55 protein-coding genes and 1 pseudogene (2 of these 56 running past the window's edge) are annotated in these 56,448 nt (G+C 58.4%); 20 read left to right on the top strand and 36 right to left on the bottom strand.

Going from position 1 to position 56,448, the window contains the following annotated elements; translation table 11 throughout:
• Positions 1–1,737, bottom strand: partial view of a M13 family metallopeptidase gene (locus ACP8IT_RS00560; protein WP_490290187.1) — the 5' portion only. 198 nt of this gene lie to the left of the window's left edge; only the first 1,737 of its 1,935 coding nucleotides appear in the window; the start codon lies at positions 1,735–1,737; the stop codon falls past the left edge of the window.
• A gap of 42 nt (positions 1,738–1,779) precedes the next feature.
• Between ACP8IT_RS00560 and ACP8IT_RS00555 the strand changes: the two genes are divergently transcribed.
• From ACP8IT_RS00555 to ACP8IT_RS00545, 3 genes and pseudogenes are all read left to right on the top strand, one after another.
• Positions 1,780–2,361, top strand: a complete 582-nt coding sequence (locus tag ACP8IT_RS00555) for a hypothetical protein (protein WP_490290186.1) — start codon at positions 1,780–1,782, stop codon at positions 2,359–2,361.
• On the top strand, positions 2,362–3,213 hold the full coding sequence (locus tag ACP8IT_RS00550; RefSeq protein WP_490290185.1) for a PrsW family intramembrane metalloprotease: 852 nt from the start codon (positions 2,362–2,364) through the stop codon (positions 3,211–3,213). It abuts the gene before it with no gap.
• Between the two features lie 225 nt (positions 3,214–3,438).
• Positions 3,439–4,769, top strand: a pseudogene (locus ACP8IT_RS00545) (SLC5/6 family protein).
• Positions 4,770–4,787: 18 nt separating this feature from the next.
• On the opposite strand, the gene ACP8IT_RS00540 reads toward ACP8IT_RS00545, so the two are convergent.
• Positions 4,788–5,591 (bottom strand): hypothetical protein, encoded by an 804-nt coding sequence (locus tag ACP8IT_RS00540; RefSeq protein WP_490293053.1) that lies wholly within the window; start codon positions 5,589–5,591, stop codon positions 4,788–4,790.
• 346 nt (positions 5,592–5,937) lie between these two features.
• Positions 5,938–6,837 carry a LysR family transcriptional regulator gene (locus ACP8IT_RS00535; protein ID WP_490290183.1) on the bottom strand — a complete coding sequence of 300 codons (900 nt, stop codon included), beginning with the start codon at positions 6,835–6,837 and terminating at the stop codon, positions 5,938–5,940.
• A 130-nt stretch (positions 6,838–6,967) separates the two neighbouring features.
• Between ACP8IT_RS00535 and ACP8IT_RS00530 the strand changes: the two genes are divergently transcribed.
• Positions 6,968–8,623 (top strand): thiamine pyrophosphate-dependent enzyme, encoded by a 1,656-nt coding sequence (locus ACP8IT_RS00530; protein ID WP_490290182.1) that lies wholly within the window; start codon positions 6,968–6,970, stop codon positions 8,621–8,623.
• A 7-nt stretch (positions 8,624–8,630) separates the two neighbouring features.
• On the opposite strand, the gene ACP8IT_RS00525 is transcribed toward ACP8IT_RS00530, so the two are convergent.
• A complete protein-coding gene (locus ACP8IT_RS00525) occupies positions 8,631–9,899 on the bottom strand; it encodes an RsbRD N-terminal domain-containing protein (RefSeq protein WP_490290181.1) in 1,269 nt (422 codons plus the stop codon).
• A gap of 167 nt (positions 9,900–10,066) precedes the next feature.
• On the opposite strand from ACP8IT_RS00525, the gene ACP8IT_RS00520 reads away from it, so the two are divergent.
• From ACP8IT_RS00520 to ACP8IT_RS00510, 3 genes are all read left to right on the top strand, one after another.
• The gene (locus ACP8IT_RS00520; protein ID WP_490290180.1) at positions 10,067–11,320 is read left to right on the top strand and encodes a M20 family metallo-hydrolase; all 1,254 of its coding nucleotides are present in this window, start codon (positions 10,067–10,069) and stop codon (positions 11,318–11,320) included.
• 70 nt (positions 11,321–11,390) lie between these two features.
• Complete coding sequence (locus ACP8IT_RS00515; protein ID WP_490290179.1) at positions 11,391–12,716, top strand: SLC5/6 family protein; 1,326 nt, start codon at positions 11,391–11,393, stop codon at positions 12,714–12,716.
• A 103-nt stretch (positions 12,717–12,819) separates the two neighbouring features.
• Entirely contained in the window at positions 12,820–13,872 is a 1,053-nt protein-coding gene (locus tag ACP8IT_RS00510) for a histidinol-phosphate transaminase (protein WP_005276271.1), read from the top strand.
• A 28-nt stretch (positions 13,873–13,900) separates the two neighbouring features.
• On the opposite strand, the gene gabT is transcribed toward ACP8IT_RS00510, so the two are convergent.
• Complete coding sequence (gene gabT / locus ACP8IT_RS00505) at positions 13,901–15,229, bottom strand: 4-aminobutyrate--2-oxoglutarate transaminase (RefSeq protein ID WP_490290178.1); 1,329 nt, start codon at positions 15,227–15,229, stop codon at positions 13,901–13,903.
• Between the two features lie 146 nt (positions 15,230–15,375).
• On the opposite strand from gabT, the gene ACP8IT_RS00500 reads away from it, so the two are divergent.
• Entirely contained in the window at positions 15,376–16,869 is a 1,494-nt protein-coding gene (locus tag ACP8IT_RS00500) for a PucR family transcriptional regulator ligand-binding domain-containing protein (RefSeq protein ID WP_490290177.1), read from the top strand.
• Here ACP8IT_RS00500 and ACP8IT_RS00495 read toward each other — a convergent pair.
• The gene (locus ACP8IT_RS00495; RefSeq protein WP_490290176.1) at positions 16,866–18,221 is read right to left on the bottom strand and encodes an MFS transporter; all 1,356 of its coding nucleotides are present in this window, start codon (positions 18,219–18,221) and stop codon (positions 16,866–16,868) included. The two genes, ACP8IT_RS00500 and ACP8IT_RS00495, sit on opposite strands and share 4 nt — an antisense overlap.
• Before the next feature lie 203 nt (positions 18,222–18,424).
• Between ACP8IT_RS00495 and ACP8IT_RS00490 the strand changes: the two genes are divergently transcribed.
• On the top strand, positions 18,425–20,050 hold the full coding sequence (locus tag ACP8IT_RS00490; RefSeq protein ID WP_490290175.1) for an amidohydrolase: 1,626 nt from the start codon (positions 18,425–18,427) through the stop codon (positions 20,048–20,050).
• On the opposite strand, the gene ACP8IT_RS00485 is transcribed toward ACP8IT_RS00490, so the two are convergent.
• The 10 genes from ACP8IT_RS00485 to ACP8IT_RS00440 all read right to left on the bottom strand — a co-directional run bounded on the left by ACP8IT_RS00485 (position 20,034) and on the right by ACP8IT_RS00440 (position 24,642).
• Entirely contained in the window at positions 20,034–20,363 is a 330-nt protein-coding gene (locus tag ACP8IT_RS00485) for an MGMT family protein (RefSeq protein WP_490290174.1), read from the bottom strand. The genes ACP8IT_RS00490 and ACP8IT_RS00485 overlap by 17 nt on opposite strands.
• Positions 20,364–20,383: 20 nt before the next feature.
• The gene (locus ACP8IT_RS00480; protein WP_490290173.1) at positions 20,384–21,211 is read right to left on the bottom strand and encodes a VOC family protein; all 828 of its coding nucleotides are present in this window, start codon (positions 21,209–21,211) and stop codon (positions 20,384–20,386) included.
• Positions 21,212–21,496 (bottom strand): RNA-binding S4 domain-containing protein, encoded by a 285-nt coding sequence (locus tag ACP8IT_RS00475; RefSeq protein ID WP_023016489.1) that lies wholly within the window; start codon positions 21,494–21,496, stop codon positions 21,212–21,214. It lies immediately after the preceding gene.
• Positions 21,497–21,553: 57 nt separating this feature from the next.
• On the bottom strand, positions 21,554–21,883 hold the full coding sequence (locus ACP8IT_RS00470) for a YbjQ family protein (RefSeq protein WP_490290172.1): 330 nt from the start codon (positions 21,881–21,883) through the stop codon (positions 21,554–21,556).
• 9 nt (positions 21,884–21,892) lie between these two features.
• Positions 21,893–22,540, bottom strand: a complete 648-nt coding sequence (locus tag ACP8IT_RS00465) for a LysE family translocator (RefSeq protein ID WP_232218889.1) — start codon at positions 22,538–22,540, stop codon at positions 21,893–21,895.
• 106 nt (positions 22,541–22,646) lie between these two features.
• Positions 22,647–23,330 (bottom strand): LysE family translocator, encoded by a 684-nt coding sequence (locus tag ACP8IT_RS00460; protein ID WP_023016486.1) that lies wholly within the window; start codon positions 23,328–23,330, stop codon positions 22,647–22,649.
• Positions 23,331–23,402: 72 nt separating this feature from the next.
• Entirely contained in the window at positions 23,403–23,585 is a 183-nt protein-coding gene (locus ACP8IT_RS00455; protein WP_490290615.1) for an integrase core domain-containing protein, read from the bottom strand.
• Positions 23,586–23,619: 34 nt separating this feature from the next.
• The gene (locus tag ACP8IT_RS00450; protein ID WP_284643540.1) at positions 23,620–23,877 is read right to left on the bottom strand and encodes a hypothetical protein; all 258 of its coding nucleotides are present in this window, start codon (positions 23,875–23,877) and stop codon (positions 23,620–23,622) included.
• Between the two features lie 71 nt (positions 23,878–23,948).
• Complete coding sequence (locus ACP8IT_RS00445) at positions 23,949–24,110, bottom strand: hypothetical protein (protein ID WP_284637196.1); 162 nt, start codon at positions 24,108–24,110, stop codon at positions 23,949–23,951.
• A gap of 199 nt (positions 24,111–24,309) precedes the next feature.
• The gene (locus tag ACP8IT_RS00440) at positions 24,310–24,642 is read right to left on the bottom strand and encodes a transposase (protein ID WP_481971813.1); all 333 of its coding nucleotides are present in this window, start codon (positions 24,640–24,642) and stop codon (positions 24,310–24,312) included.
• 82 nt (positions 24,643–24,724) lie between these two features.
• On the opposite strand from ACP8IT_RS00440, the gene ACP8IT_RS00435 reads away from it, so the two are divergent.
• The 3 genes from ACP8IT_RS00435 (at position 24,725) to ACP8IT_RS00425 (ending at position 26,626) form a co-directional block, all read left to right on the top strand.
• Positions 24,725–25,699: an NAD-dependent epimerase/dehydratase family protein gene (locus ACP8IT_RS00435; protein ID WP_034653306.1), complete on the top strand. Its 975-nt coding sequence runs from the start codon at positions 24,725–24,727 to the stop codon at positions 25,697–25,699.
• Positions 25,700–25,996: 297 nt separating this feature from the next.
• Positions 25,997–26,326 carry a hypothetical protein gene (locus tag ACP8IT_RS00430; protein ID WP_023016482.1) on the top strand — a complete coding sequence of 110 codons (330 nt, stop codon included), beginning with the start codon at positions 25,997–25,999 and terminating at the stop codon, positions 26,324–26,326.
• Positions 26,327–26,626 carry a HEPN domain-containing protein gene (locus tag ACP8IT_RS00425; protein ID WP_490290614.1) on the top strand — a complete coding sequence of 100 codons (300 nt, stop codon included), beginning with the start codon at positions 26,327–26,329 and terminating at the stop codon, positions 26,624–26,626.
• Here the strand turns inward: ACP8IT_RS00425 and ACP8IT_RS00420 are convergent, their stop codons facing one another.
• Complete coding sequence (locus tag ACP8IT_RS00420; RefSeq protein ID WP_023016480.1) at positions 26,627–26,977, bottom strand: VOC family protein; 351 nt, start codon at positions 26,975–26,977, stop codon at positions 26,627–26,629.
• Positions 26,978–27,090: 113 nt separating this feature from the next.
• Between ACP8IT_RS00420 and ACP8IT_RS00415 the strand changes: the two genes are divergently transcribed.
• Positions 27,091–27,816, top strand: a complete 726-nt coding sequence (locus ACP8IT_RS00415) for a TIGR02391 family protein (RefSeq protein ID WP_023016479.1) — start codon at positions 27,091–27,093, stop codon at positions 27,814–27,816.
• 910 nt (positions 27,817–28,726) lie between these two features.
• Here the strand turns inward: ACP8IT_RS00415 and ACP8IT_RS00410 are convergent.
• The 5 genes from ACP8IT_RS00410 to betA all read right to left on the bottom strand — a co-directional run bounded on the left by ACP8IT_RS00410 (position 28,727) and on the right by betA (position 33,646).
• On the bottom strand, positions 28,727–30,619 hold the full coding sequence (locus ACP8IT_RS00410; RefSeq protein ID WP_284631227.1) for a heavy metal translocating P-type ATPase: 1,893 nt from the start codon (positions 30,617–30,619) through the stop codon (positions 28,727–28,729).
• The gene (gene cmtR, locus ACP8IT_RS00405) at positions 30,616–30,975 is read right to left on the bottom strand and encodes a Cd(II)/Pb(II)-sensing metalloregulatory transcriptional regulator CmtR (protein WP_023028086.1); all 360 of its coding nucleotides are present in this window, start codon (positions 30,973–30,975) and stop codon (positions 30,616–30,618) included. Before cmtR ends, ACP8IT_RS00410 begins: the two co-directional genes overlap by 4 nt.
• Positions 30,976–31,088: 113 nt before the next feature.
• Positions 31,089–31,298, bottom strand: a complete 210-nt coding sequence (locus tag ACP8IT_RS00400) for a hypothetical protein (protein WP_023028085.1) — start codon at positions 31,296–31,298, stop codon at positions 31,089–31,091.
• A gap of 253 nt (positions 31,299–31,551) precedes the next feature.
• Positions 31,552–31,680, bottom strand: a complete 129-nt coding sequence (locus tag ACP8IT_RS00395; RefSeq protein WP_005280591.1) for a hypothetical protein — start codon at positions 31,678–31,680, stop codon at positions 31,552–31,554.
• 190 nt (positions 31,681–31,870) lie between these two features.
• On the bottom strand, positions 31,871–33,646 hold the full coding sequence (gene betA / locus ACP8IT_RS00390; protein WP_490290171.1) for a choline dehydrogenase: 1,776 nt from the start codon (positions 33,644–33,646) through the stop codon (positions 31,871–31,873).
• Between the two features lie 333 nt (positions 33,647–33,979).
• On the opposite strand from betA, the gene betT reads away from it, so the two are divergent.
• Together betT and ACP8IT_RS00380 are read left to right on the top strand one after the other, a co-directional pair.
• Entirely contained in the window at positions 33,980–36,220 is a 2,241-nt protein-coding gene (betT, locus tag ACP8IT_RS00385; protein ID WP_490290170.1) for a choline BCCT transporter BetT, read from the top strand.
• A 45-nt stretch (positions 36,221–36,265) separates the two neighbouring features.
• Complete coding sequence (locus ACP8IT_RS00380; RefSeq protein WP_490290169.1) at positions 36,266–37,843, top strand: aldehyde dehydrogenase family protein; 1,578 nt, start codon at positions 36,266–36,268, stop codon at positions 37,841–37,843.
• 68 nt (positions 37,844–37,911) lie between these two features.
• On the opposite strand, the gene ACP8IT_RS00375 is transcribed toward ACP8IT_RS00380, so the two are convergent.
• Genes ACP8IT_RS00375 through ACP8IT_RS00365 form a run of 3 tightly spaced genes read right to left on the bottom strand, consistent with a single transcriptional unit; the run spans position 37,912 to position 39,935 of the window.
• Positions 37,912–38,631 (bottom strand): SDR family oxidoreductase, encoded by a 720-nt coding sequence (locus tag ACP8IT_RS00375; RefSeq protein WP_490290168.1) that lies wholly within the window; start codon positions 38,629–38,631, stop codon positions 37,912–37,914.
• Between the two features lie 36 nt (positions 38,632–38,667).
• Complete coding sequence (locus tag ACP8IT_RS00370; RefSeq protein ID WP_349852988.1) at positions 38,668–39,207, bottom strand: NADPH-dependent FMN reductase; 540 nt, start codon at positions 39,205–39,207, stop codon at positions 38,668–38,670.
• A gap of 38 nt (positions 39,208–39,245) precedes the next feature.
• Complete coding sequence (locus tag ACP8IT_RS00365; protein WP_302526194.1) at positions 39,246–39,935, bottom strand: alpha-ketoglutarate-dependent dioxygenase AlkB family protein; 690 nt, start codon at positions 39,933–39,935, stop codon at positions 39,246–39,248.
• 45 nt (positions 39,936–39,980) lie between these two features.
• On the opposite strand from ACP8IT_RS00365, the gene ACP8IT_RS00360 reads away from it, so the two are divergent.
• Together ACP8IT_RS00360 and hrpB are read left to right on the top strand one after the other, a co-directional pair.
• Positions 39,981–40,646, top strand: a complete 666-nt coding sequence (locus ACP8IT_RS00360; protein WP_239269670.1) for a sugar O-acetyltransferase — start codon at positions 39,981–39,983, stop codon at positions 40,644–40,646.
• Positions 40,647–42,917 (top strand): ATP-dependent helicase HrpB, encoded by a 2,271-nt coding sequence (gene hrpB / locus ACP8IT_RS00355; protein ID WP_490290167.1) that lies wholly within the window; start codon positions 40,647–40,649, stop codon positions 42,915–42,917.
• 1 nt (position 42,918) lies between these two features.
• Here hrpB and ACP8IT_RS00350 read toward each other — a convergent pair whose 3' ends face one another.
• Positions 42,919–43,689, bottom strand: coding sequence for a TSUP family transporter (locus ACP8IT_RS00350; RefSeq protein ID WP_490290166.1), 771 nt, complete (start codon positions 43,687–43,689; stop codon positions 42,919–42,921).
• Between the two features lie 58 nt (positions 43,690–43,747).
• Here ACP8IT_RS00350 and ACP8IT_RS00345 point away from each other — a divergent pair, with 58 nt between their 5' ends.
• Entirely contained in the window at positions 43,748–44,854 is a 1,107-nt protein-coding gene (locus ACP8IT_RS00345) for an AbrB family transcriptional regulator (protein WP_490290165.1), read from the top strand.
• Positions 44,855–44,876: 22 nt separating this feature from the next.
• Here ACP8IT_RS00345 and ACP8IT_RS00340 read toward each other — a convergent pair whose 3' ends face one another.
• Positions 44,877–46,547 carry a DUF885 domain-containing protein gene (locus tag ACP8IT_RS00340; RefSeq protein ID WP_296089968.1) on the bottom strand — a complete coding sequence of 557 codons (1,671 nt, stop codon included), beginning with the start codon at positions 46,545–46,547 and terminating at the stop codon, positions 44,877–44,879.
• A gap of 71 nt (positions 46,548–46,618) precedes the next feature.
• Positions 46,619–47,188 (bottom strand): LOG family protein, encoded by a 570-nt coding sequence (locus ACP8IT_RS00335; RefSeq protein ID WP_490290164.1) that lies wholly within the window; start codon positions 47,186–47,188, stop codon positions 46,619–46,621.
• A gap of 108 nt (positions 47,189–47,296) precedes the next feature.
• Between ACP8IT_RS00335 and ACP8IT_RS00330 the strand changes: the two genes are divergently transcribed.
• The gene (locus ACP8IT_RS00330; protein ID WP_411702736.1) at positions 47,297–48,430 is read left to right on the top strand and encodes an ROK family transcriptional regulator; all 1,134 of its coding nucleotides are present in this window, start codon (positions 47,297–47,299) and stop codon (positions 48,428–48,430) included.
• Here ACP8IT_RS00330 and ACP8IT_RS00325 read toward each other — a convergent pair.
• The 6 genes from ACP8IT_RS00325 to amn form a co-directional block, all read right to left on the bottom strand.
• Complete coding sequence (locus ACP8IT_RS00325; protein ID WP_490290163.1) at positions 48,413–49,009, bottom strand: HAD-IA family hydrolase; 597 nt, start codon at positions 49,007–49,009, stop codon at positions 48,413–48,415. The two genes, ACP8IT_RS00330 and ACP8IT_RS00325, sit on opposite strands and share 18 nt — an antisense overlap.
• Positions 49,010–49,021: 12 nt before the next feature.
• A complete protein-coding gene (locus ACP8IT_RS00320; protein WP_005280551.1) occupies positions 49,022–49,375 on the bottom strand; it encodes a hypothetical protein in 354 nt (117 codons plus the stop codon).
• A 74-nt stretch (positions 49,376–49,449) separates the two neighbouring features.
• Positions 49,450–49,938 (bottom strand): ferritin, encoded by a 489-nt coding sequence (locus ACP8IT_RS00315; RefSeq protein ID WP_005276181.1) that lies wholly within the window; start codon positions 49,936–49,938, stop codon positions 49,450–49,452.
• A 285-nt stretch (positions 49,939–50,223) separates the two neighbouring features.
• Complete coding sequence (locus tag ACP8IT_RS00310; protein ID WP_474899165.1) at positions 50,224–51,705, bottom strand: SulP family inorganic anion transporter; 1,482 nt, start codon at positions 51,703–51,705, stop codon at positions 50,224–50,226.
• Between the two features lie 21 nt (positions 51,706–51,726).
• Positions 51,727–52,239, bottom strand: coding sequence for a phosphoribosyltransferase (locus tag ACP8IT_RS00305; protein WP_005276176.1), 513 nt, complete (start codon positions 52,237–52,239; stop codon positions 51,727–51,729).
• A gap of 72 nt (positions 52,240–52,311) precedes the next feature.
• Positions 52,312–53,715 carry an AMP nucleosidase gene (amn, locus tag ACP8IT_RS00300; protein WP_237792262.1) on the bottom strand — a complete coding sequence of 468 codons (1,404 nt, stop codon included), beginning with the start codon at positions 53,713–53,715 and terminating at the stop codon, positions 52,312–52,314.
• A gap of 294 nt (positions 53,716–54,009) precedes the next feature.
• Between amn and ACP8IT_RS00295 the strand changes: the two genes are divergently transcribed.
• Positions 54,010–55,023, top strand: coding sequence for an esterase/lipase family protein (locus ACP8IT_RS00295; RefSeq protein ID WP_490290162.1), 1,014 nt, complete (start codon positions 54,010–54,012; stop codon positions 55,021–55,023).
• On the opposite strand, the gene ACP8IT_RS00290 is transcribed toward ACP8IT_RS00295, so the two are convergent.
• The gene (locus ACP8IT_RS00290) at positions 55,024–55,947 is read right to left on the bottom strand and encodes a Sir2 family NAD-dependent protein deacetylase (RefSeq protein WP_490290161.1); all 924 of its coding nucleotides are present in this window, start codon (positions 55,945–55,947) and stop codon (positions 55,024–55,026) included.
• Positions 55,948–55,957: 10 nt separating this feature from the next.
• Positions 55,958–56,448, bottom strand: partial view of an ATP-binding protein gene (locus tag ACP8IT_RS00285; protein ID WP_490290160.1) — the final stretch only. Its footprint extends 631 nt past the window's final position; 491 of the gene's 1,122 nt are visible here — the last part of the coding sequence; the start codon falls outside the window, past its right edge; its stop codon occupies positions 55,958–55,960.

Genomic DNA, 56,448 nt, shown 5'->3' with positions numbered 1-56,448 from the left:
GAAGAAGCGCTGCAGGCCGTTGTAGGTGTGCTCGGCCAATTCCGGCTCGGCACCGTCGACCACAAATTCCTCTTCTTGGCCCAGCAAGTCAATGCCCTTATCGGCGCAGTAGTTCTTGTAGGCCACCACGGAAATGCCCAGTCCGCCCAGGTCACCAATATTTTCGCCCAAGGTGAACTTGCCATTGACGCCGGAAGATTCGGTGCCGGCATCCTTTAGCACCGTGGGAACCTGGCCATCGAATTGCTCCACCAGCTTTGCCGTAAGGGCCTCAAAGTCCGCGCGATCTTCATCGGACCACCAGGAGTTCAGGTTACCCTGGCCATCGAATTGCGAGCCCTGGTCATCAAAGCCATGGCCAATTTCGTGTCCGATGACAGAACCAATGGCGCCGAAGTTCTCAGCGGCATCCGCATCCGGGTTATAGAACGGCGGGCGCAGGATGGCGGCCGGGAAGGTGATGTCATTGACCACCGGGTTATAGAAGGCATTGACGGTCTGCGGGGTGGTGACCCACTCATCGCGGTTGGCGGGCTTGCCAATCTTTGTCAGCTCATAGTCGTGGGAAAAGGCGGACCCGGCGCGGGCATTGGCAATCAGTTCCGCGCCCTGGTCAGAAATTTCCAGCCCGGAGTAGTCGCGCCAGGTATCGGGGAAACCAATCTTGGCCTTGAACTGGGAGAGCTTTTCTAGGGCGCGCTCGCGGGTCTGCGGGGTCATCCACTCCAGCTGGGAAATGCGCTCGCGGTAGGCGGCGATGAGGTAGTCCACCAGCTCATCCATTTCGCGCTTGGAGGATTCTGGGAAGTGCGCGTCCACGAACTCCTTGCCAATTTCCTCTCCTACCAGGCTCTCGGCCAAGCCCACCGCGCGCTTCCAGCGGTCGCGCTGCTGGGTGGCACCAGAAAGGCGGGTGCCGTAGAACTCGAAGTTCTTGGCGCCCACTTCCTCCGGCAAGAGGGCGGCGCGGGAGCGCAGGATGTGCCAGGTGGCCCACAGCTGCCAATCGGCCATGCGGTCAGCGGTAAAGAGCTTTTCCAAATGCTCCAGGTAGGACGGCATCATATTCACCACGCGATGCTCCGGCAGCTTTCCGCCGGCGAGCAAAGCTTGGGTGATGGAGGGCAGCTCAGAAAACTCGCACGGGTTATTGGTCTTTACCGCATCGCGGGTAGAAACCACGTCCCAGTGGCCCGCCGCCAGTTCCTTTTCCAGGCCCACGATGCGCTCGGCTGCAACCTCGGTGCCGAGGCCAAACAGGCGGGTGGGCTCGATAAAGCCCAGCATCTCGGCCACGTGCTTTTCGTAGGCGGTCAGCGTTTCCGCGTGCGCTTCTTCGCGGTAGTAGGCTTCATCCGGCAGGCCCAACCCGGATTGCACGATATAGGCCACGGCTTCTTCCGAGCCGGAGTCCTTTTCTACCCAGAACGTCGCCGGTGCCCCCACGCCCTCGCGCTCGAGCTCGCCCAGGCGGTGCGCCAATTCCGTGGGATCGGCAGAGCTCAGGCGGTCAAGGTCCGCATCCAGCGGGGCCATGCCGGCGTTATTAACGCCCTCTGTATCCATGAAGGATGCATAGAGCTTGCCGGGGCGGCCATCGTTATCTTTAACGATGTCATGAACCAGTTCTTCTGCTTCATCGCGCAGCGCGTGGAAGGTGCCATCCACACCGCGATCATCTGGGACAACGTGATTTTCTACCCAAGGTCCATTGACCAATTGATAAAGATCTTTCATGGTTGCCACTGTAGGCCAAACCTTCCAGTTAAGGTATGGACTATGGAAAAATTCCGGTTTCCACCAGCCCGGCCGCGCAGCCTATTTATCGCCGCCCTTGCTTTTGTGACGGTGGTCCTTGCCTTGCCCGCCATCGTCCACGCGGTGCTACCGCAACGCCACGCCGATGTGGAGCAGGTAACCCTGTCTGATCCCAGCCACGACTGGGACATTACCGTCTCCGATCTGTACTGCGAGCGCGATTATGCCTCGCTGGCCAGCGTTGGTTGGACCTGCGGTGACGTCACCGTGCAGGCGGTCATCGTGGAAGATACCGACGACGACGAGCACACCCTGCGCCGTATGGTCCGAGCCTATGGCATGGCTCCGAGCCTTCCAGAGGGCGAGGTATATGAAGGAAAAGATGGTGCCCTCGCGCTTGCCGATGCCCCCTCCTCCACCGCCGCCATCTCCATCAACGGCACCGGCGCGGACGAGAATAAGGACTGGGTGGTCACTGTCACCGGGGATTCCGCAGCAACGCGCACGACCACTCAACGCCTCTGGAAGGCCTTCGGGCAAGACGAACTACCAGAAGAATTCACTGCTGATATCGCGGAGTTTTCTGGAAAGGCCTTGGTTTAAATGTCTAAGCTCTTTCGCACCGCGCTGTGGATTTTCTCCGGCCTGGGGCTTATCGGATTTATCTCCCAGTCATTCATTACGCTGTTTATCTCGCCGCTAATGGGCATTATCAGCTTCCTCATCGCGGCGGCCCTCGTCGCGGTAGTCATCGCGCTATTGCGCCTGAGCCCCATGTGGGCGCGCCCGGCGCGCGTATGGGCACCACTTGCCTTTTTATGGGGTTCTGGCATGGCCATTAGCTTGGCGGCTATAAGCTCCACACCGGTCATGCAGCTCGCCATCAATTCAGGCTGGGTCGATTCCTTCATGTCCTGGAGCGGCGCCTATCCCGAAGAGATTTCCAAGGCCGCCGGCGTGCTATTCGTCCTGATGTCCTTCCGCCAGCTCAACCGCCCCTGGCACGGGTGGATGGTCGGCGCCGTCGTGGGCCTTGGCTTTGAAGCCAACGAAAACATCCTTTACGGCTCCATGGGCGCTACCACCCACCCGGATAGCGATTTCGCCGGGCTCATACAGATGTGGGGCCTGCGCCTTATCGCTGGCCCTGGCCTGCACGTTTTGCTCACGGCGCTGGCCGGTTGGGGCATCGGCTGGGCCCTCTACGCTGCCGCCAAGCCGCTCTGGTGGCGCATCGGCGTGACGCTCGGCTGCCTCGCGGCTTCCTTCCTCCTGCACTTTGGCTGGAATTACCTGCACGATTCCGATATCGCGGCCGTCATCCAAGCCCTTGCCGTAGCTATCATCTTGTACCCGCTGAGCGTCTGGCTCATCCTGCGCGGCAATAAATACGCACACGACGATGACAGCTACAGCCACAGCACCGCAGAGGAGGCGCTAGCCTTCACCCGCTAACCCCAAGCCGTGCTTGTTTCTCCCAAAATGTCCAAAACAACCGCATTCCGCCAAAATTTCCCTCGATTTGTGGACAAACGCGGTTGCTTTGGACGCCTTAGCCTTCCGGAGCTCTCCCGGGCGCATAAATATGTGGTTTATGGCACATGTTAGTAGTGACATTCGCTACACTCACTTCAAGGCGCTTTTGCCACTTATCCTCCACTTAAAGGACTGAAGACCTTCATGAGTGCCCCAACTTACGAGTCCCGCACGGATAACAGCACGGAAAGTACAGAGGGGGCAGCTCCCGAATACTCCGCAGAGGAAGCCAACCGGCAAAAGGCAGTGGGCTCCACCCTGTCTTGGGTCATCGCGCTTTTTGGCACCGGTGTTGGTGCCGGCATCCTCTTTTTGCCGCTCAATGCAGGTGCCTTCGGATTTTGGCCGCTCGTCTTCGCCACCGTCTTCATCTTCCCGTTGGTGTATTTTTCCCACCGGACCTACGCCCGCATAGTTAGCGGCGCGCCACCAGAACAGCACGGCAAGGATGTCCTGGAGCTGGTGGTTACTACCTGGGCCGCAATAGCGGCCTCTTCATCGCCGTATTGTACTGTCTGGCCATCGTGCCGACGGTGCTCATTTACGGCATCAGCATCACCAACGTGGTCGATAGTTTCATCGTCAACCAGCTCGGCGGGCCGAGCATCAATCGGTGGATATTGTCCATTGCCTGCGTGGGCGTCATGACGGGCCTTTTTGCCATCGGCCGCCGCCCCATGCTGTGGCTGGCCCAAATGCTGGTCTACCCGCTCATCATCGCCCTGGCGGCAACCTCCATTTACTTGATCCCCAAGTGGGATTTCGAAAGCTTCCTTAATGTTGAATACGAAGGCGGTATCTGGGGAATCCTTAAAGGTATTCTGCTCATCCTGCCGGTTCTGGTCTTTTCCTTTTCCCACATGGCCGCGCTATCGCAGTTCTCCGTAGACGTGCAGCCGGCCTACGGCAAGAAGACGGAGAAATTCGTCTCCCGCGTGGAGCTCTATACCGCCGCAATGCTCGTGGTATTTACCATGTTCTTCGTCTGGTCCTGCGTCCTCGCGCTCGGCGCGGACGGATTGAAGGAGGCAGCCGATCAAAACATCCCGGTGCTGTCTTATTTCGCCAACGTCACGGGCACGCCGTTCATTGGTTATATGGCACCGCTAATTACCATGTGCGCGATCATCTCTTCCTACTTCGGGCACATGCTTGGTTCCGAGGAAGGCACCGAGTACCTCCTGCGCATTGCCGTTCCCCGCATGGCCAATAAGCTCTCGCGCCGCGCGCTGCTCAACACCATTTATGTCATCGTATTCGTGGCAACGACCCTCGTGGCCGTCTTCAACCCCTCCATCATGGACATGATTTCCGTGGTCGGCGGCATCTTCGTGGCATTCTTGGTCTATCTGCTGCCGGTCTACATGTTTAAAAAGGTCGATGATTATTCCCAGTTCAAAAACGATATCTGGAATTACTTCGTCTTTGGCATGGGCCTTGTCATCATGGCCGTGACCGTCTGGAACCTGATCTAAAGGCCAGCTGTTCGGCGCTTATTGGCAGACCCGCACCTGGCTGACCTGCGCCAGGGCTTGATTAGCGTTCGCGCACGCTTGGCGCTCAAGGTCGGCGGCGGTGCGGGTGGCATCGCGAAGCGCCTGCTGCGCAGGTTCTGGCAGGTCGAGGTCGTGTTCAATGCGCGCGCCGATGGCCTCACTGGACCCGCCGACCGGCGCATTGCCGATGCTGCGCGTGACATCCGCGGTATGGGTCTGCGCATCGCCATACGTATTGGCGGCTACGGTAAATCCATGCCCAGTAGATAGGGAGGCGTGGATGGTGCGGTCATCGGACCAACCGAATTTGGTGCCCCATACTCCGGGAATGTGGTCTGTGCCGAAATCCTGGCGGTACCCGTCCGCAGCCACGGGAGCAGCAGTGGCCATTCCCGCGAAAATGGGCGCCGCGATGGGGTCGTGCTGAATCTCCGCCGTAAACCGCGCGACATCTTCGGTCGAGGTCTGGGGTGTTCCCCAGTAGCCGGTGTAGTGGGTCTCGCTCAGCCCGAATTCTTGGATGATGCTGGGAATGGCCTGCGGGTAGCGGCGGTCCAAGTCGCTGGCCACGTTATCGTCGCTATAGCGGATCATATGTTCTACCTGGGCTTTATCGGCAACAGAACCGTACTTGAGCACCCAATACCCCAGGTAGATCTTGCTCAAGGATAGCGCCGGGCGGGACTCGTGACTATTGGCGGTAGAGACGGTGGCGCCGGAATCGTGCCTGACGGTGATCTGCGTGCGCTCAGGCACGGAGTGGGGATCGAGGCTGACCGCCTGGGCAGCGGGAATGGTCACGAAGGAAAGTGCGGTAACGAGAGAACTTATTGCCAGCTTTTTCATAACGCATTTAGCGTAGCCCTGGATGTACATCGCCGCAGGCTATAAATGCAAAAAGTTTCCCTATTGTACTATCTATTGCAGCAATACTTCTAGGTCCCGCGCATCCATGCCGTGCTTATGCATGGCGACGCGCCCGTGGGGATGCTCATGTCCTTGTCGTGGTCTCGTCCTGTATCCGCTAAACATCTGGCTCATTCTGCGCGGCGATAAATACGCCAAGAACGATGACAGCTATAGCCACAGCACCGCAGAGGACGCGCTAGTCCCCTCACGCTAACTTCTCTTTCCCCAGCTTATCGCTCTAAGCCGTCGTAGCCGCCGCAATATAGTCCTGCAGAGCATCACCCAATTCCTCTAATTGCGCGCTAGCAAAATGGCCCGGATTCCACACCAAATACAGCGGTACCCCCTGAAGGCTTTCGTCGCCCGCAGTAATTTTTAGCGGTACCAAGTTAGCCTCGGCAATTGCAGTACAAATCGCAAGGGCCTTCTCCGCTTTAGCTAACGCCAATAAGGTGGCGGTGTCATCGCATTCAATCATCTCTCCGAGCGGGGCGCTTGCGGTACCAAGGAAGGCATCAAACAGAGTGCGGGACACGCTGCGGTGGCTAGGAAGCGCCAATCTGTGTTGGGATAGCTGCGCAATATCCACGTTGTCCCGCCCGGCCAACGCACAGCTTGGCGGCACCCAGGCGCGAATGGGGGCTTGCCCCAACGCATGAAAGCAGAGGTCATCTCGTGGGGGCAATGGAGACACCACGGCATCGGCATTGCCTTCCAAAGCATTGAATGCTGCATAGTGTTCTATCGGCTGTGTGGTGACCACTGGAATGCCTTCTTGAGCAGTAGCAATCAGAGGCGCCACGATGGTGGAAACCGTAGTTTGTGTTGCAGCAATAATTAGCCGTTCTACGACACCTTGCCGCAGGACTTCTGTGGCACGTTCGGTACTTCGGTTTTCAGCATAAAGGCGACGACACGCGGGAAGAAGTGATCGAGCCGTATCGTTCAACCGCAATGAAGTAGCAGGAGAACCAGTTGCGCCCGTGCCCCTCTCCAACAGCTCGAGGCCGACCTCTTTTTCGAAGCGACGCAATTGCCGGCTCAATGCCGGTTGGGTAATGCCGAGCTTAGAAGCCGCTGCGGTGACTGTGGGCGAATCCGCTAGGGTAAGGAAATATTTGACGCGTTGTATATCCACATACCCATTTTAGGCATTGATTATGCGTAGTGGTAATGAAATAGCAGCGGTTTAGACATTAGACAGGCATAGCATCAGACTTGGATAATGAATGCAGTAATTCAGCGCACAGTTTTAAGGAGTGACTGCTATGACTCGTCGCCATGTTGGTACCGCTATCGCCGAATCCCTGGCTGCCCACGGCACCTCTCGGGCATTCCTCGTCCCTGGGGAAAGCTTCCTGCCTGTCCTGGACGGGCTGTATAACTCACCTGTAGAAGCGATCGTGTCCCGCCAAGAAGGCGGCGCTTCCTATATGGCAGAGGCTTACGGCAAGGCTACGGGCGAGCCCGGTGTTGCCATGGTCACCCGCGGCCCCGGCGCGTCCAATGCCTTCGTAGGAGTCCACACCGGCTGGCAGGATGGCACTCCAATGGTTATCTTCGTCGGTCTCATCCCCTTCTCTGACCGCGACCGTGAGTCCTTCCAGGAATTCGACCCTAAGGCGTGGTTTGGCACTCAGGCCAAGCAGGTTTTCGTCCTCGATGATCCAACGCGCGCCTCCCGCGTCGTGGCAGAAGCCTTCTTCCAGGCCAAGCAAGGCCGTCCCGGCCCCGTGATCGTGGGATTACCAGAAGATGTGCTCTACCAGGACTTTGAAGGCGAAATTGAAGCACCCATCCCAGTGACGGAGGGAGCCGTTTCTGCAGCGGATGCCGCTTATGTTTCGGAAAAGCTGGCTACTGCCAAAAAGCCGTTAATTTTTGCCGGCGGCGGCCGCTGGACCCCAGAATCCGCGCGAGCGATCGAAAAGTTCGCGGAAATCAACCAGATTCCCGTGGTGCACGATTTTCGCGCCAGCGACCGCATCTCCTTTTCTTCGCCAGCCAATGCCGGTTGGTTGGGCTATGGCCGCAATGAACATACGGCAGAGCTCCTTTCCGAAGCCGATGTGCTACTGGAGGTAGGAGCTTTGCTTACCGATGTCCCCTCCGACGGATATACCTTGCGCCAAGATCCCCATGCGGAAAATATCGTGGTCAACATCGATACCGGCCTACGTGGACATTCCGGAGCCATCAGCCGCCATATCTTGGCTTCCCCCGTTGCCTTGGCGGAAGCCCTCGACAACATCAACACCGGAGAGATATCTTCAGCGCAATCCGAGTGGTTTAAAAACGCTCGTCGCGCTCACCAGGAGTTCTCCACCATTCCAAGTGAGTCGGACTGGCGAGCAACCTCTGCAGGCACCGCGCATATGGAAGCAGTCATTAAGGCGTTGCAAGACCAACTCCCGGAAGAGGCCATTTTTACCTTTGGTGCAGGCAACCACTGCATTTGGGCACAACAATTTCTGCCCACCCAGCACTACCCTTCTCAACTAGCAGCGCGCAACGGGTCGATGGGTTATTCCGTACCAGGTGCGGTATCGGCGAAATTGCAATTCCCTGAACGCCCCGTGGTTGCCATTGCCGGCGACGGGGAATACCTGATGAATGGTCAGGAACTTGCCACGGCTGTACAATTCGGGGCACCATTTTTGACGGTCATCATGACCAACGGTGAATTCGGCACCATCCGCGATCACCAAAAAAATCACTTCCCAGACCGTGTCTCCGGTACGCAATTGGCTAATCCGGATTTTGCCGCCGTCGCCAAGGGGTACGGTGCCCATGGAGAATCAGTAGACGCGGACGCAGATGTTTCCGAGGCTATCGAACGCGCTTTAAATGCAGTTAATAATGGCATTCCGGCCGTGGTCAATGTGTATACCGATCAGGATCTGTCATTGCCTGCGGCGCGATAAAACCGCGCTATTTAACAGGGTGCTTTAGCCGATAGAGCACCATTCCTATGTAGAACGCATCGGCAGGCACCAATGGTGATAACCCTGTTACTGCTTGAAAGTGCTTGAGCCGGTTAATGACTGTATTGCGATGACAATCCAGCGCGCGGGCGGTGCTTTTGATAGAACCGTCCGCAAAATAGGATGTGACTGTATCAATCAACTTGGTGCGTTCTTTGTCCGGCAATCGCTCCATACAGTTTACGGGCTCATCAGTACCGCCGGGAAGCAGATGATACGCATAACTACTTAAGGCTATGGGCAAAGCTTCCTCGGCTGCTATTGGTCCCTTATCACCCATCACGCCGGAAGCTTCTACCGCCGCCGCCATATCAATAAGCCCGCCACTACACGCGCGCACCGCCCCAATCCCACGTTGGGCTGGCAGAACAATGCTGGAAACGGCCTTCGCAGTCATCTCACGGGCACGATCTAAGCCACAGGATTCCTCTGGTGCTAACGCGTCTGCAACCTCTGGACTTGCCGTTGGTGCCGCCTCATTACCTCGTGCTGTTGCAACCGGGTAAAAAGCGCAAAAAGCCTGGCGCACATAAATACCCCACGCCGAACCGGCCGCCAGATACGGCGCCAAAGCCTGCTCCAACTGGGCGGCGTGTGAGGGACCAGCAACGAGAACATCATAAACCTCATGTTGGTCCACCCCTAAGGCCTGGGCAATAGACTCTAATTGGTTCTGACTTAGCTCTGGGGCATTAAACAGTCTTTCCAAGTGACGGTGCGCACTGACCCTCGCGTCATTGCGCATCGCCGCTTGTTGCTGCATAAACGCCACCCTGACTTGGGAAGAAATCTCATCAACGGCAGCTTGTACCCGCTCTGCATTCGCGATTAGAGCACGTTGAGTCTGTGGGGTGGAACGCTTAGCTAGCCCGCGCCAAAGAACGATGAAGTCTAGGCGCATGATCTCTACCACCGCAGTAATGGAAATCCCTTGCAGTGCCCGCAAGCGGCCAAATTCCTGTAAGCGCCTATCAAGCGCTGCTTGCTCGCCAACAGGAAGGGCCGACTCGCCCTGGGGAGCATCCCATAGTTTAGTAATCAATGCGGTAAATACCGCCCGTGAAGTTTCCCGCAAATCCGACTCATCAACGGCGATATCACCGTAGGGGCTGCGTGCTAAAAACTCCGTGATGAACTCATCGACGAATGTGCCCACATCCCCTTCGATGCTGCGGACGAGGTCATTCCACTCTGTATCCAGGCTTTCTGCGGGCATTGCACCTCCCATTACCAGCCTCAGCTCTCTCCAACCTAATTTTGTGCAAATGCACAATAAAAGCCACTATAATCCATCATTTTCTCAAATTCACTAATAAAACGTAATATTGCTCGCTAATGTATTTCTTTGTGATGCACACTACAAAGAGCTGAGGAGAGCCTTTTATGTCTGCTACATCGACACAAGACACACCGGAATTTATCGAAGATTTTCATACCATGTCTTCTTTCGGTGCCACCTCAGGCGGCGGAATCGACCGCCAGGCAGCCACCGACGAGGATGCTGCCGTACGCCGCTGGTTCCACACTTGGCTAGAAAGCCACGATTTCCGCGTCGAATACGATGAGATTGGCAACCAATACGGATTGCTCAATTTCATAGACGGTGCCGACTTCATACTCACTGGGTCCCACATGGATTCCCAACCTCTAGCAGGGCGCTTCGACGGCTCTTACGGAGTCCTGGCCTCCGCCCACGCAGCGCTTGAAGTCAAGCGCCGAGTGGAGGCTGGCGAGCTCACCCCCACCCATAATCTCGCGGTGGTCAATTGGTTCAACGAAGAAGGCTCGCGCTTTACACCTTCCATGATGGGTAGCTCGGTTTATACCGGAAAGATGGATCTCACCAGCGCCTATGAATCAACTGCGCTGGATGGGACCACTGCCCGCTCTGAACTGGAACGCCACAGGTTCATCGGCAGCTTTACCCCACCCAAGGCCGCATCGTATGCGGAAATCCATGTCGAGCAGGGACGCGGCATGGATAACTCCGGTGCCACCATCGGGCTCGTGGCTGAGACGTGGGGCGCCAAAAAATTCCAAGTCACTGTTCGCGGCGAACAGGGGCACACTGGATCTACCCTTCTGGCGGATCGTCAAGACGCACTCTTTGGTGCTTCCATTGTGATTTCGGAACTACGCCGCTATGCCGAAGCCCGCGAAGGACACCCGCTGCAGGCCTCCGTTTCGACCATGAAAGTCCTACCCAATTCCCCAGTCACCATCGCCCGCGAAGTGCAGATGAACTTGGACCTGCGTTCCCCAGACTGGGACACGCTCAATGAGGGCTACGCGGCAGTACGCGACATCGTTAGCAAAGCCGAATTAGAAGCCAAGGTAAAAATTGAACTCACCCCCACGCATGAGTGGAAGCTATCGCCCTACCAACCAGAAGGCGTCCACCTGGCCGATGCGGTTGCCACTGAGCTTGGCCTCAAGCACGAACAAGTCCAAACCGTAGCGGGGCACGACTCGACCAATATGAAAGATACTTGCCCCACCGTCATGCTCTTTATCCCCAGCGTAGACGGCATCTCTCATAATGAGGCAGAGTTTACGAAAGATGAAGACATGGAAGACGGCGTGCGCATGATGACAGCCACCCTGACTGAGCTATGCCAAGGCGCACTTAACGCTTAAAACGCGGACCGTGGCAGTCAAAAGACTGGCTTTTCATTCCATCCGCCCCAATTAATAACTGAGGATCATTATGAGTACCCCAATTCACGATCCGGCGAACACAGAAAACACTGATAATCCTTCCTCGCCGGATGATAATTCGCAGCAAACGCAAAAGGCCGAAACGACTGGTTCCACTCTTTCCTGGGTAATCACCTTGTTTGGCACCGCCGTTGGTGCCGGCATTCTTTTCTTGCCGCTTAACGCCGGTTCGTTTGGCTTTTGGCCGCTGGTATTTGCCACAGTTTTCATCTTCCCTCTGGTTTACTTTTCTCACCGGACTTATGCTCGGATCGTCAGCGGTGCCCCAAGAGAACAGCACGGCAAAGATGTCCTAGAGCTTGTACGCCATTACTTAGGTCGCAATGGTGGACTTTTCATCGCCATTTTGTATTGGCTGGCCATCGTCCCAACGGTGCTTATTTATGGCATCAGCATCACCAACGTGGTCGACAGCTTTATCGTCAATCAACTCGGCGGCCCCAGCATTAACCGGTGGGTACTATCTATCGTCTGCGTTGGCATCATGACTGGCCTTTTTGCCATTGGCCGCAAGCCCATGCTGTGGCTAGCGCAAATACTGGTCTACCCGCTCATCATCACCCTGGCTGCCACCTCGTTCTATTTGATTCCAAAGTGGGATATCCAAAGCTTTATCCACTTTGAGTATGAAGACGGTGGATTGAGCATCCTGAAAGGGATTCTACTTATTCTGCCGGTGCTGGTCTTTTCCTTTTCCCACATGGCAGCGCTTTCACAATTCTCCGTAGATATGCAGCCCACTTACGGCGATAAGACGGAAAAACATGTCTCCCGCACGGAGGTCTACACCGCTGCTCTGCTGGTCGTATTCACCATGTTCTTCGTCTGGTCATGTGTACTAGCCCTGGGCGCAGACGGTATGAAGGAAGCGACTGAGCAAAACATCCCCGTGCTGTCCTACTTTGCAAACATTACGGGCTCACAATTCATGGCCTACATGGCACCAGTTATCACCATGTGCGCAATCATTTCTTCCTACTTTGGACACATGCTGGGCTCTGAGGAAGGCACAGAATATTTGCTGCGCATCGCTGTACCGCGGTTAGCAAATAAGGTGTCCCGCCGCACCTTGCTCAACATCATTTACATCATTGTCTTTACGGCTACCACCTTGGTGTCCGTCTATAACCCTTCCATCGTGGACATGATCTCCGTGGTCGGTGGCATCTTCGTTGCCTTCTTGGTCTACCTACTGCCTGTCTACATGTTTAAGAAGTTTGATGACTATTCCCAGTTCAAGGATGATATCTGGAATTACTTCGTCTTTGGAATGGGCCTTGTCATTATGGCCGTAACGGTCTGGAACCTGATTTAAAGGCTCCCTTCCCTCTCCGTCCTTGTCAATTCAAAAGATTGTCATTATATTTCAACGTCGATCTCTCCACTGCTGACATTCAATATTAAGGAGAAGCACTACGATGCTACGCGATGATTTGCACAAATTCCCCGACTACAAGCCCGGTAAAACTGAGCCAAATAAGCTCAAGCTTTCTGCAAATGAAATTCCAAATCCACCCCTTCCATCCGTTCTGGGGGCTATGACGCAGGCGGCTTCTGTGGCGAATCGGTACCAAATCAATGGCTCACCAGAGCTGCGAGCGGAATTATCGACTTATCTGGGCCTACCAGAAGAAAACATCGCGGTAGCCCCAGGAGCATCTGCCATTGTGCAGCAGGCGGTGATGGCTACCTGCCATACCGGCGACGAAGTCATCTTTCCATGGCGCTCTTTTGAAGCCTATCCGCTGTATGTGCGCATGGCTGGCGCCGAACCTATAATGACTCCGCTTACACATGATGACCGGCTGGGCCTCGATGCAGTGATCGATGCAATCACCGATAGAACGCGCCTTATCATCCTGTGCAACCCTAATAACCCCACCGGCACCACCATTAGCCAGGAAGAATTCGAAAACTTCATGGCTCGGGTACCGAAGGACATTGTGGTCCTCCTAGATGAAGCCTACTGGGAATACAACGATGATCCGGATAGCCCAAATGCGGCCAAGGAGATTCAGAACTACCCAAATCTCATTGGTGCTCGGACTTTCTCCAAAGCCTTTGGTCTTGCAGGCGCCCGCGTGGGCTATGGCATGGCATCACCCGAGCTTGTCGATGCCCTCAATCTCCTCGCCTTGCCACTCACTGTCAGCTACATTGGCGAGCTGGGCGCTATCGCCGCACTTCATGCTCAAGATGAGCTGGATGCACGCGTGGATGAAACCAAACGTCAGCGCACCCGCGTGGCACAGGCCCTCGGTGTTCCCGAATCACGTGCCAATTTCGTCTGGTTACCACGAGGTGATGCTAAAGAAGTAGAACGAAAGATTTCGGAGGAAGGCATTATTATCCGCCGTTACCTCGATGAGGGCGTGCGCGTTTCCATCACCACCGAAGAAGAGACAACAGCCTTCCTCAACGCTTGGGAGCGCGCCGGTATCCAGCCTTGGGAAGGGGAAACCGGCGACTAGGCTGGGTGGCACAAAGGCCAAACCGGCTTTACTTAAATTCGTGGAATTTGTCCACGACCGCCCGCAAGCCCTCGCGCCACAAGTGCTCTGGAATAGCCAGCGAAGGCAGGAAGCGAATGACGTTGTGGTCAAGACCACAGGTCAATATCAGAATTCCTTCCTCCTTCGCAGCGGCGGCAATCTTATGCACCAACTCAGAGTCTGGCTCACCGTCCGCTGTGACAAACTCCAGTGCCAGCATCGCGCCACGACCGCGGAAGTCGGCAACACGCTCATCCTTGATAAGCTCCGCCAGTTCCTCTCGCGCAATGTCTTCCAAGCGGCTAGCACGGGCACCGAAGTCTTTTTCTTCGAATTCTTTAAATGTGGCCAAAGCAGCTGCACAGGCCACCGGGTTACCGGTATAGGTGCCGCCAAGGCCGCCTGGCTGTGGAGCATCCATAATTTCGGCACGCCCAGTTACAGCAGAAAGCGGCATGCCAGAGGCAATGCCCTTCGCGGTAGTGATCATATCGGGGACAATGCCCTCATGTTCACTAGCAAACCAGGTACCAGTGCGCATCATGCCAGCCTGGATTTCATCCGCGATAAAGATGACGTCATTATCCTTACACCACTGAACAATGGCGGGAAGATAACCTTCCGCAGGAACAACGAAGCCGCCTTCACCCTGGATCGGCTCGATGACCACACAAGCCAAATTAGAGGCACCGATCTCTTGTTCCAAAGTGGTAATAGTGCGCTTTGCGGCTTCTTCTCCGCTAAGGCCATCGCGAACCGGATAAGACATCGGTGCGCGGAAGACATCCGGCGCAAATGGCCCAAATCCTGACTTATAAGGGCTTTGCTTGGCGGTCATCGCCATAGTGAGATTGGTGCGACCGTGGAACGCGCGGTCCATCACGGCCACACTGGTTTTGCCACTGTAGTTGCGGGCAATCTTGACCGCGTTTTCTACAGCCTCCGCTCCAGAATTAAATAAAATGGTGCGCTTTTCGTGGTCACCGGGCGTCACTGTGTTGAGCTTTTCCGCAACCTCGACGTATGAGGAATACGGCGAGATAGGAAAAGACGTATGAGTGAAGTGTGCTACCGCTTCTTGTACCGCCTGTACCACCGCCGGGTTAGAGGCGCCTGCAGAGGTCACGGCAATGCCGGAAGCGAAGTCAATGAACCGGTTTCCATCTGCATCTACAAGGATCCCGCCATCGGCATCCACCACATAGCCTGGCAGGCCCGGATTGAGCCCAGCCGGCAGCGCCGCCTTACGGCGGGCATCCCATTCAGCACTCTTCGGCCCAGGGAGCTGGCCTACTACTTTGCGGGTTTGCTCCAAACGGTATTCAAGCTCTCGCATATCGTGTCCTTTCCACACAGTGATTTTCAACCTGCCTAAATACATTGTGACCGTCTACATAGATTCTCCTCTACGTACACTATGGTGAAAATTTCCCACTGTGATATACAGGCCGTATAGCTACTCCGACAGCAAGCGAGACTTTTATGAGCACCAGTACTTTTACCTGGCTTTTTCATCAAAGCAAACTACAACTGCGCCCGCTTCATTCTCCACACCAGTCTTTCACCACGGTCCAAGCCAGTGAACTTAAAAATCCCACCGAATTCACCAAGGAAGGAGCAGTCGTCCTTACCTTGGGCCTCGCCTTTGAACATTCCCCGGCGGACTTCTCTCTCTACGCACGCACGCTGGCCTCGGCCGGTGTACACGGCATCGGATTCGGAACCGGCTTGGTTTTTTCTAAGGTGCCTCCCGAGCTAGAACGCGCATGCATAGACCATGGCCTTACGCTATTTGAGGTCCCCCGTGCCATTCCGTTCATATCCATCATCAACGCTGTAAATGCGGAGTTCACCCGCCAAGACCAAGAACAACGACGCGTATTTGAGCGCCAACAAGAGCGATTAAATCGTGCTGCGACCCAAGGCATTAATTCGCTCATAACTCATGCCGGAAAAGAGCTACACGCCGCAGTCACCCTCACCGATGCCCAGGGCATTGAGATTGCAAGTGCTACGTATCAAGGACTCGATGCGTTGAAAACAACGAATGATTCCAGTTTCTCTGTCTCGGACTCACCGTCAACGGCACATTCTGTGAACTCTAAAAATTCAGGGAACCTATCCACGGTAACTACCTACTTTCAGAGCAATTCCCAGCATCGTTACGGGCTCACAGTCTGCGCCACCGAAAAAATAGGCTCTTTTGACCGCGCGCTAATCCGACATGTAGTCGGGCTAGCTGGCTTACTGCTGCAGTCCCCGTGGTCCACTGCACAGGACCTTTTGGGACAGCTAGCCCTAGCTGTGCAATTGGAATCCTCAGTGCCAATGCTCCTAGAGGCTGCATTTTCAACACTCTCCACGTCCGATAACGTCACCGCTTACTTAGTGTGCGCTGACACCCCAGCACAGTTACGGCGAGTCCTAGCTTCACTAAAACATACGACCGCACAAGGCGGAACCAATTACTTCCATCTGCCCGTAGATAACTCGGCTGCTCTAATCGTCACCGCCCCCGCAGACGATGTATCGCAGGAAAAAGTACTTTCCGCACCCAATCTTCCAACAGTGCGTGTTTCAATCCTTCCGCGAATACCCTGGCGCGAACTCAATTCCGAGCTAATAGCGCAGATGAATAAACATGCACATAGGCTTGACCGCGGGACGAGCAGCATCTACTCATCACCCGCACCAGATTGGCTACATAACCCGTACGTCCGCGAGGCGCTAGAAAAACGCCGCCGCACCACCATAGATGTCTTAGCTGATTACGATACCGAGCACGACACACAATTACTTCCCACTCTTCAAGCATTCTTGCTCGCTGGCTCTCAAATCGCTTCCGCCTCGGAACACCTCGCGGTCCACCGACATACCGTGCGCGCCCGAATCGGAAAAATTCAAGCACTCTGCGGAGTCGACCTCGCAGATCCGATTGTTAGCGCTGAGCTCCTACTCCTAATGGTCAGCAACTAACCCTCCCGAACCTGCACATCATCGCTTCGTTGGTGACGGCCTCCCATGAACCCACCGAGGGCAGTCGCAAGAGAAATAACGATGAGGAAGATAATGGCTGGAACTATGGATTGTTCTTCATAAAAGGAGTTCAACCATGTAGCAATGAGTGGCAAAAGCCCCGAGATCGCGCCTGATACGTTGTAGCTAATGGCCATTCCGGAATAGCGAAGATTGGCTGGGAACATCTGCCCCAACAACACACCAATAACGGAATAAGGAATAGTGGCAAAGCAAATTCCAAGAACGATGCCCACCGTTACCATTGCCATATTCCCAGTGTCGATCATTATCCACAATGGCCATGCCGCAATAGCGGTTAAAATGCCGCCGAAGACAATCACTCGACTGCTGCCAATCCTCTCTGCAAGGCGGCCCAAAAAGAACAAGATGAGTATCTGGAATACAGCAGCCAAGACAGTCGCATTGACCAATGACTGCCGCTCTAGTCCAAGCGCCGAAGAACCATAACTCAGCACGTATGTATTCATCACGAAGAATCCACCAATGCCCAAAAGCGCTGCGAGTGTCGACCACAAAAGCTGAGGAGCACATTCAGTAAACAGCTCCTTGAGCGAACCTTTTGGTGCGCTTTCTGCTTCATTTTCCAAGGCCCGAAATACAGGAGATTCTTCAACCTGCATACGAATCCATAGCGCTACCCCGAGCAAAGGGAAAGCTGCAAGGAATGGAATTCGCCAGCCCCACGAATCTACTTGGCCATCGTCCAGCATAAAGACCAAGGCAAAAGCACCGGAGGATAGCAATGTACCTGCAGGCGAACCGACCTGTACGAGCGATGCATATCGAGCGCGCTTTTCTTCCGGTGCGTGTTCAATAGCGAGTGTGGTTGCGCCACCCCATTCACCACCAACTGCAATACCTTGCAGAAGCCGTAACAATGTCAGCAGGATAGGCGCGGCGATGCCTATGGCAAAGTAATCTGGGAGGACACCTACCAGCCCAGTTGCAGTACCAATAACCACAATGGAAAGAATCAATGCGGGGCGGCGTCCCCATCTGTCGCCCATTTGACCAAACAGCACGCCGCCTAGCGGACGAGCTAAAAATCCCACACCAAAAGTGGCAAAGGATGCCAACGCCGCGGTTGCCGGGTCCCCTGATGCAAAAAATAGGTGATTAAAAATCAGAGCCGAAGCTGTACCGAATAAGAAGAAGTCATACCATTCCAAGGCAGTACCGACGAATGCCGATAAGGCAATCCGTCCCATATCTTGGCTTACGACTTCCTCACTTATATTTTCCTCGTTCTGGTGCGCCCCAGAAAGGGCCGTTTTGTGTGGTTCGGACAACTTTTTCTCCGTTCATTTGCTTGGCCAACACTTTATACAGACTGTGACCCAGCGCAAATAAACTTATAACAAACCTAATTTTTTACAATATAATCATCTTCATATTGGATAAATGCACAATTCAACGAGCTTTACCGGCAATCCCTCCCCCTGAAGATTTCCCACCTGTTAGGGTGTGACTCAAGCAACTATAGGGAGTTACGATGCAGTTCAGCACTATTATCCGCAATGTTCATCTGCCCTTAACGGAGACGAACAGGCTATACGATATCGCCGTTTTCGGGGAACAACTCGCCAATATTGCCCCAGCGGGAGAGGCCCCTTTCGCTTCCTCAGCTCACACAGAATTCGATGCCGAAGGAAGCTACGCCCTACCTGGCTTCAACGATGTCCATGCGCACTCGGTATGGTTCGGCGAAACCCTCTTAGAGATTAGCCTTGCTGATGCGCGTAAATGTTCCACCGTGTATGACACCCTAAAGCGATCACTCGATGAGGCTACGGGTGAGTGGATCATCGCCTCCGGCTTTAACCCACATCTATTGGATGACGGCCCCCTCGATATCAATACCCTTGATTCCATTACCAAGGCGCGGCCCCTCCTTATAAAACACAATTCGGGGCACGCAATAACAGTGAACTCTGAGGCCTTAGAACGCGCCGGCATTGGTAGCCACCCTGAACAAAAGATCGAAGGGGGAACCATCAATGTGGATGAAAGCGGAAAGGCTACTGGAGTACTAGATGAAAATGCTATGCGCCCGATTAATGAGCTCCTCGAGCCGAAGTCCCTTCCTCACTTGGAAAAGGCATTAGCGGCGGCATCCAAGGTCTATGCCGCAGAAGGCCTTACCTCTGTCACCGATGCAGGAATTGCCGGTGGATGGATTGGGCATTCCCCGCTTGAACTGCAGGCTTATCAAAATGCTCGAGACAATAATCTTCTACGACACCGTGTACAGACGATGATCACACTAGACGCCTTGCACGACCTTCCCCATCACGCCGATGATCCAAAAGCTCTGACCCTCGATACCGGAATGCGCACGGGATTGGGAGACAACCGCCTACAAATTGGACCTACGAAAATTTTCACAGATGGGTCCATCCTCGGGACGACGGCGGCTATGACTCATGACTATTGTCAGTGTGCGGGAAATTCCGGTTATTTCCAGCACGACCCAGAAGCCATGCAAGCCAGCGCACTGCGGGCTGCCGCCTCTGGTTGGTCTTTAGCCATGCACGCACTCGGTGATGCTGCCGTAGACCTCGCTATCGACACCATCGACAAGGCAACCGCCGCTTATGGGCGCCCTACCATTCCTCACCGCATCGAGCATGGTGGGGTCACCACTGATGCGCAGGTACAACGCATAGCAGAACTCGATATCGCATTAGCCCCTCAGCCACATTTCATTAAGGCTTTCGGCGATAGCATGGCAGAGCTCTTGGGGCCGGACCGAGTTAAGGATTCTTACCCAGCTAAGAGGTTACTTGATGCCGGCGCCGTATTACCTGGAAGTTCTGACCGACCTGTAGCTGAAGGGGCCCCATTAAAGGTAATTCAATCTTTTGTAGAAAGATTGACCTCTTCTAATAATGCATATTCCCCTGCTGAGCGCATAAGCGTACGGCAAGCTATCGATGCCTATACGATTGGTTCCGCTCGTGCTACCGGTTGGAGTGGACACAAGGGCAAAATTGAAGAAGGATTCCTTGCAGATATCACCTTCTTGCAACAAAACCCGCTTGAAACCCCGACTGAAGAACTATCTACTATTCCGATTAATGCAACTATGCGTGGTGGAGAAATCATTCATCGCGCATAGCATCATCGCCCAATAATTCGTTTAGGTCCCGCGCATCCAAGCCGTGCTTATGCATGGCGACGCGCCCGTTAGAATGCTCGATGCCCTCGCGGTCCCAGTATTCTTCCGCGCGAACGGGATCGTGGGAGGCACCATTGGCGCGGACCACGCGCCACCAGGCGGCGTTACCACCGTGCCTATTCATGACGGTGCCGACATTGCGGGCCCCGCACTCGGCGAGTTTTGCCACCTCCCCGTAGGAGGACACATTGCCGGGCGGGATGACGGCCACGATGGCTAGCACGCGCTGTGCTAAATCAGAGGAGTCTGACATAAACGCCTCTTTCCCCGCGCTTAGTCCCTGGTGGGGTTGAGCACGTCATCGGATTCGGTGGGCTCATCCTCGGGGGCGTCTTCAACCTCAGTCAGGGTGATGGTCGCCCCAGTGGAATCCGCGAGCAAGCACATGCGCCCGAAGGGGGAATCCCATGGTTCACGGATGATTTCACCGCCGAGCTCTACCGCTTTCTCGGCGGCGGTATCGATATTGCGCACCCCTAGGTAGGTCTGCCAGAAGCTCGGCACCTGGGGCGGGAACTGGCCTTCGGCATTCCACAGGCCCGCGAACGGGGCACCGTCTTCTTCCGCGGTGGCGTAAATGAAATTCTCGTCCTCGGACTCCATGGCGCGAATCTCCCAGTTAAATAGCTCGCCATAAAAGTCCATGGCCTGCTGGAATCGCGTTGTGGCGGTCAGCTCGTGCCATACCGGGGTGCCGGGTTCGCCACCGGCAACGAAGTGCTCCGGGCCGGAGGGCTGGATGAGGCCGAACATGCCACCGGCGGCATCGGCAAGCAAGGCCATGTGCCCTAGCTGCACAGGCTGGGGCGCGGCCAAGATGCGCCCGCCGAGGTTCTCCGTGCGCTGGCAATCGCCGTCGATGTCCTTGGAGAGGAAATAGGTCACCCAGGTATCCGGCATAGGCGCCTCGTCCGGCTGCGGGATGAGGCCGGCGATGGGCAGGCCCTGCAGGCGCGCCATCTGGTAGGGGTTGTCCTCCTGGGACTCGGCCGAGATTTCCCAGCCCAAGACCTGCTCATAAAAGTGGGCGGACTTGCGCGGATCCGAGGTGGTCAGATCGATCCAGTAGGGCATGCCTACTTCGGCTTCAAATGCGGGCATTTATAGATTCCTCCACTTTTCCGGATCAAAGTCATCGTCTGCGGTGGCTTCATCAAAATAGTCATCATCATCGTCGGGCTCACCCACGCGCGCGCAGGTGCCTTCGATGCACACCTCATCGCCAATCTGCAGCGTGGCGCCGCGGCGGGTTTCGGTGTCACCGTTGACCGTGACCGCGCCTTCTGCGATAAGTTCCTTGGCTTCACCACCGGTGCCGACCAAGCTGGCCAGTTTAATAAACTGGCCCAATTTGATGGACTCGCCAGAAATTGCAACCTCAAGCATGCCGCCCAGCTTACCCAGAGGCCGTTCCCGCGCGGCTATGGGTGGGGGTGGAGAAACTTAGTCACGCGCGCGCAGCGAGACCGCCGTGCCCGTGGCAGTGACCAAAAGCATGTCATTATTGGTGCCCATTGGGGAATAGTCGAAGACAATGCCCACCACGCCATCGGCGCCCAATTCCTGGCCGCGGCGCCACAATTCATCCAGCGCCGCCTCGCGGGCCTTGATGGCCTCGCTTTCATAGCCAGAGGCGCGGCCGCCGGTGATATTGCGTATCGATGCCCCGAAGTCTTTCAGCATATTGATCCCGGTAACGGTCTCACCAGCGATGATGCGCAGGTATTTGGTGATTTCATAGCCGTCGACGGTATTCGTGGTAGTAAAAATCATAACTTCAGGTTACATCGCAATGAGCCCGCGAATGCCTTCAAAGAGGATAATCACGCCGAGGAGCAGAAAGACGATGCCACTGACGATGTCCACCCACGCCGAGTTCTTGGCCATCCACTTCGATACCGCGCGCGTGCTCAAACCGACGCCGACGAAGAGCACCAAGCTTTCCAGTATCAGCACCGCGGCGACGACGACGTTTCCGCCCACGCCCATGCCTGGGTCGATGAAATTGGCAAAGATGGCGCCAAAGAAGATGACCACCTTGGGATTGGAAAGATCGCAGACCAACCCCATGCGGTAGGCGGTCTTCGCCTTGATGATGCCGTCCGGGGTAAACCCGCGCGGCTGCGGTGCCTGCTTCTCCGTGCCTACGACGGTGGCGGGTGCGCGCCGCTCGCGCAGGCCGGAGGAAATCGCGCTATAGGCCATCCACAGCAGATAGCTGCCGCCCAAGACCTGCAGGAGCACCAAGATGCCCTCATGCGTAGAGATCAATGCCGAAAGCCCGGCGAGCGAAGCGATGGTCCACAGGGCAAGGCCCGTCGTGCTGCCAATGGCCACCCACACCGCCGCGCGGGTGGACCGCGCACCCAGGCGGATAATCTGCACTACATCCGGCCCCGGCGAAGCCATGGCCGCGAACCATACGCCCATCAGGGTCACAAGGGCACCTATAGCCACCTAACACCTCCACATTCATATGCATTTTTACTAACGCAAACAACTGTAGGAAGTGTCTCACCTGCAGCGAAACAGGTAACTACTGTGACTTCAGCAGCGCGGTGGCGCCTTCCCCGGCCATCACCACACCAAGCAGCCCAAAGACGAGGCCTGAGACCATATCGATGCCGGCGGAATACCGCGCCGTCCACCGCGCGGCCGCGCGCACGAGCAGCGCGAAGGAAGAAAACCACACGAAGGACATGGCAGCAAGAATCAACGCCACGGCGATGGTCCACCCCACAGACATTTCCGGGCGGATGAATTGGGCGAATACCGCCCCGAAAAATACCAATGCCTTGGGGTTCGACAGGTTAGTCACCAGCCCCAGCTTGAAGGCCCGCCAGTTGGTCATGTCTTCGACGTCGGCATCGCCAGCCGCCCGCGCCTGCTCCGCGTAGTCTTCCGTGTCCACCTCGCGCGCGGGTGCGCGCCGCGCGGCTAACCCGCTGCGCAGGGACAATACGCCCATGTACAGCAAGAAAAGACCACCGAGCAATTGCAAGATGCTCAGCACGCCCGGCCGCGCCGTAATCAACGCCGATAAACCTGCCAGGGAGGCGACAATCCAAAAGACCGTTCCGCTAAATACCCCCACCGCGCACAATAGCCCGGCGCGCGTGAATCGTGGGGCCACGCGGATGACCTGCACGATATCCGGGCCCGGAGACACCAAAGCCGCGAGCCAAATCCCCATCAGGGTAAGAAGTGAGGAAATGGTCATGAACTAGATCCTTGTACCAGATAGAGGTTTCAGTCTGTAAATAATAGTAGTGAAGTGTCCCGAGTTTTGTTCCTAGGCATGTTCCTTGATTTCTATTATTCCCTGTTGCGGGTTTTTCTTCCACAATTCGGTTTCCGCCTCGGCCGGGGTTCGATATCCCAGGCTTTGGTGGAACCTTACCTCGTTCCACCATGACACCCACTCGAATGTCGCGATTTCTACCTCGACAACGTCATTCCACCTGCGAGTATGGATGAGCTCGTTCTTGTAAGAGCCGTTACGTTTTCAGCTAGAGCATTGTCGTAGGAGTCACCGACAGTCCCAGTAGAAGCGACAATCCCGTGCTGGGCAAGTCGCTGGTTGTAGACAACGCTGACGTACTATAAGCCGTGATCCGAATGGTGAATAAGACCTGTTGTTTCCCTCGCACACTTGGGTCGCTTGGTTGAGTGCTTGCAGCGGTAATGCCTGAAGTGCGCATCGAGTCCGATAATGCCCATCCGACGATCCGTCGGGAGTAAACGTCAGTGACAAACGCGGTGTACACAAAGCCTTTCTTCGTACGCACGTAGGTAATGTCGGCCACCCACAGCTTGTTTAAGGCCCTGGGCTTTGAACTCACGCTCGACCAAATCCGGGCGCAGATCCGGCACGTTGAGGTGTACGGGTTGTGATTGGTGATCCGCCTTTGCCTTTGCCAGAAACACCAGCCAGGCGCATCAGCCGGGCGGTTTGTTCGCGACCGATATCGATTCCGTCACGGTGAAGTGCATGCCACATTTTCCGCACGCTTAAGACACCGTCATTATCCCGATGAACAGCACTAATGCGTTCAACTAGAACAACCGTCACGAAGGCGACGAGCACTTAGCCCTCGGGCTTTGGACTGGCGATAACCACGCGCGGTGATGAACCCACCAGCCCGGCTATTCTTTTAACGCCAGTGCAGATGAACTCGACAGAGAAATGATTGCGGTATTTATCGATGAACCGGATCATAACCGAGGCTTGGGGCCTGGTCGTGAGGCGAAAAAGCTGACGCAGCCTTCAGCAACTCATTGGTATCTCGAAGCTGGTGATTTTCACGGCGTAGCCTGGCATTTTCGGCAGCCAAATCTTCAGGCACAGGTTCTGGGGTGTTTCCCGCACGACGAGCAGACTTAAGTCCATAGACGAGCCGTGTGCCATGAAACCCCAACTTTGCAGCTACTGCCTGGCACGCAGCTTGCATCGACATATTTTCCGCCAAGATACGATCCTCTACAAGACGGACCACACGGTCCTTCGCATCTTGGTCAAATTTTCTTGGCATATTCCAGATTTTCCCATCTACTCAAACGGAACAAAACCTGGGACACTTCACGTGTGAGAAGGTTTCGTGCACAACTAGTGACATGAACTTTTTATTGCTCGGTGGTACCGGTTTCCTTGGAGGACACATAGCGACTGCAGCAGTCGAGCGAGGACATGAAGTTACTTGCCTTGCACGGGGTAACGGGAAGGTTCCCAACGGAACTGACTTTGTGAGTTCGGACCGTGACCGTGACGGTGCGTACGATGAGGTTGCGGGGAAAACGTGGGACACCATTGTGGATCTGACGAGTCAGCCGAAGCATGCGCGGGATGCGGCGGCGAAACTCGAGGCCAAGCATCGTATATTTGTGTCCTCGAGCAGCGTATATGAGGATCAGGGAAGTATTTCTTCTGAGTCTGATTCCGTAGTCGCTCCGCTTGAAATTGACTACATGAAGAACATGGGGCAGTACCCAGCCGCAAAGTCTGCTTGCGAAACGATTTATCGCAGCACAAATCGGTCGGTAATGGTAGTTCGATCCGGTCTGATCGCCGGCTACGGCGACGAAACAGGGCGCAGTGGTTACTATCCGTGGCGCTTCGCGCATCCCACGGGTGAGAACGTGATCGTCCCAGACCCGGCGTTTCCCGTCGCTATGATTGATGTGAAAGACCTTGCAGGCTGGATAGTTGAGTCTGCAGAAGTTGGGACTTTCGGAACCTTTAACGCTACGGGGTTTGCTACTTCCTTGTCCGATGTGTTCAAGATTTCGCGTGAGTTAACCGCATCGGAGGCTACGGAACGACCTTGCTCTGATGAACTGCTTCTCGCTAATGATGTAACCCCGTGGATGGGCCCAAAATCGTTGCCGTTGTGGGTACCAGGTGAACAGTTTCGCAACATCGCGCTACTCGATTGCGCCGCAGCCTACGAAGCTGGCCTGCGGATTCGCCCGTTGAAAGAAACATTGGCGGATGCGCTGCGATTCGAAGAAGAACATCAGGGGGAAAGACTCACTGGGCTCAGCGATGAAGAGGAAGTCGTGCTTCGCCAGCGGTTAGAAGATGGTATTTAGTTTCGGCAGGACCAGTTTTAGTTGCAGTCGGGACCGCGCTGAGTTGGTTTTCGCCCCGCGACTGACTGTTAGAATGAGTCCGAATCTGACTTGAGGGGAACTTCGGCGGTGCTAGCTCTTCATGACGCGGAACGATCTAGCCTGCGGAGGCTGCCTTTCCGAGCAGGAAACGCCTTGCGGCACACTTTTCGGCTTCTCGAATCGCTTGCAACTGAGTGAGGTAGCCTTCTTTCGCCACTCCGTCGAGTTTAAATTTAATACTACCTCTGGAAACAAGAAGTAAAGGAAGTCAGGGATATGACTGCGTTAGAGGCTGCCCAAGAACTCTTAGAGGATGTCAATTCCCTTCTTGACCACCATCCCGCACAGAAGGACCCTAAGCCGGGAAAGCCCGCGGGGCCAGGTTACGGGCCGTTACTGCGCGCGGGTACATCCCTCTGCTATACGGCGTGGGAGGTCTATGTCGAAGAATCACTGATCGAGACGGTTGAATGGCTTTTGACGAATAAGAAAGCCGATGAGCTGCCGGAAAAGTTACGGTCGTGGGTGGCTGAGCAAAGTAGTGATCCGTGGGTGTTCGTGGGCGACTCGTGGCGATCGGCTGTACTTGAACTTGTTCGATTGTGAATCGAAGGAGATTCGGACGGCCGTTACGGATTCAACACAGCTAGCGTTGGCGGTGTCGAAAGCCTGTACAAAAGTATCCTCGGTTTCTGCCCGCTGCGGGAAATCAAATGGCAGAAGAAAACCAACGCGGCGGTGCGGAAACAGGTTTCCGAGCTGGTCATAATACGAGGTGAAATTGTGCATCGAGGTTCAACGCCCGATGCGCTTAACCTTGGTCTAGTCCGTAATTGGGCTGATTTTGTTCGGCGACTGATTGAAAAACTCGATGAGCACATGGTTGAATTTAGGTGCAATGTGTAGCTAGGCCTTGGGGCTGCCCACACAGAACTCGTTGCCTTCCGGGTCCTGCATGACGGTCCACACCAATCCCGGCGCTTCGTGGGTGGTGAGTTCGGTGGCGCCTAGGTCTTTGAGGCGTTCTATTAAAGTTTCGCGCTCCGCCCCGCCAACGTCGACGTGCATGCGGTTTTTCCCAGGTGTCGGTTCCTCAACGCGCTGAAATCCCAGCGCCGGGGTGGAATCAACCATCACGAAATCGCCGTAATCCGCGGCGATTTCGCAGCCGGTTGCGGCGGACCAAAACTTGGCGAGCTTTGAGGGATCGTGGCAGTCGAAGGTGATCTGGCGGATCGTGAAGTTGGGGTCGCTCATGGTTTCCATTATGTGCGCGCGTCAGCGCGCCTGCAACAATGCGAGGTGTTTCTGGTGGGGGTATCAGACCAGTTCTCTCCGGCCATGTCAGCCCCATACGTCATAATGGAGGCATGGCCGAGCTGGACCCCGAGTGGGCGATCAATGAGATAGACGCGTTCCTGCAAGTCACAGCGAAGGTAGTCCCCGACATGGGCCCGGGCATCGCCTACCTTGGAACCGTTATGAGTGGATCGCCGACTGAGGCTGCGGCGCGCGCCCATGTCGTTGAAATGATCCTTGACCGAGTGCTTCCCGGGTGGAGACAAGGACTTCCGGTCCAGGACAAGGAGTATAGCTGGCTGAGGGGTCAAGCGGCCCGAGCCAAGACAGCGCTTGAACGTCGGTCTGAACTCGCTGAAAAGCTCGGAGAGAACACGCCAGACTTAGATGCAGCCAATCTGCATCCGTGGGCGTGGGAAAATGGCAAGGGTTACTGGAATCACGGGCACTACCATCAAGCCGTGATGCAGGCTGCCATCCGCGTCAATGCAGAGACCCAAGCGAAACTGAACCGCCTAGACGTATCTGAAACAGCACTTTTCAACGAGGCGTTTTCACTCCGTGATCCGAAGCGTAATGTGCCGCGCCTTCGGCTTATGGAAAATGATGGCAGTAAGACGTTTGAGAACCTGCATCGGGGCGCCCGCGCCTTTGCAGAGGGCTTGTACGCGGCTATCCGCAATCCCGGGATGCATGTTCCACACGACGGTGGTGAGGAGCAAGTCGCGTTGGAGCAGCTCGCGGCTTTCAGCCTATTGGCTCGCTGGGTTGATAAGGCTACCGTCCTGGAGGGGTGACAACATCGGTTTACGGGATAGCAGTCCGCTTGAGCGAAGGATGTGGGGAGCACGAACGCCTGTGATGGAGGTGCCGGGTGCTCAGTCAGCAAGGCCGTCCAGGACCATCGCCGTAGTTTTGTGCAAGGTTAACGCCAGCGACTGGGCTGGGTCCAAGAATGAATCTCGCACACGTTAAACTGCGCCGACACTCTGTGGAGTTCAAATTAAACGTGTAACGCGGGGCGTTGATGACGCTTCGCGTTATTGGGGGGTAGGTTGAAGCGCGGCCTGTTCGTTCGCCGACGCGGCCGCCGCCGGATTCTCGGCGGCGATTCCGGCCCGAACCTCGGGGACATCCCCCATCTTCGATAGCTTTAGTGAGCACGACCATCTGATCTGGTGCGCTGGTTTTCGTTCGGCTCTCGGTCTATTCCGCCACCTCATGCGCGGCCGCGAAACCGCGGTGAAGAATCTGCATCTAGTCGGTTACGGCAACTGGAACGGCGAGGGCTCGGCAACGCTGATGAGGGTGGGGTCTTTTGTCAAACACACTGCCCAGGTAGTCGCGGGCTGTGTCGATGAGACTCGGCAGCACTCTGAATAGATGTCCGTGGTATCAAGGCCGCTGAACTATTCAAGTTGCGGGACGAAAAGAGTCTCGCAGTGACGCTTGGTCCCTGAGCAAGTTCGATCCTTCCACGATCTGCACTGGAGACGCCGAGCGCTCGGGGGCCCTTGACCGGCTGGGGCACGTGCCGGGTGGTGGCTCGCCCACAGCCCCCGTGCCCACACGCACCGAGAACGGACAGGCCACCGGGTACGATCCCAATTCCACGGAGACGGACCGTGAACTCGAATGACGTTCCTGGCCCAAGGTGTGTCCGCTCGGCGTGTGGTTTAACCCTTATGAGACTTGCCGGTCACAGCCTCAGCGCTTCGCTTGCGCAGCCCGCAGGCCGTTCAAGATCACGATCACTTCGGCGACCTCGTGAACCAACACGACGGCGGCCAGGCCCAGCACGCCGCTGATCGCCAGTGGCATCAACACGATGATGATGGCCAGAGACAGCACGATGTTCTGGTTGATGATCCTGCTTCCTCGGCGGGCGTGCTGCAGCGCCTTCGGGATTAGCCGGAGGTCGTGGCCGGTGAAGGCGACGTCAGCGGACTCGATCGCGGCGTCAGAGCCGGTCGCTCCCATCGCTATGCCCACCGTCGCACCCGCCAGTGCCGGCGCGTCGTTGATGCCGTCGCCGATCATCGCCGTCGGCGTCTTGGAGGAGAATTCGGCGACGATGCTTGCCTTGTCCTCAGGGCGCAGCTCGGCGCGCACGTCGTCGATTCCGGCGATTCCAGCCAGCGCCCGGGCGGTGCGAGAGTTGTCGCCGGTGAGCATGCTTACTTCCACGTCGTTGGCGTGCAGGGCCTGCACGGCTTCGGGCACCTCGGGCCGCAACTCGTCACGGACCCCGATCGCCCCGGCGAGAGCGTCATCGACGGTGACCAGGACGCAGGTCTGGCCCTCGGACTCCATGCGCTCAACGTCTGCTTTCAGTGGCCCGGCGTCGATCCATCGGGGGCTGCCCACCAGCACCCGTCGGCCTTCGACGGTGCCGCCGATGCCATGCCCAGCTTCCTCGCTGATGTCCGAGGCGGTGGGCGCTTCGGGCCCCGCTGCCGCGATCGCCGCAGCGAGGGGGTGTGTCGATTGCTGCTCAACTGCTGCCGCGAAGGAAAGCACCTGCGGCCGATCGAATCCGTCTGCCGGGACCACTCCGGTAACCTCAGGCTGATTGCGGGTAAGGGTTCCGGTTTTGTCCACTGCCAGGTGACGGATGCCGCCGAGTCGCTCGAACGCCGCGCCGGACTTGATAACCACTCCGAACTGGCTGGCCGCGCCGATCGCGGCCACGACCGTCAGCGGCACGGAGATTGCCAGCGCGCACGGCGACGCTGCGACCAGGACTACCAGCGCACGGGTGATCCACGTCTCAGGGTCGCCCAGCAGCGAGCCGATAACGCCGACCAGCACCGCCAGGATCATCACCCCGGGCACTAGGGGTTGGGCAATCCGGTCGGCGATCCGGGCGCGGTCGCCCTTTTCCGCCTGCGCTTGCTCGACTAGGTCCACGAGTGTGGTCAGCGAGTTGTCCGTTCCAGCTGCGGTCGTCTCGACCTCCAGCACCCCGGCGGAGTTGATCGCTCCCGCAGGCACTTCGTCGCCGGGCGCAACCTCCTCCGGAATGGATTCTCCGGTGATCGCTGAGGTGTCAAGGCTGGAGCGCCCGGACCGAATGATGCCGTCCGTGGCGATCCGCTCCCCGGGGCGCACGAGCATTAGCTCGCCAACCTCGAGGTCCTTCGCTGCGACCTCGGCCGCTGTGCCGTCGCGCAGCACCGTCGCGGTCTGCGGTACCAGCTTCAACAGTGCCCGCAGTCCGCCTTGGGCCCGGTCCATCGCCTTGTCTTCCAGTGCCTCGGCGATCGAGTACAGGAACGCTAGCGCCGCGGCCTCTCCGACGAATCCGAGGATCACCGCGCCGACCGCGCTGATCGTCATTAGCAAGCCAATGCCGAGCTTGCGCTTCGTGACAAGGTTTCGGATCGCTCCAGGCGCGAACGTGTAAGCGCCCAACAGCAGGCCAACCCAATACAGTACCGTCGCGGGCGTCTCCAAGTCGGACCAGTCCAGCGCCAGTCCTGTTATGAGGGCTACGCCGGAGAAGATCGGCAGCAGTAGCTCAGGGTCCTTCCACCATGGCCGATCGAGCTCGTCAATCTCCGTGCCGGTTTCGTGTTCGCATCCACATGCTGAACTCATGCGTTCTTTCCTTTCTCGCCGCAGTCGGGCACCGAGCACTCAGTGTCGATACAGGGGGCATTCTCGTCGACGGCCAGCGTCGCGTGGACCAGCGCTTCGAGCGCTGCCGCGAGGTGGGGATCGGCGATTTCGTAGCGGGTCTTGCGGCCCTCCGGCTCAGCTACGACAATGCCACAATCGCGCAGGCAAGACAGGTGGTTCGAAACGTTCGAGCGGGTCAGATCCAAGCTTTGCGAGAGCACAGCCGGGTAGCTCGGACCGTCTAGTAGGGTTATCAGGATTCGGGAGCGCGTCGGATCAGCCATGGCCCGGCCGAGCCGGTTCATGACGTCGAGGCGCGAAGCAATAGTCAGCATATGCTGAACTATACAGTGTTCGGTGAACTATTTAAAATGGGCTGAACTAACAGTCACGCGAAAGTCCTGCGACCTGCAAGAATTAGTCGATGGGATAGGCGATGACTGGTCCTTCACGGTTCGGCTGCCAACAACGAGGGGGCGACGTGGGCGGCGAAATTCTCCAGAATCTTCACGTGAATGTCCACACCCACCCCTGTGGGGATGGTGATGAACAGGGTGTCGGCGGACATGACGGCGGCGTAGGTGCGGCCAGCGACACTGACACCAGGTTCTCCCTCAAGGGCTAGACACTCACGGACATTGCGTACGGGTCGAACCACACGTAGCGAAGCTTTCTAATAGCCAAATGACTAACTCTTTTCGCTGGTATCCGGGAATGATACTTCCTTGAAGTCGGCGGTGTTGGCTACCCCACGTACGAAGTACTGGAACTGCTGCTTGGAAACCACTTAGGTCTACGAAGCCATAGCCTTCAAGCTACATCGCAGGAAAATTCCATTTCACGGTCGGTATGGGCCTTTTGCAGTTGGTTAATTCGAAATTCGTTCACCATCTCCTTAGCCACCCGCACGATTAACGCGGTGTTTCGCCATCTTCGCGCGCGGCGAGCAGCTCCTTCAGGTGCGTATCGATGTCATCGAGCTTCTTAATAACGGCAACGGCGAAAACGATACTAATGACTACAGCGATAATGCTGAGCATCACTGACCTCCTTTACTCTGGCGCTTCATTCCAGCTTCATTCCATTGGGGCCGATTCCTTGCCCGGCGATTAAATCATGGTTCTGGCCAGGCGGAGGGGTGCGCGGTGGGGAAAGGGGGACGTCGGCAAGCAAAAGCGCCGCGCCCCACAATGGGAAACGCGGCGCTAGAGCAATCCCGCGGGAGGGTGCTTAGTGGTCAGCGCCCTGGATGGAGTGCTTGTGATCGCGGACTGCTTCGCCCTCAGCGTAGAGCGGCATATCCTGCTTAGCCTTGTACCACGGAGTGTAGTTAGGCTCGAGCGGCGTGCGGCCGGCAATGAGGTCCGCAGCCTTCTCGCCCACCATCATAGTTGGGGAGTAGATATTGCCGTTGGGAACCGAGGGGAATACGGAAGCATCGGCAATATACAGTCCATCGATTCCCCATACGCCCATGGTCTCTGGGTTCACCACGGCCATGGGATCGGACTCATCGCCCATCTTGGCGGTGCAAGATGGGTGCAGTGCGGTCTCGCCGTCATTGCGGACCCACTCCAAGATTTCCTCATCGCTCTGGACCTCTGGGCCCGGGCTGAACTCGCGGGCGCCAACTTCCTCCATTGCCTTGGTATCCAGCAAGGAGCGGGCGACGCGGACGGCTTCTACCCATTCGCGGCGGTCCTGCTCAGTGCGCAGGTAGTTAAAGAGGATGGAGGGCTTTTGCCGGATATCGGAGCTCTTGATGTGCACGTGGCCCTTGGTATCGGAGAACATCGGGCCGACGTGCCACTGGAAGCCGTGCTTAACGTCGGCCTTTTGGCCGTCATAGCGCACCGCCATGGGCAGGAAGTGGAACATCAAGTTCGGGTAGGCCTCATCCTCGTTGGAGCGCACGAAACCGCCGCCCTCAAAGTGCGAGGTAGCCACTGGGCCCTTCTTCGTCAGCAACCACTGCAGGCCCATAAACGGCCAACGCCACTTATCCAGGTAAGGCTGGGAGGAAGCGGTGGACTTGGTGGTCTCGTACTGAATGTAGACCTCGAGGTGGTCTTGCAGGTTTTCGCCGACGCCTGGCAGGTGCTTGACGACGTCGATGCCGTGCTTTTCCAAGATCTCACGGTCACCCACGCCAGAGACCTCTAGCAGCTGCGGGGTATTGATGGCACCGGCGGACAAGACGATCTTGTCTGCGAAGACGCGGTGGGTGCCACCCTGCCACTCGTATTCCACGCCCACTGCCTTGGTGCCTTCAAAGAGGATCTTGGTGGTAAATGCGCGGGTACGCACCTCGAGGTTGTCGCGGTCCTGGTTGGGGTACAGGTAGGCGCGGGCAGCGGACCAACGCTTGCCGTGCTTGATATTGCGATCGAAGGGGGCAAAACCTTCCTGGCGGTAACCGTTGACGTCATTGGTTAGGTTATAGCCAGCCTCTTGTACCGACTTGAATAGCGCCTGGAACAGCTGCGAGGTAGCAGGACCACGGGACAGGTAGAGCGGGCCATCGTGGCCGCGGCGCGGATCATCGTCGTCTGCGGCAGCGGTGGTTTCCATGCGGTTGAAATACGGCAAGCAGTGGGCAAAGTCCCAGTTATCCATGCCCGGGTTCTGACCCCACTTTTCGTAGTCCATGGGATTGCCACGCTGGTAGATCATGCCGTTGATGGAAGAGGAACCGCCGAGCACCTTGCCGCGCGCATGGTAGATGCGGCGACCATTCATCTCCGGTTCCGGATCGGATTCATACATCCAGTCATAGTTCTTTGCCCCGATGGGGAAAGAGAAACCGGAAGGCATGTGGATGAATAGGTCCCACAGGGAATCCGGGCGTCCGGCCTCAAGAACGAGCACGCGGGTGTCTTTGTCCTCGGTCAGGCGAGCCGCGATGACGGAGCCGGCAGAGCCACCGCCGACGACGACCACATCGCTGACCTCATCCGTCGCCCTCTTTGTCGAGCGCTTCTTAGTCAACTTATCCACAATACCCATAAATCCCCTTCCTTCTGTGAGCCATCTCACGCGTAGTTCTCGCCGTATTTCGGGCGGATCCATTGTATCCTGCGCAAAAAATCTGCGCTTTTTCGCTTTCATTTATGCACAATAGCGCCCCCAGAATACACATCTGGTGGACGTTTTCCCAGATTAATGTATATTTACGGTGTTCGGATATGCATCTAAGTAGATGAAATCCGGGGTCTTTACGCATAGATTGCCCGCATATGATTTATGCCACCAACCTATCTCTCACCCCTCTTTTTCGGGGACTATGGGGCATTCGTGCGAAGGATTCGGTACTTAATCGATCAAGACTAGGAGAAGTAGATGGCTAACCTTGGTCCGCACGACCATGAGGAGTCCCGCACAGGGGACTCCGACACCTCTCTCGCTCACTCCGCTGGGGATACTCGCTCAGCCGGGGACAAGGGCCGTAAACCGCGCAACCAAGTACGCGCCATCGTCGGCAGCTACAAGGCCGAAACCGGCGATGATGTCGGCGCCGATGAGGTGGCTGCGCCCAAGCCCAATTGGCCGGTCTTTATCATTTCCGGTGTGCTCATCATCGCCATGGCGCTGTACGCGGGCTTCGGGCAGGAGTCCGCGGCGAATACCCTCGCCAGCGTGACCGGATGGATTGGCACGAACCTGGGCTGGTTCTACGTCCTGACCGCCACCATCGCCGTGGTCTTTGTCCTCTACATCGCCTTTTCCAATACCGGCAGCATCCGCATGGGACCGGACCACTCCCGGCCCAAATTCAATACCTTCTCGTGGGTATCCATGCTCTTTGCCGCCGGCATCGGCGTGGATCTCATGTTCTTCGCCGTGGCCGAGCCGGTCACGATGTACATGGATCCGCCGGTGGGCGATGGCGAAACCATGGAGGCCGCCAAAGAGGCCGTGGTCTATGCCATGTTCCACTACGGGCTTACCGGCTGGGCGCTCTATGCGCTGATGGGCATGGCTTTTGGTTACTTCGCCTACCGCCTGAATATGCCGCTGGCTATTCGCTCGGCGCTATACCCGCTCATCGGCAAGCGCGTGCACGGGCCCATTGGTTCGGCCGTGGACATTGCCGCCATGCTGGGCACCGTCTTCGGCGTTACCGCGTCCTTGGGCATCGGCGTGGTGCAGCTGTCCTACGGCTTCCACCTCATCTTTGGCATCGAGCAGGGGCTGGGGCTGCAATCCGCACTCATCATTGTCGCGGTGGTCATTGCGACGCTATCGGCCGTATCCGGCGTGGATAAGGGCATTCGCTTCCTCTCTGAGCTCAACGTGTACCTGGCCATCGCGCTGATGGTTTACGTCGTGGTCTTTGGCAAGACCGCCTACCTCTTCGACGCCATCGTCACCAATATCGGTGACTACGTCTCCAAGTTCCCCTCCTGGACGCTGGAGACCTTCGCCTTTGCTGAGGACCAAGCCAGCGTGGATACCTGGATGCAGTCCTGGACCCTCTTCTTCTGGGCATGGTGGATTGCCTGGGCAACCTTCGTCGGCCTATTCCTGGCCCGCATTTCCCGCGGCCGCACGCTGCGCCAGTTTATCCTGGGCACGCTGACCTTCCCCTTCCTGTTCATCCTGATGTGGATGTCCTTCTTTGGCAATACCGCCCTGGATATGGTGCGCTCCGGCGACTATCCGGAATTTGCGGAAAACGCCATCAACGTTCCTGAGCAGGGTTTCTATGACATGCTCCAAGAATTCCCTGGCTCCGCCATCGTTATCTTCCTGACCACCTTCATCGGCCTGCTGCTGTATATCACCTCGGCGGACTCCGGTGCGCTGGTCATGTCCAACTTCACCTCCCGCATCACGGATAACCGGCAGGATGGCGCCCGGTGGCTGCGCATCTTCTGGTCCATTACCGTCGGCGCGCTCACCCTGGCATTGCTGCAGCTCGATGGCATTGCCACCGTGCAATCCGCGACCGTGGTCATGGGCCTGCCCTTCGCGTTCGTGGTCTACCTCATCATGTTCTCGCTCTGGAAGTCGCTGCGCCTGGAAATCGTCCAACGCGAGGCCCGGAAAACCGCGTTGCACGGCGCCATCAGCAGCCGCACCGAGCGCGAGCCGAGCGATTCCAACCTGTGGAAAAACCGCCTGGACCGCGCCAACTCCTTCCCCACCAAGCAGGACATGGATGAATACCTGCGGGGAACTGCCGCCTACGCCCTCGAGCAGGTGGCCACGCAAATGCGCACCCGCGGCTATGACGCCATCTTGCTTACCAGTGAGCTTCCCGATGCCGAATTGCCCCAGCTCGATCTCGAGGTCCGGCTGCACAACGAACGCCAATTCCGCTACCAGCTCTTCCCTGTTTCCGCGGAGCGCCCGGACTTCTGCGAGGGCGACGGCGAGTACTACCGCCTTGAGGTCTACGACATGACCGGTTCGCTGGGCTATGACGTCTACGGCTACTCCGAAAACCAGATCATCAACAACGTGCTGGACCTGTACGAGCGCCACCTGGCATTCCTCTACATGCAGCAAAGCCAGCCGGGCGATTCCGATGTCTCCGATGGCGCCGAGCCGGAACGCACCTGGCGCGAAGATAGTTAAACTGGCGGGCGATACCGCCTCAATTAGAGAAAGGTTGCTTGCACTTTGAGCACCCAGAACACCTTGTTCGATCCCACCACCACCGAACTGCTCCAGGGCGTGCACTCCGGTGATGCCCCGAAGTCGCTCTTCATCAACGGCCAGTGGGAGGCCGCCCAGGATGGCGAGACCCGCACCATTGTCTGCCCTGCCGATGGCTCCACCGTCGGCGTCGTCTCCGAGGCCTCCGAGGCAGATACCCTGCGTGCCATCCAGGTTGCACGTGAAACATTCGATAAAGGCGAGTGGGCCGCAACGCCGTCCGCCGAACGTGGCAAGATCGTCATCCGCCTGGCGGATTTCATCCGTGAGCACAAGGAACTTTTTGCTCAAGCCGAATCCGCGGATACCGGCAAGCGCTACGAGGAATCCCTGGGCGATATGGACGATATTGCCAATGCTTTCGAGTACTTCGGCACCTTGGCCCAGCACCAAGCCGGCCGCGTGGTCGATCCGCAAGATCCCAACCTGCGCTCGCGCATCGACGCCGAGCCGGTGGGCGTCTGCGGCCTGATTACCCCATGGAACTACCCGCTGCTGCAGGTGTCCTGGAAGGTGGGCCCGGCCCTTGCTGCCGGCAATACCTTCGTGCTCAAGCAAGCGGAGCTAACCCCGCACACCGCTATGCTGCTCATGGCTGCGCTAAAGGAATGCGGCCTGCCGGATGGCGTGGGCAACCTCATCACCGGCGCCGGCGCTAACTGCGGCAATCCGCTCTCCCAGCACCCCGACGTGGACATGGTCTCCTTCACCGGCGGCCTCGTTACCGGCAAGCTGATTGCAAAGAACGCGGCCGAAACCGTCAAGCGCACGGCGCTAGAGCTCGGAGGCAAGAACCCGAACGTTATCTTTGCTGATGCCAACTTCGACGTCGCCGTGGATAACGCGCTTAATGGTGCCTTCTTCCACTCCGGCCAGGTCTGCTCCGCCGGCTCGCGCATCGTGGTGGAAGAGTCCCTGCACGATAAGTTCGTTGCCGCATTGGTCAAGCGTGCCGAGAAGATCAAGATCGGTGGCCCCACCGATGAGAAGGCCGAGACCGGCCCGCTCATTTCGGCAGACCACCGCGAGAAGGTAGCAGCCTACGTGGACAAGGCCCGCGAACAAGGTGCCAAGATTCTCACCGGCGGCCGCGCAGCCACCAGCGAGGACACCAACGGCCAGCACGGCACCGGCACCACGGATCTGGGCCAGGGCGTGTACTACCTGCCCACGATCATCGATGGCGCTACCCGCGAGATGGACTGCGTCCACGACGAGGCCTTCGGCCCGACCGTGACCATCGAGACCTTCACCACTGAGGAGGAGGCCATCGAAATCGCCAACGATACCGAGTATGGCCTCGCCGGCGCGGTGTACACCTCCGATGCCGGCCGCGCCGAGCGCGTTGCCCGTGCCCTGCGCCACGGCACCATTTGGATCAATGATTTCCACCCGTACCTGCCGCAGGCGGAATGGGGCGGCTACAAGCAGTCCGGCAATGGCCGCGAGCTAGGCCCAACCGGCCTAGCCGAGTACCAGGAGCACAAGCACGTGTACCAGAACCTGGCCCCTGCCGCATGGGATCAGTTTGGCCTGCACTAAGGCTCAAGCAGGACGATAAAGCCTACGGCCCCGCCCCGCCGCTGCTCTTTGCAGAGGCCTGCGGGGCCTTAGCTTTGCGTGCGCGGCTTGATGGTCATCGTATCCACGTTGACGTGGGCTGGTTGGGCGGCCACCCAGCGGATGGCCTCCGCAATGTCTTCTGCCACGAGGTTGAGCTGGCCGTCATACACCTTGGCCGCGCGCTTTTCATCGCCCTTGAAGCGCACCAAGGAAAAGTCCGTGGCCACGCGGCCAGGATCAATCTCGGTGACTCGCACATCGTGGTTTTCTAGCCGCAGCGCGCGAGAGATCACGCGCACGCCGTGCTTAGCAGTGTTATAGCCGGAACCGCCTTCGTAGACGGTCCAGCCGGCAATGGAACCGACATTAATAATCAGCCCGGAAAGATCCGGCACCCGCTCAAGCTTGGGCATAAGCGCCTGAATCATGCGCACGGTGCCGAGCACGTTGGTCGAGTACATCCACTGCCAGTCCTCGATAGAGGTATCGACAAGCGGCTCCAAACCCTTGGCACCGCCGGCGTTATTGACCAAGAGGTCTACACGCTCGAGGTGGGAGACGAACTTGGAAACGGAAACATCGGAGGTAACGTCCAGCTCGTAGGCCTCGCCGCCGATCTCAGAGGCAAGTTGCTGCAGGCGGTCTGTACGGCGCGCGCCCACGACGACGTGCCAGCCGTCCTTGGCCAAAGAACGCGCGGTGGCCTCCCCAATGCCAGAGGAGGCGCCGGTTACTACTGCTACTTTCTTTTCAGTCATGCACCCCATGCTACGCAGCGCGCTGCGCGGTGCAGGGCTTTTTACTTAAAGTGCGTCCTCGAGCTCAGAAAGCAGGGAGTTTGCGCGCTCGTAGGAGTCATCGCTGGGACGGAATTCGCCATCGTTCCAGTCGGTGAAGATATTAAAGTCCAGCTGGTTGCGCAGCTGTGGCATGGAGAAGTTAGCCACGACATTGCGCCATGCCTCGACCGCGCGCACGCCACCGACGGAGCCATAGCCCACGAAGGCCACCGGCTTGCCCGCCCATTCCGCGCCGAGCGAGTCGTAGGCATTCTTGAACGGACCAGGCACGGAGTGGTTGTACTCCGGGGTCACGAAGACAAAGCCATCGCAGGCATCGACGGCCTTGGACCACTCCTGCACGTTGGCGTCATCGTACTGCTTATTCGCCGCACCCGGAACAACCTCGCTGGTAAGGATGGGGACATTGAACTTCTTGAGCTCCAACAGCTGGTACTCCACACCGTTCTCGCGGCCTTGGGCGAGGTCATTGACCCACTCGCCTACTGCCTGGCCCGCCGCCTTATCGCGGGTGGAGCCGATGATGATGCCAATTCGGGACATAAGAAAACCTCTTTCCTTCAACCTTTATGTAACCCGCCCTAGCCTACCGCGCTCGCCGAAACTTGTCTGATGGTGATGTTGATTCTTCCTTCCTGCAGCCCGCAACCCTCCGGCAGCGTGCCATCATTTACCCGCACCACCCCGTGATAGGCAAAGCGCTTCGGCCCGCCAAAGACCACCAAATCACCCGAGCACAGGGTCACATCGTCCCAGGGTTTGGTGCGATTTTCGGTATGGCCTATGCGGAAGAGGGCCTCATCCCCAATCGAAAGCGAAATCACGGGCGCGGGCGCTTCCTCGGAGTCATCCACGTGCATGCCCATCGCCGAGCCGGGCGGATAATAATTCACCAGCGCCATCTCCGGCACGAAGTTATCCACCCATGGTTCAAGCTCCGGGGCAACCTGGGCCGCCTGCCGCAGCGCCGCCGGGGCCAATTCCCGCAGGCTATCCGGCACCGGCGGCACCCGCGTGCCTTCCATATTGTCCACGTACCGGTAGCTGGGATAATGCCAATACCGGCCAAGATGCAGCTGAAATACGCTCATCTGCCCGCCGGATTTCAACCGCGGCTGCACCATCGCCATCGGTGTATGCGCATACGCGCGAGCAATCTCCCGCGTCTCTTCTACAAGGGCCTTTTGCTTGCCGATGCCCACCCACCCCGGCACGTGCCCCACGCCCGGCGCGACGTACGCATTCGGCCGCGGCAGTGAATCAAAAAGCATTCCTCCACCCTAACCGCTAATCGGTTAGCCAACGCGCCCTCTACAATGGCCACCATGGATGAACAGAAGCTGCACGACCTGCAACGCTACGGCACTTGGGAGCGAATGACCGGTGGGCAGTGGCACCTGCCGGGCATGGGGGACATCGACAAGGAGCACCAGCGCACCTTTGGGTTGATTGGGCAGTTCAACGATCTGCACAACACGGATAAGGAGCAGGCGCAGGCAATCTTGCGGGAGATCCTGCCGGAGGAATCACACGTGCCGGGGGCGCACGCGCCGCTGAATATGGAATACGGCTGCAATATCGTCTGTGGGGAGGGCGTCTTCATCAACTTTGGCAGCAGCATTTTGGCCCAAGCCAAGGTCACATTCGGTGACCGCGTGCTGATTGGGCCCAATTGCTCGTTCATTACGGTGGGCCACCCCGTCAATGATCACGCGATGCGCGAGGGCGGGTGGGAAATCGCCCACCCCATCACCGTGGGGCGCAATACCTGGTTTGGGGCCAATGCCACCGTCATGCCGGGGGTTACCATTGGTGAAAACTGCGTTATTGGTGCCGGCACGCTGGTGACCAAGGATATCCCGGATAACTCGCTAGTCCTGGGCACGCCCGGCCGCGTGGTGCGCACCCTGGACGGCGATGAGGATTCGTGGGAGCGCAAGGATTTGGACGGCCCCGTGGAAGGTTTTGGGGCCGCCAACTAAATGTTCGATCTCGCCAGCATCGGCGCGGGGCTGCCCGTAGCCGAGACCATCAATTCGCTGCCCCACACCGGAAACGTCGTCATTCAGGCACCGCCCGGCACGGGTAAAACCACGCTCGTGCCACCAGCACTAGCCAATCACGCCGCAGGGTGCGGCAAGGTCATCGTCACCGCCCCGCGCCGCGTGGCCGTGCGCGCGGCCGCCCAGCGCTTGAGCACCCTCAGCGGCGCCCCGGAGAAGGTCGGTTTCGCCATCCGCGGCGAATCCCGCACGGGCAGCGAGGTCGAGTTCGTCACCCCGGGCGTGCTGCTGCGCCGCCTGCTGAAGGATCCGGAGCTCGAGGGCGTGGCCGCCGTGGCCATCGATGAGGTCCATGAGCGCCAGCTGGATACGGATCTGGTGCTCGGGATGTGCCTGGAGCTGGCAGAGCTGCGCGAAGACTTCCGCGTCATCGCTATGTCCGCCACGGTAGACGCGCAGCGCTTTTCCCAGCTCATGGGCGCGCCCGTCCACACCACAGAGGCGGTGACCTATCCCCTGGATATCCAGTACGCGCCGCAGCCGGGGCGCGCGGCGGGGTCGCGGGAGTTTTACGGGGGCATCGCCAAGCAGGCGGCCCGCCAACACGAATCCACGCTGGTCTTCGTGCCCGGCGTGCGCGAGGTCAACCTGGTGTGCGAGGAGCTGCGGGGCCATAATGTTTTCCCACTGCACGGCAAGCAGACCACCGCGGAGCAGGATGCTGCGCTTTATACCGATGAGCAGCGCATTGTGGTGGCGACGTCCATCGCGGAATCCTCGCTGACGGTGCCTGGCGTGCGCGTGGTGGTAGATGCCGGGCTGGCCCGCGTTCCCCGGCGCGATGCACAGCGCGGTATGTCTGGCCTGGTGACGGTCTCCACGTCGAAGTCGAGCGCGGACCAGCGCGCGGGCCGTGCCGGCCGAGAGGCGCCAGGTACGGTCATTCGTTGCTATTCCCAGGACGATTACCAGCACTTTTCCCCGCACACCACGCCGGAGATCCTGTCCGCGGATCTCACCCAGGCCGCGCTGTTTCTGGACTGCTGGGGCGCGGGCCCGGATTTCCCGCTGCTCGATCCGCCGCCCGCTCAGCCCCTTGCGGCCGCGCGCGCCACCCTCGAGCGCATTGGCGCGACGCAGGAGCTCGCCCTCTTGCCCACCGATCCCCGCCTCGGCGCGGCCCTTATCCGGCACGGCAGCCAGGCGGCCCCCACCATCGCCGCGCTTGCCGATGCCCCCACCAACACCACCGATCTCACCCGCCGCCCCGCCCCGCACAAGGAAATCAAGCGCCTGTCCCGCCTGGTGGAGGATCTTGGCCCCGCAGACCCCGGCGAGGTCGTCGCCACCGCCTATCCCGAGCAGGTGGCCAAGCGCGTGGGCGAAGACTACCTGCTGGCCAGCGGCACCCGCGCCCGGCTGCTGGATAACTCCGGGCTGGCCGGCTCGCCGTGGCTCGCCATCGCGGAGGTCACCCTCTCCAATGCCGGAAACCCCATCATCCGCACCGCCGCGCGCATCGCAGAATCCGCCGCGCTAGATGCCATCGGCGTGACCGAAGAAACCCGCGCCTTCCTGCGTGGGGGCCGCGTGCGCGGGGTCAAAGTCCGGGCGGCCGGGGCGATTGTGCTGTCCGAGACCCCAGTTAAGATCACCGGCGATGCCGCCGCGCAGGCCCTCGCCGCCGGCATCCGCGAAGAGGGCCTCGGCCTATTTACCTTCAGCGAAAAGGCCCAGAGCTTAAAAGATAGGCTCCGCCACTTGCGCGCGCACTACGGCGACCCCTGGCCAGATGTCGATGCCGCCGATCCCGCCGAGTGGCTTGGGCCTGAGCTGCACCAGATTGCCGCGGGAACCCCCACCGCCAAGATAGACATGTACCCCGCCCTGCAGCGCCTGCTTCCCTGGCCCGAAGCCACGCGCCTGGATGAGCTCGCGCCCGAACGCCTCCCAGTACCCTCCGGCCGCGATGCCAAAATCGATTGGTCGGGCGATCGCCCCGTGGTCCACATCAAGCTGCAAGAATGCTTCGGCCTGGCCGAATCCCCGGAGTATTGCGGCAACCGCGTGCAATTTCACTTGCTCTCCCCCGCCGGCCGCCCGCTGGCGGTCACCGATGACCTCGCGAGCTTCTGGTCCGGCCCCTACGCCGGGGTGCGCGCCGATATGCGCGGGCGCTACCCCAAGCACCCGTGGCCCGAGGATCCGTGGAATGCCATCGCCACCGCCCGGACCAAAAACCGGATGTAGCCTAACCCCACTGCTGCCAGGATAGATAGCAGCTCATGACCACGACCAAGGTAAGCAGGGCGTAGCGGATAAACTTCGTCCCGCCGCTGAGCACCGTCCGCGCGCCCACCTGGGCGCCGAGCATATTGGCGGCGGCCAACGCGATGCCAAGGGTCCACCACACGTGGCCGCCAAGGATAAAGGTCACCAGCGCGCCAAGGTTCGTGGCGGTATTGACCACCTTGGCCATCGCCGCGGATTTCAAGAAGTTCTGAGAGAAGATAAAGGTAAAGGCCATGATGAGAAACATGCCGGTTCCCGGGCCAAAAATGCCGTCATAAAAGGAGATGGACGCGACCGCCACAATCCCCGCCCAGGTGCGCCATCCGCCGCGGATCCCGGGTGACTCGGTGGTGCCAAAGCTCGGCTTAAAGGTCACGAAGACGCCCACCACTACTAACAGCACGATGATGAGCGGGCGCATGATATCGCTATTTAGATTCGCCGCCACGCTCGCGCCCAGCCCGGCGCACACGAGCGCGATGAGGGCGTAGCGAACGAGCTCCCCTGCGGGCGGGCGCACCTTGCGCACCAAGGTCACGGCCGCCGATGCTGTGCCGGATACCGCCGCAAGTTTATTGGTGGCCAGCGCCGTTGCCGGCGCGAGCCCCGGAACCACGGCAAGCAATAGTGGAATAAGCACGAGGCCTCCCCCGCCGATGACCGCGTCGATCCAGCCTGCCCCCGCCGCTCCCACAAGGAGCACCGTCCACTGCGCCACGTCGATATCCATGAGGAGATCATAAACCCCGCGGCGGGGAGGTCTAGACTCGATCGAAGACGAGCAGAAGATGGGAGAATACGTGGCAAAGCGGCACTGGAGAATAAGCGTAGACACCCACACCATCCTGCGGTGGGGCATCGTCGTGCCCGTCTCCATCCTCTTGGGCTGGCTTTTTAGCATGTGGCAGGTGCCGGCCGCGTGGATTTTGGCCGCGATCATTGCCTCTGGCGCCATGGCGCTTATCACCGGTGAAGACCTCAAGGTAAACCGCAAATTTTATGGGCTATCGCGCGGATTCATCGGCATCATGGCCGCGCTGCCGCTAACGGTGGTCTCCTTTGGCCAATTGGTGGGATACCTGCCGGCGGCCATAACCATGTCCTTTGTCACCATCGCGCTGGGAATCTTCTGCGGCGTCATGCTGCACCGCCAGCGGCCACGGGACGTCTCCTCCGAAACCGGCATCCTGTCCATGCTCCCCGGCGGTGCCTCGCTCATGCCCGCGCTTGCCGATGAACTCGGTGCCGACTACCGCTACGTCGCGCTCACCCAATACCTGCGGTTATTGATCGTTTCCATATCCCTTCCCGCCGTCGTGACCTTCCTCGATACGCCGGCCGGAAGGGGCGGCGACTTAAGGCTCGAGGCGGAAACCACCTGGTGGATCATCGCACTAGTGCTCGTTATCGCGCTGGTCGGCGAAAGCCTTGGCAAATTCCTGCACCTGCCCGCAGCTGCCGTGCTCGGCCCGCTGATCTTGACGGTGCTGGCCTCCTTCTTCCTGCCGGAAGGCCATACGTTAGAGCCCATCTACGCTTTTAAGGTCATCGCCTTTTTATCCATCGGGTGGGTCTGCGGCGGCGGGCTATCGCTCCCCGCGCTCAAGGCCTTTGCCAAACAACTTCCCGCGACGATTCTTTCCATCGCCGCGGTCCTCGGCCTGTGCGCGGCCACGGCGTGGCCACTGATGCACTGGCTCAATATCAGCTACTTCGAGGCCTACCTAGCTACTAGCCCCGGCGCGCTAGAGACCGTGCTCGCGCTTTCCGCGGAAGGCGGGGCTGGCCCGGTGGTTATCGCGGTGCAGCTTACCCGCCTCATCGCCGTGCTGGTCATTGCGGGGTACCTGCCGCAGCTCATTAGGAGCGTCGGCAAGTTTGCTAAAAGGCGCTAGCCTGCGCGGCTAGCCTGCGCGTTTAGTTATTGAGCACGGCTTCGCGCAGCACCGACATGGGCACCGAGCCAAGAGCCAGGGCCTCGGAGTGGAATTCGCGGGCGCTCATGCCCTGCTCTTCGGCGGCGGCGCGGGTTTCTTGCCACAGGCGCTGACCCAGGGCATAGGACGGGGCCTGGCCCGGCCAACCCAGGTAGCGGTTGACCTCAAAATTGAGGTTCGCATCATCCATGGCGGTGTTTTCGCGCATGTAGGTCTTCACGTGGGCCTTATCCCATACGCCGGATACTGTGCAGTCCGGCAGCTTCTTGCCCAGGTGCAATCCGATGTCCACCACGACGCGGGCCGCGCGCAGGCGCTGGGCATCGAGCAGCCCCATCCGCACGCCAGGATCGTCCATGTAGCCCAGCTCGGCCATGAGCTGCTCGGCGTAAAGGGCCCAACCCTCGCCGTGGCCGGAATTCCACGTCACCGCGCGGCGCCACAGGTTCAGATCCTCTTGTACCAGGGCAGAACCCAGCTGCAGGTGGTGGCCCGGTACGCCCTCATGGTGCACGGTGGTCAGCTCCTGCCAAGTGTGGAAGGTGTCCTGCCCCTCCGGCACGGACCACCACATGCGGCCCGGGCGCGAGAAGTCATCGCTGGGCGGGGTGTAGAAGATTCCACCGGTGCCCGCTGGGTCGATGCGGCACTCGATCTCTTCTACTTCTTCCGGAATGTCGAATTCCTTGCCATTGAGCTCGGCGATGACCGCATCGGCCTTGCTCTGCATCCACTCCACCAAGGCATCGGTACCGCGCAGGGTATAGCGCTCCTCGTGGTTCAGCTTGCGCATGGCAGAGCGCACCGAGCACTCCGGGCCATAGAGCTCGTGCGCGATTTTCTCCTGTTCGCCGCGCAGGTAGCGTACCTGGTCAAGGCCCCATTCATAGGCCTCGTCCAAGTCCACGGAATCGCCGACGAAAAGCTTGGAAAAGCGCTCGTAGCGCTCGCGGCCCACCGCGTCCTTATTGGAGGACTGCGGCTGCAAATCATTAGACAGCCAATCCGAGAACTCGCCAAAGGCCTCCTTGGCCTTCTTCACCTCGGCGGAGTCGGGGTCGAGGCCGAGGCCTTCGAGCATGGAGTCGGCATCGGCAAGCCGCTCGCACTGCACAATGACCTCAGAGATCTGACGGTGCGGTGCCACCATGCCGTGGGAGGCCGCCTCCTTCAGGGACTCGCGGTAGCCATCCAGGGAGCCCTTGACCTTGGACAGGCGGGAGCGAATGGCCTCGCGGTCCTCCTGGGTCTCCTGCGGCATAAGCAGCAGGGAATCCCGGATGGTCTGCACGGGCGAGGCAATATTATTAAGGCTGCGAATATCCTCGCCGTGGTGGTGCAAATCCAGATCTAAGCAGAGACGATCCCGCAAGACGGCGGCGGTGACATAATCCACGTCATCAAAGTCATCCTCATCATCGGATTCATCGGTGGTGTCATCCAAGGCATCTAGATCCGCAACCATATCGCGGGTGCGATCAGCGACCGCCTCAAAATAGTCGGGGGAAAAATCCTGCAATTCGCCTTCAAAACCGTCAATTCCCCACGCGGTTGCATCTGTTGGGGATAGCTCGGCTAGGTCGTGAACGAAGTTATCGCACGAAGCGTCCAGTAGAGAGGGCTGGCGCTTAGCGGTCTGCTCAGAACTCATAAGAGGGAAGTCTAACCCTTTATCTTGTTGATAAGCCACCCAGCCCCACCCAAATGTTGCAAACTTGTTAGCTAATCGTTGTTCCACTTCGTGCCCGGGTAGTGCCACTGAGCAAAACCATCCAGCACGGCCGCGGGAGTTTCCTCTATGACCAGTGCTTTTACAAAGCGGGGCAGGATGAAGCCCGCCTCAGCCATGGCGGCATACATGTCACAAAAGGGCTGCCAAAAACCTTCCACGTCAACCAAGCCAACGGGCCCGCGAATGCTGCCCAGCTGTTGTTGGGTCAGTACCTCTGTTACTTCCTCCAACGTGCCCACGCCGCCGGGCAAACAGATAAAGGCATCCGCCAACTGCTCCATCCGGGTTTTCCGCTCTGCCATGGAGTCCACTACCTCAAGGCGGGTCAAGCCCGGGTGGGAGATCTCTAAATCCACCAAGGATTGCGGCATGACGCCAGTGACGGTGCCACCAGCCTGCAGGCAGGAATTGGCAACCTCGCGCATGAGGCCAATATTTCCGCCGCCATAGACCAAGTTCAGCCCGCGACGGGCAAGCTCGCCGCCCAAGTGTTGTGCCGCTGCGCTATAGGCGGGCGAATTGCCCACGGCGGAACCACAATAAACCGCTACTGATTTCATGCGCCCCAGCATAGGGAATTTTCGGCCGACCTCCACCTTTAGACCATTCGGTACATACACCTATGAATAGATTAGACAAAGCAGTCTGTGACACATATACTTTCTTTCATGATCAAACCTGGCCCCGTGTTCACGCGCCCCCGTACACCGGCTGCTAAGTGCCTTCACCTGGTGCGCCTGAACCCGATCATTACCCGTAGTGAGCTGGTAGAAGCCACCGGGCTCTCCCAGCCCACCATTACCCGCGCTACCACCGCGCTCCTCAACGCAGGACTCATCCAAGAGCGCACCGACCTCACCCAATCCCAGGGCCGGGGCCGCCCTACCGTTCCCCTCGAGGCCGCGGATAATAACTGGGTGCTCGGCGGCATCGCTGTCGGCACCTCTGAGACCTATATCGGCCTCTATGACATCAAGGGCCGCACCGTTTCAGAAGAAGAGATCGCCACTCCTGTCGCCCGCCTGACGGAGGAAGACTTTCTTGAACACATCATGGCCGGCATCAACCGCATGATGACGGGCCTAGATCGCCGGCTCGTGGCCTTGGGGATTACCACCTCGGGCACCGTGGATGAAGAGGGCCTGGTCACCGCGGATAACCTGGGCTGGCACGGCGTGGATATCGCCGCGCGCCTGCGCTTCCAATTCAGCGTTCCCGTGGTTGTTACCTCTGCCATTTCCGCCATTTTGGGCTCGGAGACCCAGGCTGCCGAGATTGGCACGAACGAGCGCGTTCTCCTGCTCTTCGCGGATGATTCCTTAGGATCTGCGCTCTCCGTCGATGACGAGGTCAATTCCATCATCCCGCTCCCGCAGACCCACTCTGACGTGCTGGGCCACGGCGCTTCCGAACACCTCTTGGCCACCCAGTCCATCCTGGAGGCCGTGCGCCGCCACGGTATCGAGGCCAGTACCCTGCCCGAGGTCGCGACCATCGCCGAGTCCAATTCAGCCGTGCGCGCCATTTTGGATGAGCGCGCCCGCCAGCTGGGCCAGATTACGGCGGACATGGTCCACGAATACGCACCAAAAACCGTGGTCATTGCCGGCGGGGCCTTTACCGGCGATTCCCGCGCGCCCCAGCTTTTTGCCTCCACCGTGCGCGATTCTGCCTCGGACGATCTGGAGCTGCGCATGATTCCAAGCCACAAAGAAATCGTGCGCGCCGTCGCCCGCACCGTGGCCACCGATCAGCTATTGCGCGAGCCGTTAGAGCTCGGCCGCTCACTCCAGACCGCGTAAAACCTCGCGCGCGGAGTCGATGCCGGTAAACAGGTGGGATTGCAACCCGCAATAGGTAGCGCCCTCGATGTAGTCAATGCGGTCATCGAAAAAGTGCGTGTCCCTAGGCTGCGCCGCGAGCGCGTCCACCGCCACCCGGTAGGCCTCAGGATGCGGCTTGGCCACCCCGATATCGCAGCTCAACGTTACCGCCGCACACTCTGCCAACCACGGGTGCTGCGCGCGCACCTGTTCCGCCAGGGTCGTGGGGATATTGGATAAAATCCCCACGCTGAAGCCCTCCCCGATGAGCCCTTTGACCAGCGCTACCATCTCTGAGTCCGCCTCGAGCAGGTACTGATTCTCGCAGGCCACGGCCCCAGCGCAGTCAATGGGCTCCATACCCGCACGGGCGGCTATCTCGTTCCAGTAGTGGCTATCGCTAAAAATTCCGGCATCGTAATCCGGCCGGAAATAGTTATAGGCCTCCCAGAATGCCTCCGGGTTCGCAGGCGCGAGGAAGCGCTCCAGTTCAACGTGCGCTTCCGGCGTGGCGGGGCGCAGCAGCACGCCGTACAGATCAAACAGCAACTTCGGCATAATGCGTCCAGTTTATGCGCGCCTAGTAGCTTGGGTCTGCACGGCCACAATCCCCACCGCGGTACCGGCGATAAAAATCACCAGCGCCGCCGTTGCCTGCGCCATCGGTAACACGATGAGCACGGCCAACGAGGCCAGAATCAGCATTCCACTCAAGGAATATAAGGAGCGGTTGACCAGCCCCCGCTTGCCGATGACCCCACACGCCAGCATCACCACCCCCGCAAACGGACTCAGCATGAGCGCCGCGGTGGTCAAAAAGATGCCGAGGGTCACGTGGCTTGAGATGACCGCAGCACCGATGATGAGGCTTAATGCCAATACCGCCAGGGTGGCAGAGAGGGTTGCTTTGAGGTGTGCAGACATACGTCAATCCTCCCACAGCAGCGCAGTGCCATGGGAGGATTGAATTAAATCTTGATGTGTTTGTTATTCACAACTTAGGAGTTGCGGTTAGCCAAACGGGAATCGATGCGCAGCAGCCCAGCACCATCGTTGCCCACCAGCTTGATCTGGTCGATGATCTCAGAAACGGTGTCCTCTTCCTCGATCTGCTCAGCCAGGAACCAGTCAATGAGCTGACGGGAGTCCAGGTCCTGGATGTCAAGGGCAACGCGGGCGATCTCGCGGATCTGCTCGGAGACCTTCTGCTCGTGTGCCAAGGAAGCCTCGAACGCATCCAGCGGGGTGGCAGCCTTGATGGAGCCAACCGGGATATCGTTGAGCTCTACGCGGTAGCCGCGTGCCAAGAGGTGATCCGCAAGCTTCTGTGCGTGGACGCGCTCTTCGCTAGCCTGAGCCATGAACCAGTCGCGCATGCCCGGGAAGGACAGGTTGTCCATCTCGTAGGCCAGCTGGGTGTAGACCATAGCGGCGCCGTGCTCGTTAATGACCTGATTGTTTAGCAGGGTTTGCAGCTTCTCATCCATTGCTAAATCCTTTCTGTAGGAATCAATTAATTGGTTGTAGGCACTACAATACCCAAATAAAATCTCCCGTCTAGCAAGGTATGCTTAATCAAACCCGCACCTCAGGGACATTTTTCAGGTTGGATCACCTAAGTTAGTTAAGACAAAGCTGCTCCACGGCACGAAGTTAATATCGCCTAATAGTTCGAGGTCATTGCCCTAAACGGTCAATCCCGCCACACTAGGTCGCTCCATTTACCGCCTTGCGGCCAGTACGCCCCCGCACATCAGATTTGCAATGTGATATTAATCACCCAGTTGCCCACTCAGGCGCTCCAGGCGCTGCGCGCTCGCCCCATCGAGGCCCCGAAACTCCACCTCAATGCCGCGATCCGCGTACTTTTTCTGCACCGCATCCAGCGTCGCCACCGTCGAGGCATCCCAGACCTCGGCATCGGAAAGGTCCACCACCACGAAGTCCGTATCAAGCGTGTAATCAAAGGCGTAAACCAAATCATTCGAGGAGGCGAAGAAGAGCTGGCCATGCACCACGTAGGTATATCCATCTACCAACTCAACCTCCACGAGGTGTGCCACCCGGCGGGCAAAGCCAATCGATGCCGCCACCACGCCTAATACCACTCCCACCGCCAGGTTATGCGTAGCCAGTGTGCCCGCCACCGTCAGCAGCATGACGAGGATTTCAGAAAGCGGCATCAGCTTGAGCGTGCGCGGGCGGATGGAATGCCAATTGACCGTCGTCGCCGCCACGAGGATCATCACCGCGACCAGCGCGGCCATCGGAATGCGGCCTACCGCCTCGCCGAAAAGCAGGCACAGCACGAGGAGGAAGGCGCCGGCGAGGAACGTCGACAAGCGCGTGCGGGCCTGGGAGACCTTGACGCCGATCATCGTCTGGCCAATCATCGCGCACACCCCCATGCCGCCAATCGCCGCGGCCAATATATTGCCAATGCCCTGGCCAAAGGATTCGCGGGTCTTATCGGAGTGGGTATCCGTAATGTCATCGACAAGCTTCGCCGTCAGCAGCGATTCCATGAGGCCCACCAGTGCCATCCCAAAGGCATAGGGCGCAATTACCTGCAGGGTCTCCAGGTTCCACGGAATATCCGGAATGAAAAGGCCCGGCAGCGTCGTGGGCAGCTCGCCCTGGTCCGCCACATCCGGCACCTTCCACCCCGCCGCGACGGCGATGATGCTTACCACCACGATGGTCACCAACGGCGCCGGAATTGCCTGGGTAAACCGCGGCAAAATGATCATGATGGCCAGGCCAATGGCCACCAGCACATAGACCATCCAGGGGACATCAATAAGGTGCGGCAGCTGCGCGGTAAACATCATAATGCCCAGCGCATTGACGAATCCCGTCATCACCGAACGCGGGATAAAGCGCATGAGCTTGGCGATGCCCACCCACGCCAACAGCACCTGGATGATACCGGCCGCAAGCACTGCCGCCACCACATAATCATGCCCATACTCGTGCGCGAGCGGGGCCACCACCAGGGCAACCGCGCCGGCCGCCGCGGAAATCATGGCGGGGCGCCCGCCGGTAAAGGCGATGGCCATCGCCATAATCACCGAGGAATACAGCCCCACCCGCGGGTCGAGGCCGGCGAGAATAGAAAAGCTTAAAACTTCCGGGATCAAAGCAAGCGCCACCGCCAGTCCGCCGAGCACCTCCTTGCGCAAACGCGCAGGTGAGGAAAAGGCAAAGCGGAAACTGGCGATGACGCCGGTGGGTGCAGGCTGCTCGTTAATCACGCCTGCACATACTAGTAGCTACTACGAGCCTTCCTGAAAGGAGCCATCCGCCGTGATGACCGGCAGCACCGACCAGGCAAAGTTGATCCACTTATCCGTCTTCTTCCAGGAATAATCCGGCTCGAAAATGGTCTTCGGCTTGGTGTAGACGACAGCGGAACGCACCTCATCGGCAGTTTCTTCCAAGAAGTTCACCACCAGATCCAAGGTCTTGCCGGAATCGGCCACGTCATCAACGACGAGCACCTTCTTGCCCTTGAGGGAATCCGTATCCAACTGCGGGGACAAGATGATCGGCTCATCCAAGGTCTGGCCAATATCGGTGTAGAACTCCACGTTGATAGCGCCCATGGCCTTGACCCCGATGGCATAACCAATGGCACCGGCCGGGATCAGGCCGCCGCGGGCAACGCCCACGATCAAGTCAGGAAACCAGCCGGATTCCACGATTTGCTCCGAAAGATTCCGGCTCGCTTCGCCGAAGACTTCCCAAGTGAGGTTCTCCCGGTCCGGGTGGATCCAATTCTCAGTCACGATTGCGCGGCTCCTTTTGCGTCATGGGCTTTCTTTGTAGTTTAACTAGCGATACCTACCAAGGGAAAGCAGCTACCGGAAAGGAACCTCTCCCAACGTGCGCCGCAGCTTGCGCGTGCGCAGGCGCTCCGGGTTTTCAGCCAGCTGTTCCACCGCGCGCACCGCGCACATGACGTGGGCTTCCTTGGAATTGGAATAAAACGCCTGGGCCTGTGCCGGAAGCTTCGGCACGGCGTGCAGCGGCAGATCCGATACGGAAAGCAGCGTGCCATAAGGCACGCGGTAGCGGTACCCATTTGCCGCCAAGGCGCACGATTCCATGTCCACCGCCACCGCGGTAGAAGTGCGCAACCACTCCCACAGATCCCGGCTGGTGCGCCACTCCCAATCGCGGTCATCGGTCGATAGCACCGTGCCGGTGCGCATGAGCGAATTATCGCTGCCGTAGACCTCATCCACGGCCGCCTCCAGCATGCGCTGGACCTCTGGAATGGCCGGAATCGGCGTGGAAGAAACCACCTGCCGGTCCAAGATGTGGTCGTGGCGCTCGTAGGCATTGCCCAAGATCAGGTCTCCGATGCGCATGCGCCCATCCATGCCGGCGCAGTGGCCAATCATGATCCAGGCCTCCGGCCGCAGCACGGCCAAGCAGTCCGTAATGGTCTTCGCATTCGATGGCCCCACCCCGATATTGATCATCGTGATGCCATCGCCACCTGCGGTAATGAGATCGAACCGGGGCATCTGAAAGCGCGAGGTCAGCGTTAGCCCATCCAGGTCGAGGTCCACAGCATCATTGGGGTGAATGGTCTCCCCATTGGGCAATACGAGCGCCGTATACCGCGAATCCTCCTTGGTCAACTCGCGCAGGCCGAATTTCACGAATTCCGTGGTGTGCATCGCGTAATTGGTAAACAGAATGTATTTCTGCACCGTATCGACCTCGATGCCGGTGTAGTGCTCAATGCGCGCACAGGCAATATCGAAACGCTGCGCTCCGAAGTGAAAGAGCGGCTTTTCTTCGCCGTGGAAGGCATCCCACTCACCATCAATAATCGCATCGTTGACCTCATCCAAGGTCGGGCGCGGGATGGGTCCGCGCTCCTGCGGGGCCGCCGGGGCATCCTTGATGTATTCCGGCGGAATGCGCTCATCCGATTGGCCCACGAAGATATCGCACGGATAGTTATTGGTCAGCCGCGTCAGCTGCTCGTGCAAGTACTCCCGGATAATGTGCGGCTTGGAGACAACCGCAGAATACTTGCCGGCCTCGTCCACATAGCCAAAGGGCTCGGAGCGGTCGATCGGCTGCCATTTACGGATCTCCACGGTCACCTTGGGATAGACCACGTGGCGATAATCATCGAGGGTGCCGGAGGCAAGGGCCTCGCGCGCCATCTCGCACGAGGTTTCATAATGCTCAATTAAGCGAGTCACCGCTTCATCTACGGAGTGGACATGCTGCAGATCGGTCATACCGGCGAGTTTAGCGGGGACCGAGCAGCACGGCAGCGTAGACTTTTACCCCGGCTATCCTCCCGAGGCATAAACGAAGGCCCGCCGACTGCGCATCGGCGGGCCCTCTCCCCATGACTAATCTCTGGCACTTAGCGGCAAGGAGTGGAGCGCCCTACGCCGTAAGCACCGCCCGTGATTAGGCAAGCCTAAGTTTACAAAGATTGTGGCGCGAGGTCAAGCGCTTTCTCCATAAATTTCTTCAACTTTTCCAAAGAGGCCATTTACCTGCATTAACGCGTATGATTGGAAGGCATGGCTGTCGAATCTCTTGCAGAGTTGAAAAGTATTATTTCTGAACAACTCCTCAAATTCGGGCGCGTGAACGAGGAAGATGCACCCGAAGAAAAAGATTCGCCTCGCCTTGGTATCGCCTCCCCGGCCGCGGCCAGTTCTTTGCAGGATGACGTCGCCGATGAGATCGTTGACCGACTCAAGGCCGAAAAGGACAAGTCCAGTCCCGGCGATTCCGCCCTCGATGCCGATGCCGCAAGGACCCTCCCCCTCGGCGCACGCACGAAGCCACGCGGCGTTTTTGAAGACGATTGGGGCGCCCGCCCGAGCGACAAGCGCCCCTGGCCGGTCATCCTGATCCACGGCACCTGCGATACCAAGGGCGTCTGGCAAATTATGGGCAATATCTTGCGCCAAGACGGCTGGGCGGTCTTTGCCCCTGACTACGGTCACCGCGCCACGCAGACCATCCCGGAATCGTCGCAGCAGCTCGGCGCGTATATCGATACCGTGCTCGCCGTCACCGGAGCAGAAAAGGTCATCTTGGTAGGCCACTCCCAGGGCGGACTGCTCGCGCGGTACTGGATGCGCATGGACGGCGGCGCCGAAAAGGTCGTCCACCTCATGAGCATCAGCGCGCCTAATCATGGGACGACCCACGGGGGCATCGCCAGTCGCCTCATTCGCACCCAACGCCAAGAGGCGGTGATCCGCTCCATTATCGATGGCTGGTTTGGCCCCGCCGGCATGGACCAGGTGGTAGGCAGCGAGGTGCTTCGCGATGTCAACCGCGATGGCGACCTCGAATCCGGCGTGAGCTACACCTGCATCGCCACGCGTTCCGATGCCGTCGTCGTCCCGCCCGAGACCTGCTTCCTCGACCCAGAGGGCGCTCCTGAGGGTGCGGTGCGCAATATCTATATCCAAGATTTTGACCGCCACGCCGTGGTCATGCACGAAGATATGCCCATGGATAGGCGCGTGCACGCCATCGTGCGCACGCTGCTCAGGATGGTAGAGCACACGCCGCGTTGATTAAATCTCCAACTCATCGAGCAGGGCATCAAAAGCCGGGCCCACCTGCGTGCGCCACAGCGTATCCACCTTCTTATCCCCGCGGCCTGGCCCGCCATTGATAACGGCCACGCGCTTGCCCTGCTTCTTCGCCTCAAGCACAAAGCGATAACCGCTCATCACCGCCAGCGAAGAACCGGCCACCAACAGCGAACTTGCCTCGTTCAATAGCGCAAATGCCGCATCCCGCCGCGTGGCTGGCACGGGCTCGCCAAAATACACCACGTCCGGCTTGAGCAGCTCCGATCCGCAGCGCTCGCAGCCCGCCATCCGGAACGCCGCAACGTCTTTCTCATCCAGCGTCACGTCACCATCTGGGTTAACTTGGTCCCTTTCCACGACTAGGCGCTCTAGGTACCCCGGGTTCGCGGCCGCTAGGCGCGCATCGAAGTGCCCACGATCCTCATAGTGACCACACAGCAGACACACCACGGTTTCCATATCACCGTGCAGCGTCACCAACCTCTCCGTACCCGCCCTTTTATGCAGGCCATCCACGTTTTGGGTGACCACACCATTAACCAGCCCGGCGCGCTCCAACTCCACGAGCGCATAATGCGTGCGATTCGGCACCGCAGAATCCATCACGCGCCAGCCCACAAAACTACGCGCCCAATACCTATGGCTAACGGCCGGATCATGGCGAAATTCCTGATACGTCATCGGCCGGTGCCTGCTCAGCGAGCCCCGCGGCCCACGATAATCCGGAACCCCCGATTCCGTCGATACCCCCGCCCCCGTCAGCACCATCACCGGCCCGTCGCGCAGCTGCTTGGCGATGTCCCCCAAAGCCTGCCCCGCCTCCGTATGCGGCGCCGTCTCCTCCACGACACGCGCAATCGATCGCAGCGCGGACTGATGAGCATGGGCTACAGCGGGATCCATACCCACCAATCTAATCAAGCGCCTTCAAGTACTGCTCAACGGGGACTACCTGCGCACCATTCGCTTCGAAGGAATGCTGGCCGCGGTATAGCACTGTGCGGTTTGCGGGTTTGATCTCCAGCTCTTCACCTACAGTCGCGAGATGACGCGTGTATTTGGAATGATAGGTCTGCGATGCCTTGATTTCATAAGCCTTAGGATCGCCGCCCGTAAAATCCAATAGGTCGATTTCTCTTTTAGAACTATCCCGATAGAACCGTAGATCCGGCTTGCGACCAGAGTGAATATGCGTTTTCATGGTTTCTGCTACCACCATATTTTCACACACTGCACCTGACTGTGGATGCACAGAAAGTTCTTCTGGTGAAGAAATACCAAGAAGGTGGCACAACAGGCCAGTATCATAGAAATACAACTTCGCGGTCTTAGTAAGCACCTTCCGGGGATTGGAATGGTGGCTGGGTAAAGAAAATATGATGAAACTAGACTCCAGAATTGAGA

It is taken from the genome of Corynebacterium sp. LaCa_23 (assembly GCF_058182375.1).
The sequence above is the reverse complement of the archived record's forward strand: the minus strand, read 5'-3'. Positions and strand labels throughout refer to the sequence as shown.

Coding starts and splice junctions, on each gene's coding strand:
- hrpB (WP_490290167.1), top strand. CDS start 40,647: ATGTTCGATCTCGCCAGCATCGGCGCGGGGCTGCCCGTAGCCGAGACC.
- ACP8IT_RS00415 (WP_023016479.1), top strand. CDS start 27,091: ATGGCCGAGCTGGACCCCGAGTGGGCGATCAATGAGATAGACGCGTTC.
- ACP8IT_RS00465 (WP_232218889.1), bottom strand. CDS start 22,540: ATGGGCGTATGGTTCGCGGCCATGGCTTCGCCGGGGCCGGATGTAGTG.
- ACP8IT_RS00510 (WP_005276271.1), top strand. CDS start 12,820: ATGCTACGCGATGATTTGCACAAATTCCCCGACTACAAGCCCGGTAAA.
- ACP8IT_RS00525 (WP_490290181.1), bottom strand. CDS start 9,899: ATGCCCGCAGAAAGCCTGGATACAGAGTGGAATGACCTCGTCCGCAGC.
- gabT (WP_490290178.1), bottom strand. CDS start 15,229: ATGCGAGAGCTTGAATACCGTTTGGAGCAAACCCGCAAAGTAGTAGGC.
- ACP8IT_RS00375 (WP_490290168.1), bottom strand. CDS start 38,631: ATGGGGTGCATGACTGAAAAGAAAGTAGCAGTAGTAACCGGCGCCTCC.
- ACP8IT_RS00435 (WP_034653306.1), top strand. CDS start 24,725: ATGAACTTTTTATTGCTCGGTGGTACCGGTTTCCTTGGAGGACACATA.
- ACP8IT_RS00350 (WP_490290166.1), bottom strand. CDS start 43,689: ATGGATATCGACGTGGCGCAGTGGACGGTGCTCCTTGTGGGAGCGGCG.
- ACP8IT_RS00475 (WP_023016489.1), bottom strand. CDS start 21,496: ATGCTTGAGGTTGCAATTTCTGGCGAGTCCATCAAATTGGGCCAGTTT.
- ACP8IT_RS00395 (WP_005280591.1), bottom strand. CDS start 31,680: ATGCTCAGCATTATCGCTGTAGTCATTAGTATCGTTTTCGCCGTTGCC.
- ACP8IT_RS00530 (WP_490290182.1), top strand. CDS start 6,968: ATGACTCGTCGCCATGTTGGTACCGCTATCGCCGAATCCCTGGCTGCC.
- ACP8IT_RS00330 (WP_411702736.1), top strand. CDS start 47,297: ATGATCAAACCTGGCCCCGTGTTCACGCGCCCCCGTACACCGGCTGCT.
- ACP8IT_RS00420 (WP_023016480.1), bottom strand. CDS start 26,977: ATGAGCGACCCCAACTTCACGATCCGCCAGATCACCTTCGACTGCCAC.
- ACP8IT_RS00445 (WP_284637196.1), bottom strand. CDS start 24,110: ATGTGGCATGCACTTCACCGTGACGGAATCGATATCGGTCGCGAACAA.
- ACP8IT_RS00520 (WP_490290180.1), top strand. CDS start 10,067: ATGTCTGCTACATCGACACAAGACACACCGGAATTTATCGAAGATTTT.
- ACP8IT_RS00430 (WP_023016482.1), top strand. CDS start 25,997: ATGACTGCGTTAGAGGCTGCCCAAGAACTCTTAGAGGATGTCAATTCC.
- ACP8IT_RS00320 (WP_005280551.1), bottom strand. CDS start 49,375: ATGTCTGCACACCTCAAAGCAACCCTCTCTGCCACCCTGGCGGTATTG.
- ACP8IT_RS00460 (WP_023016486.1), bottom strand. CDS start 23,330: ATGACCATTTCCTCACTTCTTACCCTGATGGGGATTTGGCTCGCGGCT.
- ACP8IT_RS00295 (WP_490290162.1), top strand. CDS start 54,010: ATGGCTGTCGAATCTCTTGCAGAGTTGAAAAGTATTATTTCTGAACAA.
- ACP8IT_RS00360 (WP_239269670.1), top strand. CDS start 39,981: ATGGCCACCATGGATGAACAGAAGCTGCACGACCTGCAACGCTACGGC.
- ACP8IT_RS00550 (WP_490290185.1), top strand. CDS start 2,362: ATGTCTAAGCTCTTTCGCACCGCGCTGTGGATTTTCTCCGGCCTGGGG.
- ACP8IT_RS00555 (WP_490290186.1), top strand. CDS start 1,780: ATGGAAAAATTCCGGTTTCCACCAGCCCGGCCGCGCAGCCTATTTATC.
- ACP8IT_RS00370 (WP_349852988.1), bottom strand. CDS start 39,207: ATGTCCCGAATTGGCATCATCATCGGCTCCACCCGCGATAAGGCGGCG.
- ACP8IT_RS00490 (WP_490290175.1), top strand. CDS start 18,425: ATGCAGTTCAGCACTATTATCCGCAATGTTCATCTGCCCTTAACGGAG.
- ACP8IT_RS00365 (WP_302526194.1), bottom strand. CDS start 39,935: ATGCTTTTTGATTCACTGCCGCGGCCGAATGCGTACGTCGCGCCGGGC.
- ACP8IT_RS00485 (WP_490290174.1), bottom strand. CDS start 20,363: ATGTCAGACTCCTCTGATTTAGCACAGCGCGTGCTAGCCATCGTGGCC.
- cmtR (WP_023028086.1), bottom strand. CDS start 30,975: ATGCTGACTATTGCTTCGCGCCTCGACGTCATGAACCGGCTCGGCCGG.
- ACP8IT_RS00480 (WP_490290173.1), bottom strand. CDS start 21,211: ATGCCCGCATTTGAAGCCGAAGTAGGCATGCCCTACTGGATCGATCTG.
- ACP8IT_RS00315 (WP_005276181.1), bottom strand. CDS start 49,938: ATGGATGAGAAGCTGCAAACCCTGCTAAACAATCAGGTCATTAACGAG.
- ACP8IT_RS00500 (WP_490290177.1), top strand. CDS start 15,376: ATGAGCACCAGTACTTTTACCTGGCTTTTTCATCAAAGCAAACTACAA.
- ACP8IT_RS00290 (WP_490290161.1), bottom strand. CDS start 55,947: ATGGATCCCGCTGTAGCCCATGCTCATCAGTCCGCGCTGCGATCGATT.
- ACP8IT_RS00470 (WP_490290172.1), bottom strand. CDS start 21,883: ATGATTTTTACTACCACGAATACCGTCGACGGCTATGAAATCACCAAA.
- ACP8IT_RS00410 (WP_284631227.1), bottom strand. CDS start 30,619: ATGAGTTCAGCATGTGGATGCGAACACGAAACCGGCACGGAGATTGAC.
- ACP8IT_RS00325 (WP_490290163.1), bottom strand. CDS start 49,009: ATGCCGAAGTTGCTGTTTGATCTGTACGGCGTGCTGCTGCGCCCCGCC.
- ACP8IT_RS00340 (WP_296089968.1), bottom strand. CDS start 46,547: ATGAGTTCTGAGCAGACCGCTAAGCGCCAGCCCTCTCTACTGGACGCT.
- ACP8IT_RS00440 (WP_481971813.1), bottom strand. CDS start 24,642: ATGCCAAGAAAATTTGACCAAGATGCGAAGGACCGTGTGGTCCGTCTT.
- ACP8IT_RS00345 (WP_490290165.1), top strand. CDS start 43,748: ATGGGAGAATACGTGGCAAAGCGGCACTGGAGAATAAGCGTAGACACC.
- ACP8IT_RS00335 (WP_490290164.1), bottom strand. CDS start 47,188: ATGAAATCAGTAGCGGTTTATTGTGGTTCCGCCGTGGGCAATTCGCCC.
- betT (WP_490290170.1), top strand. CDS start 33,980: ATGGCTAACCTTGGTCCGCACGACCATGAGGAGTCCCGCACAGGGGAC.
- ACP8IT_RS00515 (WP_490290179.1), top strand. CDS start 11,391: ATGAGTACCCCAATTCACGATCCGGCGAACACAGAAAACACTGATAAT.
- amn (WP_237792262.1), bottom strand. CDS start 53,715: ATGACCGATCTGCAGCATGTCCACTCCGTAGATGAAGCGGTGACTCGC.
- betA (WP_490290171.1), bottom strand. CDS start 33,646: ATGGGTATTGTGGATAAGTTGACTAAGAAGCGCTCGACAAAGAGGGCG.